Annotated in this window: 52 protein-coding genes and 1 tRNA gene (2 of these 53 only partly in view); 34 read left to right on the top strand and 19 right to left on the bottom strand. The window is 68.1% G+C overall.

The features are described from left to right. From AOZ53_RS16285 to fba, 7 genes are all read left to right on the top strand, one after another. Positions 1-37: the final stretch of an ArgE/DapE family deacylase gene (locus AOZ53_RS16285; RefSeq protein ID WP_054488504.1), read on the top strand. 1286 nt of this gene lie to the left of the window's left edge; only the last 37 of its 1323 coding nucleotides appear in the window; the start codon falls outside the window, past its left edge; the stop codon is at positions 35-37. 39 nt (positions 38-76) lie between these two features. After that, a complete protein-coding gene (locus AOZ53_RS16290; RefSeq protein ID WP_054428493.1) occupies positions 77-1681 on the top strand; it encodes an ABC transporter substrate-binding protein in 1605 nt (534 codons plus the stop codon). Continuing rightward, entirely contained in the window at positions 1678-2655 is a 978-nt protein-coding gene (locus AOZ53_RS16295; RefSeq protein ID WP_156333405.1) for an ABC transporter permease, read from the top strand. The genes AOZ53_RS16290 and AOZ53_RS16295 overlap by 4 nt, the downstream gene beginning before the upstream one ends. Beyond that, the gene (locus tag AOZ53_RS16300) at positions 2652-3491 is read left to right on the top strand and encodes an ABC transporter permease (protein ID WP_054428492.1); all 840 of its coding nucleotides are present in this window, start codon (positions 2652-2654) and stop codon (positions 3489-3491) included. Before AOZ53_RS16295 ends, AOZ53_RS16300 begins: the two co-directional genes overlap by 4 nt. After that, the gene (locus AOZ53_RS16305) at positions 3491-5122 is read left to right on the top strand and encodes an ABC transporter ATP-binding protein (RefSeq protein ID WP_054488506.1); all 1632 of its coding nucleotides are present in this window, start codon (positions 3491-3493) and stop codon (positions 5120-5122) included. The genes AOZ53_RS16300 and AOZ53_RS16305 overlap by 1 nt, the downstream gene beginning before the upstream one ends. After that, positions 5115-6554, top strand: a complete 1440-nt coding sequence (locus AOZ53_RS16310) for an amidase (protein ID WP_054488508.1) — start codon at positions 5115-5117, stop codon at positions 6552-6554. The genes AOZ53_RS16305 and AOZ53_RS16310 overlap by 8 nt, the downstream gene beginning before the upstream one ends. Positions 6555-6779: 225 nt before the next feature. Further along, positions 6780-7844: a class II fructose-bisphosphate aldolase gene (gene fba, locus AOZ53_RS16315; protein ID WP_006390811.1), complete on the top strand. Its 1065-nt coding sequence runs from the start codon at positions 6780-6782 to the stop codon at positions 7842-7844. A gap of 88 nt (positions 7845-7932) precedes the next feature. Here fba and AOZ53_RS16320 read toward each other — a convergent pair whose 3' ends face one another. Continuing rightward, on the bottom strand, positions 7933-8388 hold the full coding sequence (locus tag AOZ53_RS16320) for a GFA family protein (protein WP_054428489.1): 456 nt from the start codon (positions 8386-8388) through the stop codon (positions 7933-7935). A 172-nt stretch (positions 8389-8560) separates the two neighbouring features. On the opposite strand from AOZ53_RS16320, the gene AOZ53_RS16325 reads away from it, so the two are divergent. The 6 genes from AOZ53_RS16325 to AOZ53_RS16345 all read left to right on the top strand — a co-directional run bounded on the left by AOZ53_RS16325 (position 8561) and on the right by AOZ53_RS16345 (position 13272). Further along, positions 8561-9442 carry a phosphoribosylaminoimidazolesuccinocarboxamide synthase gene (locus AOZ53_RS16325; RefSeq protein ID WP_054428488.1) on the top strand — a complete coding sequence of 294 codons (882 nt, stop codon included), beginning with the start codon at positions 8561-8563 and terminating at the stop codon, positions 9440-9442. 246 nt (positions 9443-9688) lie between these two features. After that, complete coding sequence (locus AOZ53_RS34720) at positions 9689-9847, top strand: DUF5993 family protein (RefSeq protein ID WP_197286495.1); 159 nt, start codon at positions 9689-9691, stop codon at positions 9845-9847. Positions 9848-9857: 10 nt separating this feature from the next. Beyond that, positions 9858-10430 carry a disulfide bond formation protein B gene (locus tag AOZ53_RS16330; protein WP_054476092.1) on the top strand — a complete coding sequence of 191 codons (573 nt, stop codon included), beginning with the start codon at positions 9858-9860 and terminating at the stop codon, positions 10428-10430. Positions 10431-10503: 73 nt separating this feature from the next. Continuing rightward, a complete protein-coding gene (purE, locus tag AOZ53_RS16335; protein ID WP_054428486.1) occupies positions 10504-11025 on the top strand; it encodes a 5-(carboxyamino)imidazole ribonucleotide mutase in 522 nt (173 codons plus the stop codon). 5 nt (positions 11026-11030) lie between these two features. Continuing rightward, positions 11031-12221: a 5-(carboxyamino)imidazole ribonucleotide synthase gene (locus AOZ53_RS16340; RefSeq protein WP_054428485.1), complete on the top strand. Its 1191-nt coding sequence runs from the start codon at positions 11031-11033 to the stop codon at positions 12219-12221. A 4-nt stretch (positions 12222-12225) separates the two neighbouring features. Next, positions 12226-13272, top strand: coding sequence for an L-threonylcarbamoyladenylate synthase (locus tag AOZ53_RS16345; protein WP_054428484.1), 1047 nt, complete (start codon positions 12226-12228; stop codon positions 13270-13272). 15 nt (positions 13273-13287) lie between these two features. On the opposite strand, the gene AOZ53_RS16350 is transcribed toward AOZ53_RS16345, so the two are convergent. From AOZ53_RS16350 to AOZ53_RS16365, 4 genes are read right to left on the bottom strand one after another with little or no spacing between them, the layout of a single operon-like run. Next, positions 13288-14115, bottom strand: coding sequence for an IclR family transcriptional regulator domain-containing protein (locus AOZ53_RS16350; RefSeq protein WP_054428483.1), 828 nt, complete (start codon positions 14113-14115; stop codon positions 13288-13290). After that, the gene (locus AOZ53_RS16355; protein WP_054488509.1) at positions 14115-14756 is read right to left on the bottom strand and encodes a 3-oxoacid CoA-transferase subunit B; all 642 of its coding nucleotides are present in this window, start codon (positions 14754-14756) and stop codon (positions 14115-14117) included. Before AOZ53_RS16355 ends, AOZ53_RS16350 begins: the two co-directional genes overlap by 1 nt. Before the next feature lie 10 nt (positions 14757-14766). Continuing rightward, positions 14767-15447, bottom strand: a complete 681-nt coding sequence (locus AOZ53_RS16360) for a 3-oxoacid CoA-transferase subunit A (protein ID WP_054476100.1) — start codon at positions 15445-15447, stop codon at positions 14767-14769. Between the two features lie 44 nt (positions 15448-15491). Continuing rightward, a complete protein-coding gene (locus AOZ53_RS16365) occupies positions 15492-16508 on the bottom strand; it encodes a Bug family tripartite tricarboxylate transporter substrate binding protein (protein ID WP_054476102.1) in 1017 nt (338 codons plus the stop codon). A 355-nt stretch (positions 16509-16863) separates the two neighbouring features. Between AOZ53_RS16365 and AOZ53_RS16370 the strand changes: the two genes are divergently transcribed. The 7 genes from AOZ53_RS16370 to AOZ53_RS16400 all read left to right on the top strand — a co-directional run bounded on the left by AOZ53_RS16370 (position 16864) and on the right by AOZ53_RS16400 (position 24223). After that, the gene (locus AOZ53_RS16370) at positions 16864-17886 is read left to right on the top strand and encodes an amino acid ABC transporter substrate-binding protein (protein ID WP_054428479.1); all 1023 of its coding nucleotides are present in this window, start codon (positions 16864-16866) and stop codon (positions 17884-17886) included. 149 nt (positions 17887-18035) lie between these two features. After that, a complete protein-coding gene (locus tag AOZ53_RS16375; RefSeq protein ID WP_054476104.1) occupies positions 18036-18896 on the top strand; it encodes an IclR family transcriptional regulator in 861 nt (286 codons plus the stop codon). A 348-nt stretch (positions 18897-19244) separates the two neighbouring features. After that, the gene (locus AOZ53_RS16380) at positions 19245-20153 is read left to right on the top strand and encodes an arginase family protein (protein WP_054429206.1); all 909 of its coding nucleotides are present in this window, start codon (positions 19245-19247) and stop codon (positions 20151-20153) included. A gap of 41 nt (positions 20154-20194) precedes the next feature. Then, on the top strand, positions 20195-20986 hold the full coding sequence (locus AOZ53_RS16385; protein ID WP_054428477.1) for an ABC transporter substrate-binding protein: 792 nt from the start codon (positions 20195-20197) through the stop codon (positions 20984-20986). Between the two features lie 44 nt (positions 20987-21030). Continuing rightward, on the top strand, positions 21031-21723 hold the full coding sequence (locus AOZ53_RS16390) for an amino acid ABC transporter permease (RefSeq protein WP_006390795.1): 693 nt from the start codon (positions 21031-21033) through the stop codon (positions 21721-21723). A gap of 4 nt (positions 21724-21727) precedes the next feature. Continuing rightward, complete coding sequence (locus tag AOZ53_RS16395; RefSeq protein WP_054476105.1) at positions 21728-22480, top strand: amino acid ABC transporter ATP-binding protein; 753 nt, start codon at positions 21728-21730, stop codon at positions 22478-22480. 186 nt (positions 22481-22666) lie between these two features. Next, on the top strand, positions 22667-24223 hold the full coding sequence (locus AOZ53_RS16400) for an acetolactate synthase large subunit (protein ID WP_054488546.1): 1557 nt from the start codon (positions 22667-22669) through the stop codon (positions 24221-24223). A gap of 39 nt (positions 24224-24262) precedes the next feature. Here the strand turns inward: AOZ53_RS16400 and AOZ53_RS16405 are convergent, their stop codons facing one another. The 8 genes from AOZ53_RS16405 to AOZ53_RS16440 form a co-directional block, all read right to left on the bottom strand. After that, entirely contained in the window at positions 24263-24973 is a 711-nt protein-coding gene (locus AOZ53_RS16405; RefSeq protein WP_054428475.1) for an ABC transporter ATP-binding protein, read from the bottom strand. Next, positions 24961-25734: an ABC transporter ATP-binding protein gene (locus AOZ53_RS16410; RefSeq protein ID WP_054428474.1), complete on the bottom strand. Its 774-nt coding sequence runs from the start codon at positions 25732-25734 to the stop codon at positions 24961-24963. The genes AOZ53_RS16405 and AOZ53_RS16410 overlap by 13 nt, the downstream gene beginning before the upstream one ends. After that, positions 25727-26785, bottom strand: a complete 1059-nt coding sequence (locus tag AOZ53_RS16415; RefSeq protein WP_054488511.1) for a branched-chain amino acid ABC transporter permease — start codon at positions 26783-26785, stop codon at positions 25727-25729. Before AOZ53_RS16415 ends, AOZ53_RS16410 begins: the two co-directional genes overlap by 8 nt. A gap of 2 nt (positions 26786-26787) precedes the next feature. Further along, complete coding sequence (locus AOZ53_RS16420) at positions 26788-27669, bottom strand: branched-chain amino acid ABC transporter permease (RefSeq protein ID WP_054428472.1); 882 nt, start codon at positions 27667-27669, stop codon at positions 26788-26790. A gap of 13 nt (positions 27670-27682) precedes the next feature. Then, positions 27683-28843: an ABC transporter substrate-binding protein gene (locus AOZ53_RS16425; RefSeq protein WP_054488513.1), complete on the bottom strand. Its 1161-nt coding sequence runs from the start codon at positions 28841-28843 to the stop codon at positions 27683-27685. A 19-nt stretch (positions 28844-28862) separates the two neighbouring features. Beyond that, positions 28863-29708: an alpha/beta fold hydrolase gene (locus AOZ53_RS16430; RefSeq protein WP_054428470.1), complete on the bottom strand. Its 846-nt coding sequence runs from the start codon at positions 29706-29708 to the stop codon at positions 28863-28865. Continuing rightward, on the bottom strand, positions 29705-31264 hold the full coding sequence (locus AOZ53_RS16435; protein WP_054488515.1) for a benzoate-CoA ligase family protein: 1560 nt from the start codon (positions 31262-31264) through the stop codon (positions 29705-29707). The genes AOZ53_RS16430 and AOZ53_RS16435 overlap by 4 nt, the downstream gene beginning before the upstream one ends. Before the next feature lie 169 nt (positions 31265-31433). Beyond that, positions 31434-31904, bottom strand: coding sequence for a DUF4863 family protein (locus AOZ53_RS16440; protein WP_054428468.1), 471 nt, complete (start codon positions 31902-31904; stop codon positions 31434-31436). A gap of 177 nt (positions 31905-32081) precedes the next feature. On the opposite strand from AOZ53_RS16440, the gene AOZ53_RS16445 reads away from it, so the two are divergent. The 7 genes from AOZ53_RS16445 (at position 32082) to AOZ53_RS16475 (ending at position 42255) form a co-directional block, all read left to right on the top strand. Further along, on the top strand, positions 32082-32993 hold the full coding sequence (locus AOZ53_RS16445) for a helix-turn-helix transcriptional regulator (RefSeq protein ID WP_054428467.1): 912 nt from the start codon (positions 32082-32084) through the stop codon (positions 32991-32993). A 238-nt stretch (positions 32994-33231) separates the two neighbouring features. After that, entirely contained in the window at positions 33232-34893 is a 1662-nt protein-coding gene (boxC, locus tag AOZ53_RS16450; protein ID WP_054488517.1) for a 2,3-epoxybenzoyl-CoA dihydrolase, read from the top strand. A gap of 109 nt (positions 34894-35002) precedes the next feature. Continuing rightward, complete coding sequence (gene boxB / locus AOZ53_RS16455; protein WP_054488518.1) at positions 35003-36430, top strand: benzoyl-CoA 2,3-epoxidase subunit BoxB; 1428 nt, start codon at positions 35003-35005, stop codon at positions 36428-36430. A gap of 51 nt (positions 36431-36481) precedes the next feature. After that, entirely contained in the window at positions 36482-37726 is a 1245-nt protein-coding gene (gene boxA, locus AOZ53_RS16460; RefSeq protein ID WP_054488547.1) for a benzoyl-CoA 2,3-epoxidase subunit BoxA, read from the top strand. A 30-nt stretch (positions 37727-37756) separates the two neighbouring features. Further along, complete coding sequence (locus AOZ53_RS16465) at positions 37757-38197, top strand: MaoC family dehydratase (protein WP_054488520.1); 441 nt, start codon at positions 37757-37759, stop codon at positions 38195-38197. A 246-nt stretch (positions 38198-38443) separates the two neighbouring features. Next, complete coding sequence (locus AOZ53_RS35010; RefSeq protein WP_054488522.1) at positions 38444-40453, top strand: tail fiber protein; 2010 nt, start codon at positions 38444-38446, stop codon at positions 40451-40453. Between the two features lie 215 nt (positions 40454-40668). After that, entirely contained in the window at positions 40669-42255 is a 1587-nt protein-coding gene (locus AOZ53_RS16475) for a hypothetical protein (protein ID WP_054488524.1), read from the top strand. A gap of 20 nt (positions 42256-42275) precedes the next feature. On the opposite strand, the gene AOZ53_RS16480 is transcribed toward AOZ53_RS16475, so the two are convergent. The 3 genes from AOZ53_RS16480 to AOZ53_RS16490 all read right to left on the bottom strand — a co-directional run bounded on the left by AOZ53_RS16480 (position 42276) and on the right by AOZ53_RS16490 (position 46530). Then, on the bottom strand, positions 42276-43262 hold the full coding sequence (locus AOZ53_RS16480) for a TRAP transporter substrate-binding protein (protein WP_054428461.1): 987 nt from the start codon (positions 43260-43262) through the stop codon (positions 42276-42278). 259 nt (positions 43263-43521) lie between these two features. Beyond that, positions 43522-44715, bottom strand: a complete 1194-nt coding sequence (locus AOZ53_RS16485) for an acyl-CoA dehydrogenase (RefSeq protein ID WP_054428460.1) — start codon at positions 44713-44715, stop codon at positions 43522-43524. A 132-nt stretch (positions 44716-44847) separates the two neighbouring features. Then, complete coding sequence (locus AOZ53_RS16490; protein WP_054488525.1) at positions 44848-46530, bottom strand: thiamine pyrophosphate-binding protein; 1683 nt, start codon at positions 46528-46530, stop codon at positions 44848-44850. Positions 46531-46706: 176 nt separating this feature from the next. On the opposite strand from AOZ53_RS16490, the gene AOZ53_RS16495 reads away from it, so the two are divergent. From AOZ53_RS16495 to AOZ53_RS16510, 4 genes are all read left to right on the top strand, one after another. Beyond that, complete coding sequence (locus AOZ53_RS16495) at positions 46707-47612, top strand: LysR substrate-binding domain-containing protein (RefSeq protein ID WP_054428458.1); 906 nt, start codon at positions 46707-46709, stop codon at positions 47610-47612. 134 nt (positions 47613-47746) lie between these two features. Continuing rightward, entirely contained in the window at positions 47747-48730 is a 984-nt protein-coding gene (gene xerD / locus AOZ53_RS16500) for a site-specific tyrosine recombinase XerD (protein WP_054428457.1), read from the top strand. A 63-nt stretch (positions 48731-48793) separates the two neighbouring features. Then, entirely contained in the window at positions 48794-49282 is a 489-nt protein-coding gene (gene ybaK / locus AOZ53_RS16505) for a Cys-tRNA(Pro) deacylase (RefSeq protein ID WP_054488527.1), read from the top strand. Positions 49283-49471: 189 nt separating this feature from the next. After that, positions 49472-50050, top strand: coding sequence for a DJ-1/PfpI family protein (locus AOZ53_RS16510; RefSeq protein ID WP_054428455.1), 579 nt, complete (start codon positions 49472-49474; stop codon positions 50048-50050). 135 nt (positions 50051-50185) lie between these two features. Here AOZ53_RS16510 and adhP read toward each other — a convergent pair whose 3' ends face one another. Then, entirely contained in the window at positions 50186-51214 is a 1029-nt protein-coding gene (adhP, locus tag AOZ53_RS16515) for an alcohol dehydrogenase AdhP (RefSeq protein WP_054488528.1), read from the bottom strand. A gap of 211 nt (positions 51215-51425) precedes the next feature. Between adhP and AOZ53_RS16520 the strand changes: the two genes are divergently transcribed. After that, positions 51426-51815: a ribbon-helix-helix domain-containing protein gene (locus AOZ53_RS16520; protein ID WP_054428453.1), complete on the top strand. Its 390-nt coding sequence runs from the start codon at positions 51426-51428 to the stop codon at positions 51813-51815. Between the two features lie 125 nt (positions 51816-51940). Here the strand turns inward: AOZ53_RS16520 and pbpG are convergent, their stop codons facing one another. Together pbpG and AOZ53_RS16530 are read right to left on the bottom strand one after the other, a co-directional pair. Beyond that, a complete protein-coding gene (gene pbpG, locus AOZ53_RS33460; protein WP_054428452.1) occupies positions 51941-53221 on the bottom strand; it encodes a D-alanyl-D-alanine endopeptidase in 1281 nt (426 codons plus the stop codon). Positions 53222-53533: 312 nt separating this feature from the next. Continuing rightward, a tRNA-Arg gene (locus AOZ53_RS16530) sits at positions 53534-53608 on the bottom strand. A 212-nt stretch (positions 53609-53820) separates the two neighbouring features. Here AOZ53_RS16530 and AOZ53_RS16535 point away from each other — a divergent pair. Beyond that, entirely contained in the window at positions 53821-54585 is a 765-nt protein-coding gene (locus AOZ53_RS16535; protein ID WP_054428451.1) for an enoyl-CoA hydratase/isomerase family protein, read from the top strand. Beyond that, positions 54582-55996: the 5' portion of an AMP-binding protein gene (locus AOZ53_RS16540; RefSeq protein ID WP_054488530.1), read on the top strand. It continues 208 nt past the right edge of the window; only the first 1415 of its 1623 coding nucleotides appear in the window; the start codon lies at positions 54582-54584; its stop codon lies off the right edge, out of view. The genes AOZ53_RS16535 and AOZ53_RS16540 overlap by 4 nt, the downstream gene beginning before the upstream one ends.

Below are 55996 nucleotides of genomic sequence, written 5' to 3' on the forward strand. Positions count from 1 at the left end.
CAACGACTGGTGCGGCGTCGAGCCGCGGCAAGCCTGAACCCATCTGCGTTCCCGCTTCTTTCTACGGATTCCTGCCATGACTTTTTTCTTCGCCCGACGCGTCCTGGCGCGCTGCGCCCTGGCCGCCGCCAGCCTGCTGCCCTTTGCCGCCTCTCCGTCGCATGCCGCCGAAACCCCGCAATATGGCGGGGTGTTGACGGCCATCCTGAGCCCCGAGCCGCCGACCCTGAACGTGGCGGTGCAGCAGGTTGCCAGCACGCAGTTGGTGGCCGGCAAGATCTTCGAGAGCCTGTTGACGTATTCCTTCGACCTCAAGCCCCAGCCCGGCCTGGCGCGGTCGTGGGAGGTGTCGCCGGATCGCCTGACCTACACCTTCCATCTGCAGCCGCAGGTGCAATGGCACGACGGCAAGCCGTTCTCGTCCGATGACGTGGTGTTCACCTACACCAAAGTGCTGGCCAACACGCCGCGCACGCGCACCTTGATGGCCAATGTGCAGGAGATCTCGGCCCCGGACGCCGACACCGTGGTGTTCAAGCTGAAGCAGCCGTACTCGGCCTTCCTGTACGCGTTCGACATCGGCGGCGGGGCGATCCTGCCCAAGCACCTGTACGACGTCGATACGCCGATCGGGCAGAACCCGAACAACAATGCGCCGATCGGCACCGGACCGTTCAAGTTCAAGCGTTGGGAGCGCGGGTCGTATATCGAGCTGGTCAAGAACGAACACTACTGGAAGGCGGGGCGTCCCTATCTGGACGGCATCACCTATCGCGTGATTCCTGATTCCGCCTCGCGCCGCGTGGCGCTGGAGCAGGGCACCGTGATGCAGGCCTGGCTGCAGGACATCGAGCCGGTGGACCTGGCGCGGGTGGTCAAGCTGCCCAACATCACCCAGACCCACAAGGGTTATGAATATTGGTCGACCATGCAATGGATCGAGTTGAATGGCGGCCGTGCGCCCTTTTCGGACAAGCGCTTCCGCCAGGCGCTGATGTACGGCATCAATCGCCAGTTCATCGCTGACAAGATCATGTTCGGCACGGGCACGGTCGCCACCGGCCCCATCCACCACAACACGCGGTTCTATGACGCCAACGTCAAGTCCTATCCCTACGATCCGAAGCAGGCCATCGCCTTGCTCGACGAGATGGGCCTGAAGCCGGACGCCAAGGGCGTGCGCGCCACGATCGGCCTGATTCCACTGCCTTACGGCGAGATGCAGCGCCGCGTGGCCGAGTACATCAAGCAGAACCTGGCCAAGATCGGCGTGGCCGTGACGCTGGAGAACACCGACGTCGGCGGCTGGACCAGCCGCGTGGGCAACTGGGATTTCGATATGGGCGCGAACGGCGTGTTCCAGTATGGGGATCCGGCCATCGGCGTGTCCCGCACCTACCTGGGCAGCAACATCAAGAAGGGGCTGATGTTCACCAACACGTCGCAGTACAACAATCCGAAGGTCGATGCGCTGTTCAACGCCGCCGCCACCGCCGCCACCGACGAAGAACGCCAGAAACTCTATAGCGAGGTGCAGCGCATCCTGGTGGACGACGTGCCGGTGCTGTGGCTGGCCGACACCAACTACTCGACCCTGCTGAACAAGCGCGTGCATGACGCCGTGACCACCGCGCTCGGCGTGGTGGACACGCAGAGCGACGCCTGGCTGTCCAAAGAATGAAGAAGATCGCCAAGTTCCTGGCGAACCGGGTGGTCAAGAGCGTCCTGGTTCTGCTGATGATCGCGCTCTTCAACTTCTTCCTGGTGCGGGCCGCGCCAGGCGATCCGGCCGTGATCCTGGCGGGCCAGTCGGGAGCGGTGGACGCCGAGTTCATCGCCAAGCTGCGCCAGGAATTCGGCCTGGACAAGCCGATCCCGGTGCAGCTGGGCCACTATCTGAAGAATGTCGCCACGTTCGACTTGGGGTATTCCTATCGCCAGCAGGCGCCGGTGGCGAGCCTGATCCTGCAGCACCTGCCCGCGACCTTGCTGTTGACCCTGTCGGCTTTCGCCTTCGCGCTGCTGGCGGGCGTCAGCCTGGGCACCCAGGCCGCGCTGCGGGTGGGGAAGTGGGGCGATACCGTCATCACGACCCTGTCGATGCTGGCCTACGCGACGCCACTGTTCTGGGTCGGGCTGATGCTGGTGCTGCTGTTTTCGGTGAACCTGGAATGGCTGCCCGCGTTCGGCTATGAAAGCGTCGGCGCCAACCTGACCGGCCTGGCCCGCGTGGCCGACGTGGCCAGGCACTTGTTGTTGCCGGCGTTGACCCTGGGCATGTTCTACATGGCCGTCTACGCCCGGCTGACGCGCGCCTCCATCCTGGAAATCAGCCAGCTGGATTTCGTCAAGACGGCGCGCGCCAAGGGCTTGTCCGAACGCACGGTGATCGTGCGCCATGTGCTGCGCAATGCGCTGCTGCCCGTCATCACTTATGCCGGCATCCAGGCCGGAGGACTGATTGGCGGATCGTTGCTGGTGGAGACCGTGTTCGCCTGGCCCGGCATCGGCCGGCTGGCGTTCGACGCCTTGATCCAGCGTGACTACAGCGTGCTGCTCGGCGTGTTCTTCATGGCCTCCCTGATCGTGGTCGTGGTCAACCTCGTCACCGACATCCTGTACACGGTGGCGGACCCCAGGATCGAACTCAAATGAAAGCCTTCATGCAATCGTTCTGCCGCAACAAGGGCGGTGTCATGGGTCTGATTGTGCTGGCGATGGTCACGCTGGTGGCGATCTCCGCCAGCTGGATCTTCCCGGACAGTCCGTGGGACATCATCAACGGGCCTTTCATGCCGCCGTTGTCCGACGGCGCCTTGCTGGGCACCGACACGCTGGGCCGCGACATCGCCACCGGCATCGCCTATGGCTCGCGCATCACGCTGGTGCTGGCCGCGGTGTCCACGGCGGTCTCCATCCTGGTGGGTATCACGGTCGGCGCGCTGGCCGGTTTCTATGGCGGTCGGGTGGACCAGGCCATCGTCGGTTTCATCGAACTGTTCCAGACCATTCCCAGTTTCTTCCTGGCAGTGGTGCTGGTGGCCATCCTGACACCCAACATGGCCACGGTGATCTTCGCCATCGCGGTGGTCTCGTGGCCGCCGCTGGCGCGCCTGGTGCGGGCGGAGTTCATGAGCCTGAAGAATCGCGAATTCGTGCAGGCGGCGATGCTGTCGGGTCAGTCCAACCTGCGCATCATCCTGACGCAGATCCTGCCCAACAGCCTTTCGCCCGTGATCGTGTCGGGGTCATTGATGATTGCCAGCTCGATCCTGCTGGAATCGGCCCTGAGCTTTCTGGGCCTGGGCGACCCCAATGCGATGACCTGGGGCTACATCATCGGCGCCTCGCGCAGCGTGCTGCGCGACGCCTGGTGGATGAGCGTGTTCCCGGGCGTGGCGATCCTGTTGACCGTGCTGTCGCTCAACCTGATCGGCGAAGCGCTGAACGACGCGCTCAATCCCAAACTGGCCCGCAGGAGGACGACGTGATGAGCGCGCTGCTTGAAATCCGTGATCTCAGCGTGACGGCCGCCCACGGCGGACCGACGGTGGTGCAGGGCGTGTCCTACACCGTGAACCGCAATGAGATCCTGTGCGTGGTGGGTGAGTCGGGATCGGGCAAGTCGGTTACGGCGCACGCCATCATGGGCCTGTTGCCGGCGGACCAGTTGAGCGTCACGCAGGGCCAGATCCTGTACGGCGGGCGCGATCTGGTCGGCCTGTCGGCCACGGACTGGTATGGGCTGCGCGGCCGTTGCTTCGGCATGGTGTTCCAGGAGCCCATGACGGCGCTCAATCCCATCATGCGGGTGGGCCGCCAGGTCGACGAGGTGCTGGAGCGGCATACCAACCTGAACGCCGCCGCCCGCCGACAGCGGGTGCTCGAACTGTTCGGCCAGGTGCTGCTGCCCGATCCGCAGGCCATGTATGACGCCTTTCCGTTCCAGTTGTCCGGCGGCCAGCGCCAGCGTGTCGTGATCGCGATGGCGCTGGCGCTCGAGCCGGACGTGCTTATCGCCGACGAACCGACCACCGCGCTGGACGTCACCACGCAAGCGCAGATCCTGGCGCTCATCAAGGACATCCAGCACCGCATGGGCATCGGTGTCATCTTCATTACCCACGACTTCGGCGTGGTGGCGGACATCGCCCACCGCATCGTTGTGATGCGCAAGGGCGAAGTGGTGGAATCGGGGGCGGCCGACGACATCCTGAACCGGCCGCAGCATCCCTACACCCGCCAATTGATCGCGGCGGTGCCGCACAAACCCGAAGGCAAGGACGAGGCGGCGCCCGCGCTGCCGCTGATGGCCGTGGCCAACCTGTGCAAGACCTTCGCCACCGGCGGACGGCGGGTCGACGCGCTGCGCGACATCTCGCTGGACATCCGCCAGGGCGAGACGCTGGGGCTGGTGGGAGAGTCCGGTTCCGGCAAATCGACGCTGGGACGTACTTTGATCGGCCTGATCGCGCCTGACAGCGGCAGCGTGCGGATGGACGGCCGAGAACTGGTCGGCATGGCGCCCCGCGATTTCCGTCCCTACCGGCGCCAGATCCAGATGGTGTTCCAGGACCCGTATGCGTCGCTCAATCCGCGTCACCGCGTCATTGAGGCCGTGGCGCAAGGACCGATCGCGTTCGGCGAGAGCCGCAAGACCGCGCTGCGCGAGGCGCGTGAACTGCTGGAACTGGTTGGGCTGGGCGGAGACGCCGGCGAGCGCTATCCGCATCAGTTCTCGGGCGGCCAGCGCCAGCGGGTCGGCATCGCCCGGGCGCTGGCGCTCAAGCCGCGGCTTTTGGTGGCCGACGAGGCCGTCTCGGCGCTGGATGTGTCGATCCAGGCGCAGGTGCTCGAATTGCTCAAGACCGTCAGCGGCCAGTTCGACCTGTCGGTGCTGTTCATCACGCATGACCTGCGCGTTGCGGCCCAGATTTGCGACCGCATCGCGGTGATGCGCCAGGGCCAGCTAGTGGAACTGGACCGAGCCGCCACGATTTTCTATCACCCCCAACATGAATACACGCGTCGCCTGATTGAATCGGTGCCGGGCAAGGCCTGGAACAAGCCCGACCTGGCGGCGCTGTCGGAGTCTTCAACCAGGAGCAAGCAGTATGCGTGACACCGAGTATCAGGCGCTGGACGGGCTGGCGCTGGCCGATTTGCTGGCGCGGCGCGAGGTCGGCGCGGAGGACCTCATGGCCTGCGCAATCAGGCTGGCGCGCGAACGCGCGCCGGCGCTCAACGCGCTGTGCTATGAGCGCTATGAAGAGTCCCTGGCGGTGGCGCGCGCCTGGCGCCAGGCCGGCACGTTCCGCGCCATTCCCTTTTTGCTGAAGGATTCCGGGCTGGCGCACACGCGCTTTCCGTCCAGCCTGGGGTCGCGCCTGCTGAATGACACCGCCTATCCCCGCAACGCCACACTGGCCGACCGTTTCGAGGCGGCCGGCCTGATTGCCTTCGCGCGCACCACGGTGCCGGAATTCTGCATGGCGCCCACCACCGAGGCGCGGCGCAACGGCGGTCCTACCCGCAACCCCTGGGACTTGACCCGTTCGTCCGGTGGCTCCAGCGGCGGGGCGGCGGCGGCGGTCGCCGCGGGCATCGTCCCGCTGGCCCACGGCAGCGATGGCGGCGGATCGATCCGCATCCCGGCCGCGGCCTGCGGCGTCTATGGCCTGAAAGTGTCGCGCGGGCGGGTGCCCATGGGGCCATTTCGCGGCGAGGGCTGGGGCGGCCTGGCGACCGATGGCGTGCTGTCTCGTTCGGTGCGCGACACGGCCGCGGCGCTGGACGCCATCGCGGCGCCCGAGCCGGGCGCTCCCTACGCGGCGCCGGCCGCGCCCGCCTCCTATCTGAAACTGCTGGCCGAGCCGTCGCGCAAGCGGCGCATCGTCGTCTGGCGCAGCGCCTGGCATGGCGTGCCGGTGGCGCCCGAATGCATCGCGGCGGTCGAGCGGGCGGCCGAACTGTGCCGGGCGCTGGGGCACGAGGTGGTCGATGGCGCGCCGCCCGATATTGATTACGAGGCCTTCGTGCTGGCGCATGCCAATGTGCTGGCGGGCAATATCGTGGTGTCGGTGGACACTCGCTTGGGCCTCACCGGCCAGCCGTTGCGCGACGATGATCTGGAGCCGGTGTTGCGCCAGGGCTACGACTACGGCAAGGGGCTGTCCGCGGCGCACTACATCGCCAGCGTCAACCGCTTTCATGCCATCGGCCGCATCCTGGACAGCTATATGGAAGGCTACGACGCCATCCTGTCACCGTCCCTGACCCAGCTGCCGCTGAAACTGGGCGAGCTTTCCACCGCCGGGGGCACATTCCTGGATTTTCGCCGCAAGGTGGCCTCTTACGGCACGTTCGCGGCGGCGTTCAACGCGTCCGGGCAGCCGGCGGCCAGCCTGCCGCTGGTCTGGACCGACGCTGGCCTGCCGGTCGGGGTGCAGGTGGTCGGCCGCTATGGCCGCGAGGATGTCGTGCTGGCGTTGTCGGCTGAACTGGAGGCGGCCCAGCCGTGGGCCGGACGGATCGCCGTCCCCCGGACGGCCTAGGGGCGGTTGGCAAGATGGGGGAGGTCGCTCCGTCCGCCCCCCGTTTCGGGGGGAGGCGGGAGCCCCCTCTACGGGCGAGGGCTGGCGCGTTCGGCGCCGGTGGCATCGGCTGAAGGGATAGGATACCGGCGGTTTCAAGACCTTTCTTCGAATCCCCCGTAAAATCCCACCATCCCGCTTGATTTCAACCATCTTTCAATCGACAGTACCTAAGGAGGACCACACATGGCCCTAGTCTCCATGCGCCAGTTGCTCGACCACGCCGCCGAGCACGGCTACGGCATTCCGGCATTCAACGTCAATAACCTGGAACAGGTCCAGGCCATCATGGAAGCCGCGGCGGAGACCGACAGCCCGGTGATCATGCAAGCCTCGGCCGGCGCCCGCAAGTACGCCGGCGAAGGCTTCCTGAAGCACCTGATCCAGGCCGCCGTGGAGTCCTACCCGCACATTCCCGTGGTCATGCACCAGGACCACGGCCAGTCGCCCAAGGTCTGCCAGGGCGCCATCGATCTGGGCTTCTCCAGCGTCATGATGGACGGCTCGCTGAAGGAAGACGGCAAGACCATCGCCGACTACGACTACAACGTCGACGTCACCAAGAAGGTGGTGGACGTGGCCCACAAGCTGGGCGTGACGGTCGAGGGCGAACTGGGCTGCCTGGGCTCGCTCGAAACCATGGAAGGCGACAAGGAAGACGGCCACGGCGCCGACGGCAAGCTGACCATGGACCAGCTGCTGACCGATCCGGAGCAGGCCGCCGACTTCGTGCGCCGCACCCAGCTGGACGCCCTGGCCATCGCCATCGGCACCAGCCACGGCGCCTACAAGTTCACGCGCAAGCCCACCGGCGACATCCTGTCGATCGCCCGCATCAAGGAAATCCACGCCCGCCTGCCCAACACCCACCTGGTGATGCACGGCAGCTCCAGCGTGCCGCAGGAACTGCTGGCCGAGATCCGTGAATTCGGCGGCAACATGAAGGAAACCTACGGCGTGCCGGTCGAGGAAATCCAGGAAGCCATCAAGTACGGCGTGCGCAAGATCAATATCGACACCGATATCCGTCTGGCCATGACCGGCGCCATCCGCCGCTTCTTCGCCGAGAACCCCGAGAAGTTCGACCCGCGCGAATACCTGAAGCCGGCCCGCGCCGCCGCCAAGGCGATCTGTGTGGCTCGCTACACGGAATTCGGCACCGCCGGCAACGCCAGCAAGATCAAGGCCCTGCCGCTGACCGAAATCGCCGCCCAGTACGCCGCCGGCAAGCTGGCCCAGGTGGTTCAGTAAGTGGCCGGCCGCCTCCCCCGGGAGGCGGGCAGCAAAAAAGGCGGGCCCTCGCGGGCCCGCCTTTTTTTTCGTGCGCGTCGCGCCCGGCTCAGGCGGGCGGGGCGTTGCGGGGGAAGTTCGGCACGGTCTTGTCGACGTGGTGCCAGGACGGCGCCGAGTCGGTCCACAGGCTGACGCGGGTGTGGAAGGCCTCGGGGTCGTCGAGCGAGCCGGCCCGCACCACCTCGTAGGCCATGCCTTCCGAGCCGCCGAACAGCGGCGTGCCACAGTCCGCACAGAAGCTGCGCATGACGGTGTGGCCTGAATCGCCCTGGTAGCGATGCTCGCGCGCCTTGCCGCGCAGCAGGGTGACCGAGCCGGCCGGCAGGATCAGCGCGTGGGCCGGCGCGCCGCCGCTGGAATACTGGCAATCGCGGCAATGACAGGTGGCCGCCATGATGGGTTCATCGGTCACCGCGTAGCGCACCGCGCCGCATTGGCAGCCACCGGTCAGGTGGACCTGCGCGTCGGCGTGGGGCGGGCGTTTCTGGGTTGCATCCTGCATACGACTGTGTCTCCTCCAGGTGAAAAGGGGGCGCCGTGACGCGATCCGCGGTCGGCGCATATATTGGAACGCGGCCAGACTAACCCGCCGTCCGCCGCCCGGCAAGACGGGGCTATTTGCAGTAACCTATGCGCTTTGCGCGACCCCCATTTTTGCCATAGGCCATTTTTCCGTGACTTCTGCTTTGCATCAATCCAGCATCAAGTCCTTGCCGCTGCTGGGCCGCGGTAAGGTCCGCGACATGTACGCGGTGGGCGACGACAAGTTGCTGATCGTCGCGTCGGACCGCATTTCGGCGTTCGACGTCATCCTCGACGATCCCATCCCCGGCAAGGGGCAGGTGCTGACCGAACTGACCGAGTTCTGGCTGCAGAAGCTGGCCCACATCCTGCCGAACCACTCCACCGGCATCAAGCCGGAAGACGTGGTGGCGCCCGATGAAGTCGACCAGGTGCGCGGCCGCGCCGTGGTGGTCAAGCGCCTCAAGCCGATCCTGGTGGAAGCGGTGGCCCGCGGCTACCTGATCGGTTCCGGCTGGAAGGACTACCAGGCCACCGGCGCCGTGTGCGGCATCAAGCTGCCCGCCGGCCTGCAGCAGGCCAGCCAGTTGCCCGAGCCGATCTTCACGCCGGCCGCCAAGGCCGAGTTCGGCATGCACGACGAAAACGTCGACTTCGCCCACGTGGTCAAGGAAGTCGGCCAGGAAATGGCCGAGCGCATCCGCGACGTCACGCTCAAGCTGTACGCCGAGGCCGCCAGGTTCGCCGCCACCAAGGGCATCATCATCGCCGACACCAAGTTCGAGTTCGGCCTGGACGACGACGGCACGCTGTACCTGATGGACGAAGTGCTGACGCCGGATTCGTCGCGCTTCTGGCCGGCCGACGGCTACCGCGTCGGCATCAGCCCGCCCTCGTTCGACAAGCAGTTCGTGCGCGACTGGCTCGAGACCCAGACCTGGGACAAGACCCCGCCCGCCCCGCGCCTGCCGCAGGACGTGCTGGAAAAGACCGCCGCGAAGTACCGCGAAGCGCTGGATCGCCTGATCGCCTGATCCGCGCCCGCCTCGAAAAAGCCGCCCGTCCGCCGGGCGGTTTTTTTTGTCCACGAGGCGCCGCCGATCAGGGAAATCCCTGCTTTTCGGTAAGAATTATTGCTTATTGTTACGTTATACTCGCCGGCAACCTGCACCCGGAAGCCGGCGCGCCCGCGCGGCTTCCCCTCTGCCAACTTGCCGGACGACGCGGCCCGCAGCCGCCGCCAGGGCGCCATGCCCGCCGGATGTAGAAAGGAGCTGCGCATGATCATGATGTTGCCTTTCCTGACCGGCCTGATCGCCGTGTGGTTCGGCCTGCTGGGCAAGCGCCGACCCTGCGTCGCCTTCTGGCTGATCACCCTGGGGGTGTTCGCCGCGTGGTGCCAGTTCCACATGACCAGTCCGCTGGCGCTGTCGCTCTAGGTCCGCCGCCATGATCTTTTCCCGCAATCCGGCGCGCGGTTCGCGCCTGCTCAACGGCCTGGCCCTGCTGGCCGTGACGGCCATTCTGGTCATGGCCTTCGCCTGGCAATTCGCCTATGACGAAGTGCCGTGCCCGCTGTGCCTGCTGCAACGGGTGGCCTTCATGCTGGCCGGGGTGGGGCTGCTGCTGAACCTGCGGCTGGGGCCGTCGCCCATGCACTACGCCATGACCATCGCCGCCGCGCTGGGCGGCATGGTGGCGTCGGGCCGGCAGATCCTGCTGCACATCGCTCCCGGCGATCCCGGCTACGGCACGCCGTTCCTCGGCCTGCACTTCTATACCTGGGCCTTCATCGCCTTCTGCGGCCTGATCGTGTTCTGCGTGATCATGCTGTCGGCCGACCGCAAGTGGGGCGACAACATGCTCAAGCGGCCGGTGCCGGCGCTGGGCATGCTGGTCATGGCCCTGTTTTTCATCACGGTCCTGGCCAACCTGGGCAGCACCACGCTGCAATGCGGTTTCGGGCCCTGCCCGGACAATCCCACGGGCTATCTCTGGCTGGGATCCGGCGCCACGCCATAGGCTGCCGCCGGCGCCGGGTAAAATACCGGGTTTCGCGGCCTGGCCGCAGCCTTTCAACGACTCGACACCGGTTATGACAGCCAAGACTTCCGCAGCGGCAGACGCCACCCCCGTGGTGGGCGTGATTATGGGTTCTTCCAGCGATTGGGAGGTCATGAAGCACGCGGTCACCATGCTGGAAGACTTCGGCGTGCCGCACGAGGCGCGCGTGATCTCCGCGCACCGCATGCCGCAGGACATGGCCGAATACGGCGCCGCCGCGTTTGATCGCGGCCTGCGCGGCATCATCGCCGGCGCCGGCGGCGCGGCCCACCTGCCGGGCATGATGGCGGCCCTGACCGAAGTGCCGGTGTTCGGCGTGCCGGTGCCGTCCAAGTACCTGCGCGGCGAGGATTCGCTGCTGTCCATCGTGCAGATGCCCAAGGGCGTGCCGGTCGCCACCTTCGCCATCGGCGAGGCCGGCGCCGCCAACGCCGCGCTGCACCTGATCGCCACGCTGGCGGGCACCGACGCCGGCCTGCACAAGAAGCTGGTGGCATTCCGCGCGCGCCAGACGCAGGCCGCGCGCGACATGAAGGTTCCGCCCGAGGCTTGATCCGTATGACGCAATCGACTGCTTTCACCATTGCCCCCGGCGGCTGGCTCGGCCTGTTGGGCGGCGGCCAGCTGGGCCGCATGTTCTGCCACGCGGCGCAAAGCCTGGGCTACAAGGTCGCGGTGCTGGACCCGGCCGCCGAATGCCCGGCGGGCATGGTGGCGGACCTGCACATCCAGGCCGCCTATGACGACGAAGACGGCCTCGCGCGCCTGGCGCAGACCTGTCAGGCCGTCACCACCGAATTCGAGAACGTGCCGGCCGACAGCCTGCGCGCGCTGGCGGCGCGCTGTCGCGTCAGCCCGGCCGCCGACGCGGTCGCCATCGTGCAGGACCGCATCGCCGAGAAGGCCTTCATCGCCAGCCAGGGCATCCCGGTCGCGCCGCACGCCGCCATCCGCAGCGAAGCCGACCTGCGCGCCGCGCCCGACAGCCTGTTCCCCGGCATCCTCAAGGTCGCGCGCCTGGGTTACGACGGCAAGGGCCAGGCCCGCATCGACACGCGCGAGGCCGCGCTGGCCGCGTTCGCCGAGTTCGGCGGCGTGGCCTGCGTGCTGGAAGCGCTGATGCCGCTGGACTACGAAATTTCGGTCGTGATCGCGCGCGGTTTCGACGGCGCCAGCGTGGTGTTCCCGGTGGCGCGCAACGTCCACCGCGACGGCATCCTGGCCGTGTCGACGGCGGCGCCGGTCAAGCTCGACGCCGCCCATGCCGAACGCCAGGCGCAGGCCACCGCGGCCGCGCAGGCCATCGCGCAGGGCCTGGGCTACCACGGCGTGCTGTGCGTGGAATTCTTCGTGCTCAAGGACGGCAGCCTGATCGTCAACGAGATCGCGCCGCGTCCGCACAACAGCGGCCACTACACCATGGACGCCTGCCTCACCAGCCAGTTCGAGCAGCAGGCGCGCGCCATGGCCGGCCTGCCGCTGGGCGGCACCGACCTGCTGGCGCCGGCCGTGATGCTGAACATCCTGGGCGACATCTGGTATCCGTCGGCCACCGGCGACGCGCAGCGCGAGCCCGACTGGGCCGCCGCGCTGGCGGTGCCCACGGCCAAGCTGCACCTGTACGGCAAGCGCGAGGCGCGCCGCGGCCGCAAGATGGGCCACGTCACCATCGTCGCGCCGACGCTGCAACAGGCCCAGGCCGACGCGGCGCGCGTGGCCGCCGCGCTGGGCATGCAGGCGCCCGAGTAACGCCATGTCTGCTCCGTTCGACTCCGCCAGCGCCGCGGACATCGCCGACGCCGCCCGGCGCCTGCTGGCCGGCGAGCTGGCCGCGTTCCCGACCGAGACCGTCTACGGCCTGGGCGCGGACGCCGAGAACCCGCGGGCGGTGGGCAAGATCTACGCCGCCAAGGGCCGGCCGTCGAACCATCCGGTGATCGTGCACATCGCGCCGCAGGGCGACCTGTCGTACTGGGCGGCCGACGTGCCGCCCGAGGCGCGCCTGCTGATCGACGCCTTCTGGCCCGGTCCGCTGACGCTGATCCTCAAGCGCGCGCCGCACATCGCCGACACCGTCAGCGGCGGCCAGGACAGCATCGGCATCCGCTGCCCCTCGCATCCGGTGGCGCAGGCGCTGCTGGCGGCGTTCGCGGCCGGCAAGCCGAACGGGCAGGGCGGCGTGGCCGCGCCGTCGGCCAACAAGTTCGGCCAGGTCTCGCCGACCCGCGCCGACCACGTCCGCAGCGAATTCCCCGACGAGGTCGCGGCCGGCATGCCGGTGCTGGAGGGCGGCGCCTCCGAGGTCGGCATCGAATCCACCATCCTGGACCTGTCGCGGCTGGACCGCGGCGCCGGCCCGGTGCTGCTGCGCCCCGGCCATATCAGCGCCGCGCAGATCGAGGCGGTGCTGGGCGTGCAAGTGTTCGCGCCCGACGCCGCCGCGCCGCGCGCCTCGGGCACGCTCAAGGCGCACTATGCGCCGCGCACCGCGCTGGAGCTGGCGTCCGATGCGCGCCTGCAAGCCGCGCTGCAAGGCCGCGGCCTGCCCCCGGGCAAGGTCGTGGTGGTGGCGTACACGCCGCCGCCGGCGGCCGTCGATGCGCGCATCCAGTGGCAACAGGTGCCGGCCGATCCGGCGCGTTACGCCCAGGCGCTGTACGCCTTGCTGCGTGATCTGGACGGCCAGGGCTTCGCGCGCATCATCGTGCAGGCGCCGCCGGCCGATGACGCGTGGCACGCGGTCAACGACCGCATCGGCCGCGCCGCCGCCGCGTTCACGCTCGACACCACCGACCTGTAAGGCGGGGGCGGCCGCTCAGGCCGCCAGGAATTCCCCGATCCTGGCCACCGCCTGGCGCATCGGCGCCAGGAATTCCCCCGTCAATCGTTCCAGCGGCACCCGCGCCGCCTTGACGCTGACGTTGACGGCGCCGCAGGCCTTGCCGCTGGCCGAGCGCACCGGCACCGAGATGGCGCGCACATTCAATTCCAGTTCCTGGTCGACCACCGCGTAGTCCTGCTCGCGGATGCGCGCCAGCTCGGCCCGCAGCCGCGCTTCGGTGGTCAGCGTGAATTCGGTGTACGGCTGCAAGTCGATGGCGGCGAAGTAGCGCGCCAGGGCCGGCTCGGACAACTGCGCCAGCAGCACCCGGCCGATCGAGGTGCAATAGGCCGGCAGCCTGCTGCCCAGTCCCATCGAGGTGGCCAGCAGGCGGTTCACTTCCGAGCGCGCCAGGTACAGCATCTCGTGCCCTTCCATGATGGCCAGCGCGCAGGTCTCGTTGACGGTGGCGCTCAGTTCCTCCAGCACCGGCTGCGCCAGCGACACGAATGGCGTGGACGAGAAGTACGCGTAGCCCAGCCCCAGGATGCGCGGCGTCAGGATGTACTGGCGGCCGTGCTGTTCGGCGATGCCCAGCAGGATCAGCGTGTGCAGGCAGCGCTGCACCACCGCGCGCGGCAGGCCGGCGCGGCGCGCCAGCTCGGCCGCGGTCTGCGGATGGCGGCGGGTGCCGAAGGCGCGGATCACGTGCAGGCCGCGCGCCAGCGTCAGCATGTAGTCCGGATCGCCGCGCAACTGGTCGGGATGGTCTTCGGGGGCGAGGGGCGCGGCGTAGCCGGGCGGGGGAAGGTTGGGCAGCATCAGCCTGCGCGCAGCGGGGCGCCGGTGCGCGCCTGCAGCGCGGTCAGTGTCATGCCGTCGATCATATCGCGGACCCGCAGACCGTCGGGCGTGACGTCGATCACGGCCAGGTCGGTGTAGATGCGGTCGACCACGCCGGCGCCGGTCAGCGGATAGGTGCAGCGTTCGACGATCTTGGGCGAGCCGTCCTTGCTGTTGTGTTCCATCAGGATGTAGACGCGGCGCGCGCCCACCGCCAGGTCCATGGCGCCGCCCACGGCGGGCGCCTCGCCCGGCCTGGCGAGCGACCAGTTGGCCAGGTCGCCGTTGGCCGCGACCTGCATGCCGCCCATGACGCAGATGTCCAGGTGGCCGCCGCGCATCATGGCGAAGGAGTCGGCGTGATGGAAATAGGCGCCGCCGTCCAGCAGCGTCACCGGTTGCTTGCCGGCGTTGATCAGGTCCAGGTCGATCCCGTCTTCGGCGGGCGGCGGGCCCATGCCGAGGATGCCGTTTTCGCTGTGCAGCACGATCTCGCGGCCGGCCGGCAGTTGCGCGGCCACCAGCACCGGCATGCCGATGCCCAGGTTGACGTAGCTGCCGTCGGGAATGTCCTGCGCCAGGCGTCGCGCCATGGCCTCGCGGTTCAGGGGAGTGGGCATGGGGATTCCTTCAGCTGGAGAACGCGGCGTGGGCCACCCGGGTGACGCGCTGCACGAAGATGCCGGGCGTGACGACGGCCTCGGGCGACAGCTCGCCCAGCGCCACGCTGGCGCGCACTTGCACGATGGCGGTCTTGGCGGCCATGCACATGATGGGGCCGAAGTTGCGCGCGCTCTTGCGGTAGGTGAGGTTGCCCCAGCGGTCCGCCAGGTCGGCCTTGACCAGCGCGAAGTCGCCGTGCAACGGGGTTTCGAAGACATGGCCGCGGCCGTCGATGATGCGGGTCTCCTTGCCGGTGGCCAGTTCGGTGCCGTAGGCCGTGGGGGTGAAGAAGCCGCCCAGGCCGGCGCCGGCGGCGCGCAGCCGTTCGGCGATGGTGCCCTGCGGCACGCATTCCAGTTCGATGGCGCCGCGCCGGTACAGGTCGTCGAAGACCCACGAATGCGATGCCTTGGGAAACGAGCAGATCACCTTGCGCACGCGGCCGGCCTTGATCAGCGCGGCCAGGCCGGTCTCGTGGTTGCCGGCGTTGTTGCTGACCACGGTGAGTTCGCGCGCGCCCTGCTCGATCAGGGCGTGCAGCAGTTCGGTGGGCATGCCGGCGCCGCCGAAGCCGCTGACCAGCACGGTGGCGCCGTCATGGATGTCGGCCACGGCGGCCGCGGGAGTGTCGAGGAACTTGTCGATCATCGTCTTGGTTTCCAGTGGGGCGCCGGGCGGGCGCCCCGTGTTGCTCAATCCACCGAGATGCGGGCCTGCCTGATGATCTCGGCGTAGCGCGCCGAGTCCTGCCGCATCAGCTCGGCGAACTCGGCGGTCGGGCCGCTGGCCGGCAGGAAGCCGGCATCCAGGAATTTCTGGCGCACGTCCGGCTCCCGCACGATCTCGCTGATCTCGCGCGCCATGCGTTCGATGATCGGCTTGGGCGTGTTGGCCGGCGCCATCAGGCCGGCCCACGAGCCGGTGACGAAGCCCGGCATGCCGGCTTCCTCCATGGTGGGTATCGACGGCTCGGTCGGCCAGCGCTGCCGGCCGGTGAAGCCCAGCGCCTTCAGGCGGTTCTGCTTGACGTACTGCATCGGCACCAGGATCGGGTCGAACACCATCGACACGCGGCCGCCCAGCAGGTCGGTCAGGATCGGCGCGCTGCCCTTGTAGGCCACGTGCGTCATGGTGATCTTGTTGCGCAGCGCGAAATCGGCGCCGGTCAGGTGGGCGCTGGAGCCGTTGCCGCTGGACGCGTAGGTGAGCTTGTCCGGATGCTTGCGGGCGTATTCCACCAGCTCGGCCACGCTGTTGACGGGCAGGTCCTGCGACACGAACAGGAACAGTGGCAGGTCGGCCATCTGCGCCACCGGCGTCAGGTCCTCGGGCTTGTAGGCCAGCTTGTAGAGATGGAAGTTGATGATGTAGGCGGGCAGGATCGACAGGAAGGTGTAGCCGTCGGGATCGGCCTTGGCGGCCACCGACGCGCCCACGCTGCTGTTGGCGCCGGGGCGGTTCTCGACAATGATGGTCTGCTTCAGGCGCGGGCCGAGCTTTTCCATCACGATGCGGGTGACGATGTCGGTGGAGCCGCCGGGCGTGTAGGGCACGATGACCTTGATCGGCTTGCTGGGCCAGTCGTCCGCGTGGACGGGGCCGGCCGCCAGGCCGATGGCGGCCACGGCGGTGCAGAGCAGGGTCTTGAGGGCGTTGCGGCGATGTCTTGCCGCGCGGTGGCTGGGCTGCGGTTTCCTTGCAAGTGCCATGGATTTGTCTCCTCCATGAATCGGCCGAATGCCGACGCGCGCCCCGGGTTTTTTGTAGTGGCGCGGCCGGTTTTCCTGAGGGATGGTGATCGCGTTTCCTGGCGGTCAGGACGCGAAAAAAGTATGGCACGCAGGGTCCGGCCAACCGCCGCGCGGACCCCGCGATAAAGTTCGATCACCGGACTTCGCGTGCATCTCCCAAACGGTTTGCTACTCGGGTTTCCACTAGGCCGGTGTGCGTTGTTCACGCCGTGGACATCGCGTAATCTGGCGGCCGGCCCGCAAAGCATGGGCTCGGTTTCAGCCGCAGCGGGCCTACAGGCCGGCGCGGGCATCTAATTCAGGAGAAGCAATAATGAAGCGGTTGATTTCGTTTGCTGCCGGCGCGCTCGCCCTGGCATGTGCATCCCAGGCAGCGGTGGCCGGCCCCACGCTGGATGCGGTCAAGAAGAAGGGTTACGTGCAGTGCGGCCTGACCGACGGCGTTTCGGGCTTCTCGGCCACCAACAGCAAGGGCGAATGGGAAGGCATGGACGTGGACATCTGCCGCGCCGTCGCCGCCGCCGTGTTCGGCGACCCGACCAAATTCAAGGGCACCGCGCTGTCGACCCAGCAACGCTTCACCGCGCTGCAATCGGGCGAAGTCGACGTGCTGCTGCGCACCGTCACGCTGACGCAGACCCGCGACACCTCGCTGGGCCTGTCGGCCGTGGCCGCCAGCTTCTATGACGGCCAGGGCATCCTGGTGAACAAGAAGCTGGGCGTGAAAAGCGCCAAGGAACTGAACGGCGCCACCGTCTGCGTGCAGCCGGGCACCACCACCGAACTGAACCTGGCCGACTGGTTCCGCGCCAACAACATCGAATTCAAGCCGGTCGTGATCGACAAGGTCACCGAAGTCGTGCGCGCCTTCGAGTCGGGCCGTTGCGATGCCTTCACCGACGACGCCTCGCAGCTGGCCGCCGTGCGCGCCACGCAGGTCGCCAAGCCGGACGACTACGAGATCCTGCCGGAACGCTTCTCCAAGGAGCCGCTCGGCCCCATGGTGCGCCAGGGCGACGAGAACTGGCTGGGCATCGTCCGCTGGACGCTGTTCGCGCTGCTGGAGGCCGAGGAATACGGCATCACGCAGAAGAACGTGGACGAGATGCTCAAGAGCAACAACCCCAACGTGGCGCGCATTCTGGGCGTGACGCCGGGCGCCGGCAAGAACATGGGCCTGGACGAGAAGTGGGCCTACAACGCCATCAAGGCCGTGGGCAACTACAGCGAAGTGTTCGAGCGCAACGTCGGCAAGGACAGCAAGCTGGGCCTGCAACGCGGCACCAACGCGCTGTGGAGCAAGGGCGGCGCGATGTACCCGTGGCCGATCCGCTGAACGCGGTGAGGTGACCCTGGACGGCCCGCCTCGCGCGGGCCGTTTTGTTTGATGGGCGGCCTCGGGGGCGGGCGGCGGGATCGTTATGCGATATGGCTGCACCGTTATGCGGTACGCTATGCGCTTTTCCACCGGACGCATCCCGCGCCATGACGCAGACCCGACCCGAGGATTCCCCCTTGTTCATCGCCGCGCTGGCGCGCGGCGTTTCCGTGCTGCGGGCCTTCAGCGAAGGGCGGCCGGCGATGACGCTGCCGGAGCTGGCCGAGGCCACCGGCCTGAGCAAGAGTTCGGTGCAGCGCTTCACGCATACGCTGTGGACGCTGGGCTACCTGCGCAAGGACCCGGCCAGCAAGAAGTTCTCGCTGGGCCCGTGGTCGCTGGAGCTGGGCATGAAGTACGTGCAGACCAGCGCGCTGGTGCTGGGCGGCAATCCGTTCCTGCACGCGCTCAACCGCAACTGCCAGGAAACCTGCAGCCTGGCCGAGCCCGACGGGCTGGACATGGTCTACGTGGCGCGCTTCGCCACCCACAAGGAAATGTTCGTCAACATGCCGGTCGGCATGCGGCTGCCGCTGTATTGCACGGCGGCGGGGCGCGCGGTGCTGGCGCGGCTGGATCCGCAGGTGGCGCGCGGGCTGCTGGAACGCTGTGAGCGCAAGGCGTATACCGCGGCCACGATCACCGACCTGGACGCGCTGCTGGCCGAACTGGAATTCGCGCGCCGCCATGGCTACGCGCGTTCCAACGGCGAGTTCTATCCGGGCGACATCACCGTCAGCGCGGCGGTGCTGGATGCGGGCGGCACGCCGCAGGGCGCCGTCAATGTCTCGGTGCCGTCGAGCCGCTGGTCGTTCGAGCAGGCGCAGGCCGTGTTCGGGCCGCAGGTGGTGGAGACGGCGCACGCCATCAGCGCGTCGCGCACGCTGGGGCGCTCGCATCCGTTCTACGAACTCGAACCGCCGGGGGGCGCCTTGCGCGCCGCGCCGCTGGACGACGACGAGGCCTGATCGCGGTGGCGTTCCGTCACGGGCGCGGCCTTGGGGCATTGTCCCCGCGGGCGCGAACCGAGGGGGCTGATTCGAAGCGCTGATTCAGGGCGTTGGCGATGCACCAGCCGGGTGCGCCGTTGCGCCAATTTCATACTGTTTTGATCGGATATTAATTTTCCAATCAGGGGGAACACCCTAATTGGCGAGGCATTGGCGCGCGCGTTAATCTATTTTTGACACGATCGTATCGTATAGCGATTTGATCGAATCTAAAATTTCGGTCCGCCACTCGTTTGCGGGCCGTCGCCAAGGAGCCGCGCTGTGCCGTCGTCCGCCGAAGTCCGCTTTCATCCCGTGTCGGGATTCATGGGCCTGCCGCCGGCGCGCGCCGCCGGAACCGGCGCCGCGCGCGCCTGCGTCGTGGGCATCCCGTTCGACTGCGGCACGCATCCGTTCCGGGTCGGTTCGCGCCAGGGGCCGGACGCGATCCGCGAACAGTCGCGGCTGTTGCGGCCGGTGGACATCTTCCGCCGCCATGGCATCGACAATCCGCCCGAGTTCCTGCGCGTGATCGACGTCGGCAACGTGGCATGCCATCCCGGCGATCCGGACGCGTCGTACCCGCTGATTGAGGCCGGCATCGGCGCCATCCTCGACGCCGGCGCGATCCCGATCTCGATGGGCGGCGACGGCGCCGTGACGCTGCCGCAATTGCGCGCCGTGGCGCAACGCCACCCGGACTTCGTGGTGCTGCATTTCGACTCGCACACCGACACCTATCCGATCCCTGGCTACAACACCGCCACCACCTTCACCCGCGCCGCCGAGGAAGGCCTGCTGGACGTGCGGCGCAGCTTCCACGTGGGCACGCGCGGCAGTTCGTTCATGCCGGGCGTCATCGAGTTCGGCCGCGAGGTCGGCTACACCATCATGCCCTTCGACGAGTTCGACGAGGACCAGAAGGGCGCGCTCGACGCCATCAAGCAACAGATCGGCGAGCGGCCGGTGTACCTGTGCTTCGACATGGACATCTTCGACCCGTCCTGCGCGCCCGGCGTCTGCACGCCGGAGTGGGGCGGCCTGTCGCCCAAGGAAGGGCTGGCCCTGCTGCGCCAGCTGGCCGGGCTCAATTTCGTGGCCTTCGACGTCAATACCGTTTCGCCGCCGCAGGACGTGCAGGGCGCCACGGCGTTCCTGGCCGCCACCGTCATGCAGGAATTCTGCGCGTTGGCGGCGGTGGCGGTACGGCAGTACCCGCAAGGACGTCCGGACTGAACCGGCGCATTGCGGCATCCATTTCATACAAGGGGAATTGCATGAAACTCAAATCCATCCTGCTCGGCCTGGCTTCGGCCGCGCTGCTGGCCCAGGCCGGCGCCAGCATGGCGCGCACGCTCGACGAGGTGCGCGCCGACAAGACCTTGAACGTGGTCACCACCGCGTCGGCGCCGCCGCACGGCTTCAAGAACCCGCAGTCGAACCGGCTCGAAGGCATCATGGTGGACGTGGCCGCCGCGGTCGCCAAGCACCTGGGCGCGAGCGACAAGCTGGCCGACGTGCCGTTCTCGGGCCTGATTCCGACGCTGACCTCGGGCCGCGCCGATCTGATGTCGGCGCCGCTGTTCATCACCGAGGAGCGGGCCCGCGCCATCGACTTTTCGGCGCCCGTGTACGAATGGGGCGAGGGCATCGTGGTCAGCGACAAGGCCACCCGCCGCTACGCCAAGTTCGAGGACATGCAGGGCCAGAAGGTCGGCGTGCTGGTGGACTCGGTGCAGTTCAACATGATCAAGGACATGCCCGGCACCAAGGTCTCGACCTACCAGGACTATTCCACGCTGCTGGCCGACGTGCGCGCCGGCCGCGTCGACCTGGGCATCGTCGATCCGCCCAGCATCATCTACCAGATCAAGACCAAGAACATCCCGGGCGTGAAGCTGGACACCGGCTACCAGCCGCAGCGCAAGTGGCAGGTGGGCATGGCGGTGCAGAAGGGCAACACGGCGCTGCTGGAGGCCGTCAACGCCGCGCTGGCCGAGATGAAGCGCAACGGCGAACTCGCCGCCATCGGGCAGAAGTGGGGCGTGTCCGACCTGCTCAGCAAGTAGGGCCGCCGCCGCACGGATAAGCAGCACGAGTTAAGGAGCAAGAATTGGATTTCGCTACGTTGCGCATGTACCTGAGTCCCCTGGCCGAGGGCACGCTCTGGACCCTGGCGCTGTTCTTCTGTTCGGCTTTCCTGGCGGTGGCGCTGGGCCTGGTGGTGTGCCTGTGCCGCCTGTCGCGGCGGCCGGCGCTGAGCCGCGCCGCGCGCGTCTACATCGACATCATCCGCGGCACGCCGCTGCTGCTGCAGCTGTTCTACATCTACTACGGCCTGCCGGAGCTAGGCGTGGTGATCAACGGCTTCGTGGCCGGCGTGCTGGGGCTGACGCTGAATTTCGGCGCCTACCTGGCCGAGCTGTTCCGCAGCGGCATCCAGTCGGTGGATGCCGGCCAGTACGAGGCGGCGCGCGCGCTGGGGTTGCGGCGCACGCAGCGGCTGCAGCGCATCGTGCTGCCGCAGGCGCTGCGCACCATCTTCCCGGCGCTGGGCAACTACGCGCTGGTGCTGGTCAAGGAGACCTCGCTGGTGGCGGTGATCAGTGTCTACGAACTGATGCGCGCCGGCGAAATGCTGGCGGGCGCGACCTTCCAGGCGCTGACGGTCTACACCATGGTGGGCGTCATCTATTTTGCGCTGTGCAGCGTGCTGGCCTATCTGTTCCGGCGCTCGGAAAAGCGCCTGACCGTGCCGGGCTACTGGAGCGGCGCCGGCGACAACCATGACATTTCCAAGGCCTGACGCGATGGACGGATTGAACTACGCGGCGCCGATCATCACGATGCGGGGCGTCTCCAAATGGTATGGCGATTTCAAGGTGCTGGACGGGCTGGACCTGGAGGTCCGCCCCGGTGAAAAGCTGATCCTGTGCGGCCCGTCCGGCTCGGGCAAGTCCACCACCATCCGCCTGCTGAATCGGCTGGAAGAGCACCAGCAGGGCACCATCGTGGTCGACGGCATCGAGCTGAACGACGACGTCGGCAACATCGAGCGCATCCGCGCCGAGGTGGGCATGGTGTTCCAGCACTTCAACCTGTTCCCGCACCTGACGGTGCTGGAAAACTGCACGCTGGCGCCGATGCTGGTCAAGGGCGTGGCGCCGGCGGAGGCGGAAAGCCGGGCCATGCAGTACCTGGAGCGCGTCAAGATCCCGCAGCACGCCGCCAAGTATCCGGGCCAGTTGTCCGGCGGCCAGAAGCAGCGCGTGGCGATCGCCCGCGCGCTGTGCATGCAGCCGAAGATCATGCTGTTCGATGAGCCGACCTCGGCGCTCGATCCGGAGATGGTCAAGGAGGTGCTGGACACCATGGTGGCGCTGGCGCGCGAGGGCATGACCATGGTCTGCGTGACCCACGAGATGGGCTTCGCGCGGGAGGTGGGCGACCGGGTGGTGTTCATGGACCAGGGCGCGATCGTCGAGACCGACACGCCGGACAATTTCTTCCGGGCGCCGCGTTCGGAGCGGGCGCAGGCATTTCTGGGACAGATCCTGGCGTAGGCGCGGCCTTCTCCTGGCGGCACCGCCTTGGGGGCGGCCTGAATTCCGGTTGCCGGAACCTGGGGAATGGTTCCATGCCGACCCGCGCAAATGGCTCTACCCGGTTTGCGCTACGCTACCTATCATGCCTATCGGGCCGGCAAGCAGCCGCCGGCCCGAGCCAACACCTACAACCAGGGAAACACGATGAACGGCGCTGATAGTCTTTGCGATACCCTTCTGGCCAATGATGTGGACGTCTGCTTTGCCAACCCGGGCACGTCCGAGATGCACTTCGTCGCGGCGCTGGATCGCAAACCGAAGATGCGCTGCGTGCTGGGCCTGTTCGAAGGCGTGGTGACGGGCGCCGCCGATGGCTACGCGCGCATGGCCGACAAGCCGGCGGCGACGTTGCTGCACCTGGGGCCGGGCCTGGGCAACGGCCTGGCCAACCTGCACAACGCCAAGCGCGCGCGCACGCCGATGGTCAACATCGTCGGCGACCACGCCACCTACCACGTGCAGTACGACGCCCCGCTCACCAGCGACGTCGAAGGCGTGGCGCGGCCCATGTCGCACTGGGTCAAGCGCGGCATGTCGGCCGAATCGATGTCGGCTGACGCCGCCGAGGCCATCACCGTGGCGCGCCGCCATCCGGGCAACATCGCCACCCTGATCCTGCCGGCCAACTCCGCCTGGACCGAACTGCCGGCGGACACCGCGGTGGTCAAGGTGGTCGACGAAGCCGTGCCGCACACCACCATCGAGGCGGTGCGCGCCGCCGCCAAGGCGATCCGTTCCGGCGAAACCACCACGCTGCTGCTGGGCAGCACCGCGCTGCGCGAACGCGCCCTCAAGGCCGCCGGCCGCATCGCCCGCGCCACCGGCGTGCGGCTGCTGTCCGAAACTTCCAACCGCCGCATCGAGCGCGGCGGCGACCGCACGCCGGTGGACCGGCTGCCGTACCCGATCGACCTGGCCGTGGCCAAGCTCAAGGACGTGCGCCACCTGGTGCTGGTCGGCGCCAAGGCGCCGGTGGGCTTTTTCGCCTATCCCGGCAAGCCCAGCCTGCTGGCGCCCGAGGATTGCGAGAAGATCGTGCTGGCCACCGTCGAGCAGGACCTGGCGCACGCGCTGGAGTGGCTGGCCGACGAACTCGGCATCGCCGCCGACGCGCCGCGCCTGGCGGCGCCCGCGCCGGCCTACGAGGTGCCGGCCAGCGGCAAGCTGACCGGCGCCGCCGTCAACATCCTGGTGGCGCACCACCTGCCCGAGAACGCCATCGTCTGCGACGAGTCGATCACCCAGGGCCGCGAATTCCCGATCTACAGCGCCAGCAGCGCGCCGCACGACTGGCTGATGCTGACCGGCGGCGCCATCGGCATCGGCCTGCCGATGGCGGCCGGCGCGGCGGTGGCCTGCCCGGACCGCAAGGTCATCACCCTGCAGGCGGACGGCAGCGGCATGTACACCTTGCAGGCGCTGTGGACGCAGGCGCGCGAGAACCTGGACTGCCTGACGGTGATCCTGGCCAACCGTTCCTATGCCACGCTGCACGGCGAAATGAAGAACGTGGGCGTGCAGGAGCCGGGCCGCAACGCGCGCCGCATGCTCGACCTGGAAGAACCGTATCTGGACTGGACGCACCTGGCGCGCGGCATGGGCGTGGAGGCGGTCAGCGTCGATACCGTGGAAGGCTTCGCCCGCGCCTTGCAGGACGGCCTGAAGCGCCGCGGCCCGTTCCTGATCGAAGCGCTGATCTGACGCGCCCGCCCCGCGCCGCGAGCAGGCGGCGCGGGGCAATCAGACGCCCAGGTAGCGCGTCAGCTGTTCGGGCGCGGCGGCCAGCGCCGCGCTGTCGCCGTCCTGCACGATCAATCCCTTTTCCATCACCAGGCAGCGGTCGGTGTGCGCCAGCACCGCGCGGTAGTTGCGGTCGACGATCAGCGTCGACATGCCGGTGGCGCGGATCTGCCGGATGATCCTCCAGATCTCGGCCACGATCAGCGGCGCCAGGCCTTCGGTGGCTTCATCCAGGATCAGCAGGTCGGGGTTGGTCATCAATGCCCGGCCGATCGCCAGCATCTGCTGCTCGCCGCCCGACAACTGCTGGCCGCCATGGCCCAGCCGTTCCGTCAGGCGTGGAAAGGTCTCCAGTACCCGCGCATAGGTCCAGTCGCGCCGTCCCTGTTCGCCGGCGCGCGCCGCCACCAGCAGGTTCTCGCGCACGCTCAGGTTGGGGAAGATGCCGCGGCCCTCGGGCACGTAGGCCACGCCCATCTGCGCGATGGCGTGCGGCCGGGCGCGGGTGCAGTCGGCGCCGCGCACCGCTACGCGGCCCTGGGCGCTGCGCACCTGGCCGACCAGGCTGCGGATCAGCGTGGTCTTGCCCATGCCGTTGCGGCCCACCAGTCCCACGGACTCGCCGGCTCCGATGCGCAGGCCGACGCCGCGCAGCACGTGGCTGGCGCCGTAGTACACGTGCAGGCCGTCGGCTTCGATCAGTGCGCGCATGGGTGTGCTCCGTCCAGGTCCTCGCCCAGGTAGGCGGTGCGAACCTCGGCATTGGCGCGGATCCGCGCCGGGTCGCCGCTGGCGATGCTGCTGCCGTTGACCATCACCGTGATGGTGTCGGCGATGCGGAACACCGCGTCCATGTCGTGCTCCACCAGCAGGATGGCGTGGTTGGCCTTGAGCGTCTGCAGCAGCGCCAGGATGCGGTCGGTTTCCTCCGGGCCCATGCCCGCCAGCGGCTCGTCCAGCAGCAGCACCCGCGGTTCGCCGGCCAGGCACATGGCGATCTCGAGCTGGCGCTTGCGGCCATGCGGCAGCAGGCCCGCCGGCCGCCCGGCGTCGGCCGCCAGGCCGGTGCGTTCCAGCGCCTGCGCGGCCAGGTCGGCGCTGACCGCGCAGGCCGAGGCCGGCCGCCACCAGTGCCAGAAGCGCTGGCGCCGCGCCTGAGCGGCCAGCCGGCAGTTCTCGAACACGCTTAGTTCCGGGAACAGGGTCGAGCGCTGGTAGCTGCGGCCCAGGCCGGCGCGGGCGCGCTCGGGCTGGCCCCAGGCGGTGATGTCGCGCCCGCCCAGCGACACCTGGCCGCTGCTGGGCGCCAGTTCGCCGGACAGGATGTTGATGAGGGTCGACTTGCCCGCGCCGTTGGTGCCGATGACGGCATGCACTTCACCGCGTTGCAATGCCAGCGACACGCCGTTGACGGCGGTCAGGCCGCCGAAGCGCCGGGTGACCGCGTCGGCGGTCAGCAGGGGATCAGGCATGGGGCTCTCCTTGGATCGGCAGAGGCAGCGGTTTGGCGGCAGGCGATGCGGCCGGCGCGGCCGGCGTGTTCGGGGCGTGGCGGGCGTGGCGGGCGTGGCGCCGGCGCCATTGCGCCGGCAGGCCGGCCAGCCCGTCGGGCAGCAGCGCCACCAGCGCGATGATGGCCAGGCCCAGCGGCAGGTGCCAGTGGCGCGCGTAGTCGCCGAACAGCGCCTGCGACTGGAACAGTTCCTGCAGCAGCACCAGCGTCGCCGTGCCCAGCACCGCGCCGCCCAGGCTGCCCATGCCGCCCAGGATCACCATCAGCAGCACCAGCCCTGATTGTTCCCAGGCCAGCAGCTCGGGCGTGACGAAGCCGTCCTTGAGCGCGAACAGGAAGCCGGCCAGCCCCGCCAGCGCGGCGCCGATCACATACGCCGCCAGCTTGTACGGATAGGTCGAATAGCCGGCCGCCCGCATGCGCTGTTCGTTGATGCGGATGCCGGCCAGCGCCGCGCCGAAGGGCGAGCGCCGCAGCAGGGCCAGGAAGCCCCAGGTCAGCGCCAGGCAGGCCAGCACGAAGAAGTAGTAGGCGTTGCCCTGGTCCAGGTCGAACGGCAGCCAGCCGCCGATCTCGGCCCGCGGCCGGAAATACAGGTAGATGCCGTCGCTGCCGCCGCCGACCTTGGTGTCGTGGAACACGTAGTACGCCATCTGCGCGAAGGCCAGCGTCACCATGATGAAGTACACGCCGCGCGTGCGCAGCGCCAGCGCGCCGGTCAGCGCGGCGTAGGCGGCCGCGGCCAGCAGCGCCGCCGGCAGCAGCCACCACAGGCTGGCCGCTTCCGATGACGGCGACAGCAGCGCGGCGGCATAGGCGCCGATGCCGAAGAACGCCGCGTGCCCCAGGCTGACCAGCCCCGCGCCGCCCACCAGCAACTGCAGGCTGAGCGCGAACACCGCATAGATCATGATCTTCACGGCCAGGCCGGTGTAGTAGTCGCTGCCGCTCCAGGCGAAGGCGGCCAGCGCCAGCAGGGTCGCGACAGGCAGGAGTCGATTCACATTCATGGTCAGCCCTGTTTGAACAGCCCTTCGGGCTTGCACAGCAGAATCGCGGCCATCAGCACGTACACCAGCACGCCCGCGGCGGCGGGGAACAGCACCTGGCCGAAGGTCTCGACCACGCCCACCAGCATTGCCGCCAGGAACGCGCCGCGGATCGAACCGATGCCGCCGATCACCACCACCACGAAGCAGATGATGAGCACGCCGTTGCCCATGCCCGGATACACCGACGACACCGGCGCGGCGATGCTGCCGGCCAGCGCCGCCAGCGCCACGCCGGCGGCGAACACCAGCCGGTACAGCTTGTTGACGTCGATGCCCAGCGATCCGGTCATCTCGCGGTTGCTGGCGCCGGCGCGCAGCATCATGCCGAGCCGCGTGCGCGCGATGACCCAGTACAGCAGCAGCGCCACCGCGATGCCCACCGCCGAGATGAACAGCCGGTACACCGGATAGGTCATCACGTCGCCCAGCGCGATGCTGCCCTGCAGCCAGGACGGCAGCGGCACGCCGTGGACGTCGTTGCCGACCAGGATGCTGCGCAGCTCCTCGAACACCAGGATCAGGCCGTAGGTCATCAGCACCTGCTGCAGGTGGTTGCGGCGGTACAGGTAGCTGAAGAACGCCGCCTCCAGCAGATAGCCGAGCGCGGCCGCGGCCAGCACGCACACCGCCAGGGTGGCGACGAAGCCGCCGCCGAGCCAGCGGTCCACCACCGGCCCCAGCGCGAACGCCATGTAGGCGCCGATCATGTAGAAGCTGCCGTGCGCCAGGTTGATGATCCCCATGATGCCGAAGATCAGCGTGAGCCCGCTGGCCACCAGGAACAGCAACAGGCCGTACTGGAAGGCGTTCAGGCTCTGGATGAGCAGGATGCCGACGTCCATGGGGCCGCCGTTCCTAGAGCTTGCAGCCGCGGGCGGGGTCGGCCAGCTTGCGCACGGCCACGTCCACCACCTTGTTTTCCAGGCCGTCGACGCGGCGCAGGTAGATGTCCTGCACCGGGTTGCCGGCCTTGGACAGCGTGAACGCGCCGCGCGGGCTGTCGACCGTGGCGCCGCGCATGGCCTCGCGGAACTCCGCCTTCTTGCCGAAGTCGCCCTTGACCGCCGTCAGCCCCGACTGCATCAGCTGCGCGGCGTCGTAGCCCTGCACCGCGTAGACGTCGGGTTGCATGTTGTAGGCCTTGCTGTAGTCGGCGCGGAAGGCGTTGTCGCGCGGCGTGTTCAGGCCGTCCGCATAGTGCAGCGTGGTCAGCAGCCCCTGCGCCGACGCGCCCTGCGCCTGCAGCGTGCCGTCGGTGAGAAAGCCCGAGCCGTACAGCGGGATGGTCTTGTCCAGTCCCGCGGCGTGATAGTCCTGCACGAATTTCACCGCGCCGCCGCCGGCGAAGAAGGTGAACACCATGTCGGGCTTGAGCGCGGCGATCTCGGTCAGCAGCGACTGGAATTCGACGTTGGGGAAGGGCAGGCTCAGCTCCTTGACCACCTTGCCGCCGGCCTGCTCGAAGCCTTCCTTGAAGCCGCCGATGGCCTCGTCGCCGGCCGCGTACTTCCAGGTGATGGTGACCGCCGTCTTGTGGCCGCGCGCCTTGGCCACCGGGCCCATGGCGTAGGCCGGCTGCCAGTTGGTGAACGAGGTGCGGAAGATGCCGGGGCCGCACAGCGGGCCGGTGATGGCGTTGGCGCCGGCGTTCGTCACGATCAGGGTGGTGTCGGCATCCTTGGCGGCCTTGGCCAGCGCCATCGCCACGCCCGAATGCACGGTGCCGATCAGCACGTCGACCTGGTCGCGCTTGATCAGGCGGTTGGCATTCTCGGCGGCCTTGGACGGGTTGGACTCATCGTCCACCTTGAAGTATTCGATCTCGCGTCCGCCGAGCTTGCCGCCCTGTTCGGCCACGTACAGCTTGAAGCCGTTCTCGATGGCGGTGCCGAGCGCGGCGAAGGTGCCGCTGTAGGGCAGCATGAAACCGACTTTGAGCTTGTCGGCGGCCAGGGCGCCGCTTGCGGCCAGCATCAGCGCCGCGCCTAGCGCGGCCCGGGTCAGGGCGTGGGTCATGGTGGTGTCTCCGTGCTTGTCATGGGCTGCCGGTGGGGCGGCCGGGTTGGTCCAGCGCGCCGACGAAGCCGGCGATGGCCTGGATAACGGTGGCGGGCTGGTCCTTGTGCGGCGAGTGGCGGCAGTCGGGAATCTCCAGCAGCCGTGTCTGCGGCGCGGCGCGGCGGATGCCGCGTATCTGTTCGAGCGTGCCGTACTCGTCGTCCACGCCCTGCATCGCCAGGACCGGGCAGCGGATGCGGGGCAGGTGCGCCTCGATGTTCCAGCGGCGGAAGGCCGGGTCCAGCCAGACGTCGTTCCAGCCGCGGAAGGCCGAATCGACGTCATCGTGATGGCGCGCCAGCCGCGCGCGCAGGTCCGTGTCCCGGTAAGCCTGGCGCGCCTGTTCGATATGCGCCACGGTGCGGTCCTCGACGAAGATGTGCGGCGCGGCCGCCACCACGCCCGCCACCGCGCCGGGATGCAGGGCGGCGTAGAGCAGCGCAATGGAGCCGCCATCGCTGTGGCCGAACAGGACGGGCCGATCGCGGCTGGCGTCGATGCCGAGCGCGGCGAGCAGCGCGGGCAGCGCGTCGGCCGCCTCGCGGTGCATGAAGTCGACCGGGCGCCTTTCACCGGCGGCCAGCGGCGTGGAGCGGCCATAGCCGTAGCGCGAATAGACCAGCCCGCGACAGCCGGCGGCGGCGCAGGCCTGCCGCGGCCAGTCCTTCCACATCGACACGGACCCCAGCCCTTCGTGCAGGAACACCAGCAGCGGCGCGTCCGGGCGCGCCGCCGCGATCCACTGGTATTCCAGGCGCAGGTCGCGGCCCGCCGCGCGCACGTGGACCAGCGCAGCGGGCTCGGGAGCGGGCACGGCGCTCATGGCGTGACCTGTTCCAGCTGGCGCAGGCGGAAGCGCTGGATCTTGCCGGTGGCGGTCTTGGGCAGCTCGTCGGTGAAGTCGATCTGGCGCGGATACTTGAAGGGCGCCAGGTGCTGCTTCACATAGCGTTGCAGATCGGCGCCGGTGCTCGCGTCCGGCGCGTAGCCGGGCCGCAGCACCACGTAGGCCTTGGTCTTGACCAGCCCGTCATGGTCCGGCACGCCGATCACGGCGGCTTCCAGCACCGCCTCGTGCTGCACCAGCACGTTCTCGACCTCGACCGGCGACACGTACTGGCCGCTGACCTTGATCATGTCGTCGCTGCGGCCGGCATAGGTGTAGTAGCCGTCGGCATCGCAGATGTACTTGTCGCCGCTCTTGAGCCAGTCGCCCAGGAAGCACTGGCGCGTCTTGTCGCGGTTGTTCCAGTACATCAGCGCGGCGCTGGGACCCTTGATGTAGAGGTCGCCGATGGCGCCGGCGGCCACCGGCGCGCCGTTGTCGTCGCGCAATTGCACCTCGTAGCCGGGCACCGGCTTGCCGGTGGTGCCGTAGCGCAGCTGGCCGGCGCGGTTCGAGATGAAGATGTGCAGCATCTCGGTCGAGCCGATGCCGTCCAGGATGTCACAGCCGAAATGGCGCTGGAAGCGCTCGCCGATGTCGCGCGGCAGGGCTTCGCCGGCCGAGGTGCAGACGCGCATCGCCACCTGCTCGCGCGATGGCAGGTCGGGCGCGGCCAGCATGCTGGCGTACAGCGTCGGCACGCCGTAGAACACGGTCGGACGGTGCCGCACCAGGCGCTGGAACACGGCCTGTGGCGTGGGCCGCTCGGCCATCAGCACGACGGTGGCGCCGACCGACAGCGGAAAGGTCAGGCCGTTGCCCAGCCCGTAGGCGAAGAACAGCTTGGCGGCTGAGAACGCCACGTCGTCTTCGCGGATGCCCAGCACCGGCTTGGCATACAGCTCGGCGGTGTGCCACAGGTTGCCATGGGTGTGGACCACGCCCTTGGGCTTGCCGGTGGAGCCCGACGAGTACAGCCAGAAGGCGATCTCATCGGACAGCGTGCGCGCGGCCGGCGCCAGCGGGGCGGCGGCCAGCAGCGCGTCGAGCGGGTGCGCGCCGGCGGGCAGCGCCGCCGCGGGACGTGACACCACCAGGTGCTCGACCTCGCCGGGCGCCTGCGCCAGCGCGGCCTGCAGCGTCGGCAGCAGGTTCTCGGAGACGAAGGCGGCCCGCACGCGGCTGTGGCTGAGGATGTAGGCGTAGTCGCCCGGCGTCAGCAGGGTGTTCACGGCGACCGGCACCACGCCCGCATGCAGCGCGCCCAGGAACACCACTGGCCAGTCGGCCGTGTCCTGCATCAGCAGCAGGATGCGCTCCTCGCGCCGCAGCCCCAGCTGGCGCAGCGCGCCCGCCATGCGCGCCACGCGCTCGGCCAGGTCGCCGTAGGTGAGCTGGCGGGTGTCGTCGATGTAGGCCAGCTTGGCGGCGCGCGGCGCGTTCAAGGCGGCCAGGTGGCTGGCGAAGTTCAGTTCGGCGGGGCAGGCATTCACGGTTGTCTCCTGGTGTCCTGGCGGGCGGGGCAGCCTGTCCGGCGGTCCGCAAGCATCTGGCGGCTTGTCGTGACCGGGAACAGGGCATGGGGCGCGGGTCAGCCCGCGCCGGCAGCCGGCCGGCCACGCGGGGCGCGGCCGGGGCGCTGTGGGGAAGCGGGGCGCGGATTCATGCGCGGGTGAACTCGATGGCGCCGCCGGGCAGCAGGTACAGCACCAGCGCGCGGCCCTGCGTCACGGTGGGGCGGTGGGCGCTGCCGGGGCCATAGACCAGCCAGCCGGCGCCGTGGCCGTCGAAGCGCGCCGCGTCGGTCAGCGGCATGATCATGTCGATCTCGCCGTTGGGATGGGCGTGGTGCGGGCCGGCCAGGTCGTCCATGTCGACCACGTCGACCGAACAGCCGCCCAGGTCCTCGGCCGGCTTGATGACGCGGCCGTAGCGGATGCCGCCGCCTTCGCGGTTGCACATCCAGCCGTCGGCCACGCCCTGCCTACAGGTGGCGAAGATGTCGGCGTACAGCGCGCTGTCGGGGCCGGCCTCCTGGTTCAGGCGCTGTTGCAGGGCGCCGTCCAGCGGCTGACCGGCCATCAGGCCCGTCACCTGGCGCATCAGGGCGTGGAATCGTTCTGGCGTGCTCACCGGTCTCCTCCTATACACTGTCGGCGCTTCAGCGGCGGATGCAGTCCAGTGCTGTTTTGCCGCACCTGACGCCCTGTTGAAGCTGTTGAAGGAAAAATAGTGCTTCCATTGATGTGGGTCAAGCACTATAGTGCATAAATCGGGTGTTATCAGGGTTTTTGCGGAGTCAGCTACACCATGAACCAAGCGCTAGAAGACGCGGCGCCAACCGAACCCAGGCGGGAAGCTTTCCTGGTGGCATTGGGCGAGCGGGTGCGCCGCCTGCGGGCCATCCGCGGCATGACGCGCAAGGGCCTGTCGCAGGTGACCGGCGTGTCCGAGCGGCACCTGGCCAATCTCGAGCACGGCGTGGGCAATGCCTCGATCTTGGTGCTGTTGCAGATCGCCAAGGCCTTCAACTGCGCGCTGGCCGAGCTGGTGGGCGATGTCACCACCGAATCGCCCGATTGGTTGCTGATCCGCGAGCTACTCAGCGGCCGCACCGAGTCCGACCTGCAGCGCGCCCGGGAAGCGCTGACCCAGCTGTTCGGCGTGGGCGCCGGCGCGCAGCGGCCCAACCGCACCCAGCGCGTGGCGCTGATCGGCCTGCGCGGCGCCGGCAAATCGACGCTGGGCCAGATGCTGGCCGATGACCTCGGCTACCCGTTCGTCGAGTTGAACCGCGAGATCGAGCGCGTGGCCGGCTGCAGCATCCTGGAAATCCATAACCTCTACGGCCCCAACGCCTACCGCCGCTATGAGCGGCGCGCGCTGGAAGAGGCCGTGCAGATCTACCCGGAAATGGTGCTGGCCACCCCCGGCGGCCTGGTGTCCGAGCCGGCCACGCTCAACCTGCTGCTGGCGCACTGCTACACGGTCTGGCTGCGCGCCACGCCCGAGGAGCACATGGGCCGGGTGATGGCGCAGGGCGATTTCCGCCCCATGTCCGGCAACAACGAAGCCATGGCCGACCTGAAGCGCATCCTGGCCGGGCGCGAGGCTTTCTACGCCAAGGCCGACCTGACCTGGGTCACCAGCCACCTGGAGGTGCAGGAGAGCTTCGCCGGCCTGCGTACCCAGGTGCGCAAGGCCTGCGGCCTGCCGCTGTAGCGCCCGCGTCTTTCGCCGACCGCCAGGGCCGCCCGTTGGGGCGGCCTTTTCTTTGGCGGGGCGTCGGCCTGTCCGTCCGGAGAGGGGGATTCATTGACGGACGCTTCGATGGCCTCCCTGGCGATCTGCACTTTTGTGCATCTTTTTCTTGACGCTGATTTTCGCCTGCACTAATATGCATAATAATTCATATCGTGCAGTATTTTTCCTGTCAGGTTAGGGCATTAGGAGACAAGCGATGAGCAGCGCCGCCAGCAAGGTCGACTTTCGGACCGATCCCACCCAGTACCGCCATTGGCGTCTGTCGTTCGATGGCCCGGTCGCCACGCTGGCGATGGACGTGGCCGAGGACGGCGGCCTGCGCCCCGGCTACAAGCTCAAGCTCAATTCCTACGACCTGGGCGTGGACATCGAGCTGCACGACGCGCTGCAGCGCATCCGCTTCGAGCATCCCGAGGTCCGCAGCGTGGTCGTCACCAGCATGAAGGACCGCATCTTCTGTTCGGGCGCCAACATCTTCATGCTGGGCCTGTCCTCGCATGCCTGGAAGGTGAACTTCTGCAAGTTCACCAACGAAACCCGCAATGGCATCGAGGACTCCAGCCGCCACAGCGGCCTGAAATTCATCGCCGCGCTCAACGGCGCCTGCGCCGGCGGCGGCTACGAGCTGGCCCTGGCCTGCGACGAGATCCTGCTGATCGACGACCGCTCGTCTTCGGTCGCGTTGCCCGAAGTGCCGCTGCTGGGCGTGCTGCCCGGCACCGGCGGCCTGACCCGCGTGACGGACAAGCGCCGCGTGCGCCACGATCACGCCGACATCTTCTGCACCCTGGTCGAAGGCGTGCGCGGCCAGCGCGCCAAGGACTGGCGCCTGGTCGACGACGTGGTCAAGCCGGCGCAGTTCGAGGCCGCGGTGCGCGAGCGCGCGCGGGCGCTGGCCGAGGGCAGCCGCCGCCCCGCTGGCGAGGCCGGCGTGGCGCTGACGCCGCTGGCGCGCGAGGAAAGCGCCCATGCCTTGTCGTACCGCTACGTCGATGTGCAACTGGATCGCGCCAAGCGGCAGGCCACCTGGACCGTGCGCGCGCCGCAGGGGCCGGTGGAATCGGAACTGGCCGACATCGTGGCCGCCGGCGCGGCCTGGTGGCCGTTGCAGATGGCGCGCGAACTGGACGACGCCATCCTGTCGCTGCGCACCAATGAACTCGACATCGGCACCTGGATCTTCAAGACCGAGGGCGACGCGCAGGCCGTGCTGGCGGCGGACGCCGCGCTTCAACGCCATGCCGACCACTGGTTCGTGCGCGAAACCGCCGGCCTGCTGCGCCGCACGCTGGCGCGCCTGGACGTGACCTCGCGCAGCCTGTTCGCGCTGGTTGAACCGGGTTCGTGCTTTGCCGGCACGCTGCTGGAACTGGCGCTGGCCGCCGACCGCAGCTACATGCTGGACAGCGACGGCGAAGAACACGACGCGGCCCAGTTGATCGTGGGGGAGGCCAACTTCGGCGCCTACCCGATGGTCAACGGCCAGAGCCGCCTGCAACGCCGCTTCTACGAGGAAACCGCGCCGCTGGAAGCGGTGCGGGCCCGCGCCGGCCAGCCGCTGGCCGCGCGCGACGCGCTGGAACTGGGACTGGTGACCTACGCGCCCGACAGCATCGACTGGGACGACGAGGTGCGCATGATGCTCGAAGAGCGTCGCGCCCTGTCGCCCGACGCGCTGACCGGCCTGGAAGCCAACCTGCGCTTCGGCGGCCGCGAAACCATGGAAACGCGCATCTTCGGCCGCCTGACCGCGTGGCAGAACTGGATCTTCAACCGCCCCAACGCGGCGGGCGAGAAGGGCGCGCTCAAGCTGTACGGCAAGGGCGAGCAGGCCGCGTTCGACTGGAACCGCGTCTAGCGCGCCGCCCGCGGCAAATCCCGAGACACGGCGCCGGCCCGCGCAGCGTGGCCGCCGCCCCAAGACCCGACGCCGCCCCGACGCGGCCTTCCATCCAGGAGCAGAGACAATGTCAGGCATCAACTACAGCGACAAGATCCCCAATAACGTCAACCTGTCCGGCGACCGCACCCTGCAGCGCGCGCTGGAGCACTGGCAGCCGAACTACCTGCAATGGTGGCAGGACATGGGCCCGGACGGTTCGCACGGCTTCGACGTCTACCTGCGCACCGCCGTCAGCGTCGAGCCCGACGGCTGGGCCCACTTCAACCACGTGCGCATGCCCGACTACCGCTGGGGCATCTTCCTGGCGCCGCAGGATGGCCAGCGCAAGATCCACTTCGGCGAGAACATGGGCCGAGACGTCTGGCAGGACGTGCCGGGCGAACACCGCGCCAACCTGCGCCGCATCATCGTCACGCAGGGCGACACCGAGCCCGCCTCGATCGAGCAGCAGCGCCACCTGGGCCTGACGGCGCCGTCGCAGTACGACCTGCGCAACCTGTTCCAAATCAACGTCGAGGAAGGCCGCCACCTGTGGGCCATGGTCTACCTGCTGCACCGCTACTTCGGCCGCGACGGCCGCGAAGAGGCCGATGCGCTGCTGCAGCGCACCTCCGGCGATTCGGACAACCCGCGCATTCTCGGCGCCTTCAACGAGAAGACGCCGGACTGGCTGGCGTTCTACATGTTCACCTACTTCACCGACCGCGACGGCAAGTTCCAGCTGTGCGCGCTGGCCGAATCCAGCTTCGACCCGCTGGCCCGCACCACCAAGTTCATGCTGACCGAAGAGGCGCACCACATGTTCGTGGGCGAATCCGGCATCTCGCGCGTGATCCAGCGCACCTGCGAAGTGATGAACCAACTCAAGACCGACGACCCGGCCGCCGTGCGCGCCGCCGGCGTCATCGACCTGCCGACGATCCAGCGTTACCTGAACTTCCACTACAGCGTCACCATCGACCTGTTTGGCGCCGACCAGTCGTCCAACGCCGCCATCTTCTACGGCTCCGGCCTGAAGGGCCGCTACGAAGAGAGCAAGCGCAACGACGACCACCAGCTCAAGAACGACACCTACCGCGTTCTCTCCGTCGACAACGGCAGGCTGCGCGAAATCGAGGTGCCGATGCTGAACGCGCTCAACGAAGTGCTGCGCGACGACTTCATCCGCGACTCGGTGGCCGGCATCGGCCGCTGGAACAAGGTCATCGAAAAGAGCGGCATCGCCTTTCGCCTGCAGGTGCCGCACAAGGCCTTCAACCGCCAGATCGGCACGCTCGCCGGCATCCGCATGTCGCCCGAGGGCGAGATCCTGTCCGAGGCGCAATGGCAGGCGCACCGCCACCAATGGCTGCCCACGCCCGAGGACCGCGCGTTCGTGGCCTCGCTGATGGGCCGCGTGACCGAGCCGGGCAAGTTCGCCAACTGGATCGCGCCGCCGGTCATGGGCATCAACCGCCAGCCCGTTAACTTCGAGTACGTTCGTTTCAACTAAGGCCACGCGGCGGCGCCTGGCGCCGCCGCGCCGCGCATTCGGATGACCGCGATGAACGCAGCCCTGCCCGTAGAAGTCCTGAAGCAGCATCTGATCGACCCCGAGATCTGCATCCGCTGCAACACCTGCGAAGAAACCTGTCCGATCGACGCGATCACGCACGACAGCAACAACTACGTGGTCGACCCGGATATCTGCAACGGCTGCATGGCCTGCGTGCCGCCGTGCCCGACCGGCTCGATCGACAACTGGCGGCTGGTGGTGCGCGCCGAGGCCTACTCGTTGCAGGACCAGCTGGGATGGGATGAACTGCCGCGCGAGCAGCCCCTGCCGGAAGCCGCGGGTGCCGCGCCGGCAGAGGCCGATGCGACCCTGGCGCCGGCGCCGGCCGCCGCCGTCGCCATGCCATCCGCCGCGCCCGGCGCCAGCGTGCCGCCGTGGTCCGCCGCGCATCCCTACGTCAATCTCTACACCCACAAGACGCCGGTGACCGCCACCGTGGTCGGCAACTACCGCGTCACCGGCGCCGACACCGACAGCGATATCCACCACATCGTGCTGGACTTCGGCGAGCTGCCGTTCCCGGTGCTGGAGGGCCAGTCCATCGGCATCCTGCCGCCCGGCGCCGACGCCCAGGGCCGGCCGCACCACGCGCGCCAGTATTCGCTGGCCAGCCCGCGCGACGGCGAGCGCGCCGGCTACAACAACCTGTCGCTGACGGTGAAACGCGTCACCGAAGACCACCAGGGCCAGTCGGCGCACGGCGTATGCTCCAACTACCTGTGCGACCTGGCCAAGAACGATACCGTGCAGGTGATCGGGCCATTCGGCCACACCTTCCTGATGCCGAACCACCCGCGCGCCAACCTCATCATGATCTGCACCGGCACCGGTTCGGCGCCGATGCGCGCCATGACCGAGCGCTACCGGCGCCGCATCGAGACCGGCGAGAACGGCCGGCTGCTGCTGTTCTTCGGCGCCCGCACCGAACGCGAGCTGCCGTACTTCGGCCCGCTGATGAAGCTGCCGCGCGACTTCATCGACATCAACCTGGCGCTGTCGCGCGAAGCCGGCCAGCCCAAGCGCTACGTGCAGGACCTGATCCGCGAACGCGCCGCCGCCGTGCGCGAGTTGCTGGCCGATCGCAACACCTGCATCTACGTGTGCGGCCTGAAGGGCATGGAAGTCGGCGTGCTGGACGCCTTGCGCGAGGTGACGATGCAAGCGGGACAGGATTGGACTATCCTGCACGATGTGCTGCGCCGCGAGGGGCGGCTGCACTTCGAGACCTATTGAGAGGTCGCACACGCCAGGGGAAGTCCACCAATGAAGTTCGCAGATTTCAAGGACGGCATGCTGATCAAGGCCGGCCCGGTCACCATCACGGAAGCCGAAATCCTCGAGTTCGCCCGCAAATTCGACCCGCAGTGGTTCCACACCGACGTCAAGCGCGCCGCCGAGGGCCGCTGGGGCGGCCTCATCGCCAGCGGCTGGCACACCTGCGCGCTGGCCATGCGGATGGCGGTGGACGCCGCGCTGCACGATTCCGAATCCTTCGGCTCGCCCGGCCTGGGCGAAGTGCGCTGGCGCATGCCGGTGCGCCCCGGCGACCAGCTGCGCCTGGAAGCGCGGGTGCAGGGCGCGCGCACCTCGTCCTCGCGCCCCGACCTGGGCATCATCACCTGGGCCTGGACGGTGCTCAACCAGCACGATGAAGGCGTGCTGGAACTGGATGCCACCAGCCTGTTCGACCTGTCGGGGGAATGAACCCTGCCCGGCGCCGGTTGCGGCAAGCGCCGCCTGGCCCGGCCCCATGTCGCAGTTGGCTTGTCCGCGAGGCCGCGCACCCGTAACATGATTCCGTCGTGGGGCCATTGCGTCCAGCGATTCCGCTAGCCCGCCCGGTGATCCGAGCGGGCTTTTTGCATTGGTCCGCCCACATCCAGGCCCGCCGGCAATCGCCGGTGGGCCTTTTGTCTTGTGGCGCCCACATTGTTTTCATCGAGGCCCCTCATGCAATCCCTGAAACCCATCAACGTCGGCCATGCGCCGAACGACCAGACCGGCGACACCTTGCGTGACGCCATGGCGGTCGTGAATGAGAACTTCGCCAAGACCCGTGTCGGCGTAGAAGCGGTCGAGGTGTCCGCCGCCGCCGCCCAACGCAAGGCCGACGCCGCCGTGCCCGCATCGGAGAAGGGCGCCGCGGGCGGCGTCACGCCGCTGGACGCCGCCGGCAAGGTCCCGGCCGTGCATCTGCCGCCGCCCGCGATCCCGCTGTCGCAGAAATCCGCGCCGGGCGGCGTCGCGCCGCTGGATGCTTCCGGAAAGGTGCCGGCCGGCTACCTGCCGGTCCCCGGGGATTTCGTCGCCAGAACCGAAAAGGGCGCGTCCAACGGCGTGATGAGCCTGGATGCGAGCCGCCGCGCGCCGGCCGCGAATTCGCGCTACCCGGATCTTCAATCCCGCCCCGATGGGACGGACTTCAACGAGCTGACCGTCGCCGATGACTACTACATCCGCGCGACGGCGCCGAACGCGCCGCCAGGATGGACGGGGCAGGGCATGCTGAGGGTGCAGACCTACGCCAACATGACCTTGCAAGAGGTCATTCGCTGGTCGATGGATCCCACGCGCTGGTGGCGCATGCGCGCCGACTCGAACGGCAATTGGTCGGCCTGGAAAAAGGTGGTTGCCGAAGGCGAGGCCATGCGCCGGGTGCGTCTTGTTAGTGGGACCGCGGTTGATGCCAGCACGTTGACGGCTGACAACACACTCTACGCCTGGTCGAATGGCAACGTCATGGGCGCCAACTTCCCCAATATCGTGGGGGCCGGCTATCTGCATGTCACCATCATGGCCAGCGACCTGTTGTCGCAAGAGTTGACCATTACCGTGCAGGGCCGCAAGCCCTATGTCTTCCACCGCCTGGGCAACCCCATGGCTGGCGGCATATGGCAGCAGTGGCGCGTCGTGGGACCCTTCAGCACGGCCACGATCATGCCCAACTTCGACGCAGGCGATATCTACGTCGATGGGGCGGGTTGGTACGAATGGAAGTCCGGTGCCTACCAGCTTCGGGTCATGGCGCCTGCCGTCCCGGTGGCGTCGGTTTCCTGGTGGCCATTGCGCACGTCCATTCCGGCGGGCCAGATCCCGGCTGATGGGCAGACCGTCAGCCGTGCCACCTTTCCCGACCTGGCGGCCATGGTGACAGGCGGCAAGGTGCCGGTGGTGACGGAAGCGGATTGGCTGGCGGATCCGCTCAAGCGGGGCAGTTATACGTTGGGGGATGGGGTAGCGACCATTCGGGTTCCGGATTTGAATGGTCAATCAGCCGGGGCCGTAGGGGCCGCTTTCCTGCGGGGTGACGGCGCGCTCTCGATGAGCACGAATGGCTTGGTCCAGCGGGATACGCTGCAGAACATCACGGGCATGATTGGCAATGTGCCGTCGTTTGCCGCTGGTGGTGATCCGGGCAGCGGCGCGCTCCGGAAAGCTGATCTCGTGATACAGGCGGGAGTCGGCACATCGGCAGGTCAGCTTTTCAATATGAGCTTCGACGCATCGAGGATGGCGCGAACCTCGACGGAAACGCGACCCACCAATATTTCGGGCGTATGGACCATCCAGGCATTCGGTGCCGTCACCAATCCCGGCAGCGTGGATGTCCCCCAACTAGCGAGTGACTACGCTGCGCTGAATGCGGCCGTTCAGGCTATCCAGGGGCGAATCGCAAAGGCATTCGGGGTGGATCAGGCCTGGAGCGTGTTTTCGCCATCGCAGCGCGTTCTCGGCACCACTTATACGAATAACACAGGCCGGCCTATCGTCCTTGCCGTGAGCACAAACACGGCTACGGCGAACGCCTACGTCATTCTGCAGCTTCGGGGATGGGACGTTCAAGTGGCGCGTGCGACCTCGTCGCCGGAATTGATCGGTGCAACCATGACCATTCCCGCAGGGGACACCTATCGTGTGCGGTCAAGCACGGCCGATCTGTTCTGGCAGGAATATCGCTGACGCGCAATGCCAGTGATCTCGTTTTGGGCGGGATCAAGGTCGGCGATGGCATACGCCGCTTTTGAGATATCCCGCGTCGGCAAGACCCAGCAGACCAAGCGTATCTCCAGCTCGCAGGTTGCATTCCTCATTCGCGCTGAATCTCATCTTGGCCCGCTCGCATCTACGGCGGGTCTTTTTCGCTCTGACTATTCCATATTCAATCAAGGATTCCCATGCAACTTCTCAAACCCATCAACGTCGGCCATGCGCCGAACGACCAGACCGGCGATACCTTGCGTGACGCCATGGTGGTGGTGAACGAGAACTTCGCCAAGACCCGCGCCGGCGTGGACTCGGTCGAAGTGTCCGCCGCCGCCGCCCAGCGCAAGGCGGACGCCGCCGTGCCCGCCGCCGAGAAAGGCGCGGCGGGTGGCGTGACGCCGCTGGACGCGGCAGGCAAGGTGCCTGCCGCGCATCTGCCTCCGCCGGCCGTGCCGCTGTCGCAGAAATCGGCGCCCGGCGGCGTCGCGCCGCTGGATGACGCGGGCCGCGTGCCTGTCGATCATCTGCCAATCCCGGTGCCTGCCGTGCCGCTGGCCGAAAAGGGCCAGCCGGACGGCGTCGCCACGCTGGCCGCGGACGGCAAGATCACGCCGGTGCAATTGCCCGACCTGATCCCCGCCGCTGAAAAGGCCCGGCCCAATGGCGTCGCGACCCTGGCGGCCGACGGCCGCATCGTTCCCGGCCAATTGCCGGCGCTGATTCCCGCCGCCGACAAGGGCCGCCCGGGCGGCGTGCCCACGCTCGATGCCGACGGGCGCGTCCCCGCCGCGCAACTGCCCGCGGCGCAGGATGCCGTGCCGTTGGCGGAAAAGGGCCAGGCGGGCGGTGTCGCCACCTTGGACGATGCAGGCAAGGTGCCTCATGAGCAATTGCCGTCGATTCCGGGTGGCCCCCCGGTCGGTTCGGTCGCCTGGTGGTCGTTGCGGGAATCCATCCCCGCTGGCCAGATTCCCGCTGATGGCCAAAGTCTCAGCCGGGCCATCTTTCCCGACTTGGCGCGGATGGTGACAAGTGGCAAGGTGCCGGTGGTATCCGACGCGGACTGGCTGGCCGATCCGCTCAAGCGCGGTAGCTATACGTTGGGAGACGGGACCTCCACGATCAGGGTGCCGGATATGAACGGCAAGGCGGCCGGCTCCCTCGGTGCCTTGTATGTTCGAGGCGATGGCGCGCGCACCTCCAGCATCAACGGTGCCATCGCCAATGATACGAACCGATCACACAATCATGGTCTGGGTGTGTACGGGCCCACGGCGGGCAACTCCGCATCCTTCGCCTCCGGAGGCGGCGTAGCCGTAGCCACGTATTTCACGGCATTGAATGGCGCGGACGAGTCCAAGCCGATTTCGGTGCATGGAGTATGGACCATCCAAGGTTTCTCCGCAGTCAGCAATGTTGGCAGCGTCGATGTTGCGCAGCTGGCCAGCGACCATGCGACGCTCAACGCGGCGTTCCAGGCCTTGCGCGGACAGATATTCGGTTTCGGTCAGGCCCTGGTGGATGTGGGAACGTCCCGTGCGTTCGGGGTGACGTACACCAACACCACCGGGCGGCCCATATCGATTTATATCGTCGGATCCGCCACCGCCAGCGCAGGTGGAAACATGTATCTGATGGTTGGCGGGATCATGGGCACGCGCGTCATCGCAACGCAGAACGGCATTACGTTGGCACTTACTGCGGTGATTCCACCCGGCATCAACTATCGCGTGGTGGCCGACAGCATGACGCAGAATTTCTGGACCGAGTATCGATGAGGCGTTGCGCCCACGCCGTATCACGGCCGCCGCATCGCCTTCAGGATATTCACCCCGTCAGTCCCCGCCGCGGCCTCCCATTGCTTCACCGAGTCCGCCGCCGCGCTCTTGAGCGCCTGGCGCACCGGCATCGGCACGGCGGTGTCGATCGTCACGCCGTTCTTGCGCATGTTGGCGTAGTTCTGCTGCAACCGGCCTTCGATGCGCTTCCACTGTTCCGCCTCGGTCTGCGCGGCGGCCTGGTCGATGGCCTTGCGCGACTTCGCGTCCAGCGATTGATAGGCCTGCAGGTTCATCGTCGCCACCGAGATCGGCATGGCGTAGTTGATCTCGGCGAAGCGCGGCAGGTGTTCCCACAGCTTGCGGCCGGCGCCGCCGTCGCCCGAGGACAGCACCGCGTTGACCTCGCCCGAGGCGATGCGCGGCATGGCATCGGCGAACGAGATGTTCTGGGCGCGCGCGCCGGCCTTCTGCATCACGTCCTGCGAGGTCGCGTCATAGGTGCGGATGCTGAGCGCCTTCAACGCGGCGACGCTGTCCACCTTGTCCTTGGACCAGATGCCCGAGGCCGGCCAGGGCGTGGTGTAGAGCAGCTTCTGGCCGTGCGCGGCCAACAGCTTCTCGTAGGCCGGGCGGGCTGATTTGTTCAGGGCGCGGGCCTTGGCCAGCGAGTCGGCCAGGAACGGCAGCGAAGACACCCCGAACAGCGGGTACTTCGAGGCTAGCGCGCCGGCGAAGGCGTCGCCGGCATCGACCTTGCGCGCCTGGACCGCGTCGATCATGTCGCCAGACTTGATGCCGCGCGCGGCATCGAAGCTGGCGTCGATCACCACCTGGCCCGCGCTCTTGCTGCGCACCAGGTCGGCGAAGGTGGACACGCCTTGCCCGGGCATCGAGGTGGCCGGGTATTCGGTGGTCATGGTGAGGGTGGTGGCGGCTAGCGCGCCGTGGCTCGCAAAGGCGATGGCGATGCCCGCCCACAGGCGGAGAGAGGGACTGCCCTGCATGCGCGACTCCTGGTCGTGACGAAAAATCCGGGGTCGGGCGGGCGGATGCTGCGGGCCGGCACCAGGCCAATTGCAGGCAGCGTAAGCCATGGACCGGGAGCGGGCTAGCTCCTGATAACCCTAATGCGCATCCGGGATCGACGCCACGCAGGCAAAAAAAACGCCCCTCGAAAGGGGCGCACAGTCTTCGCCACGCCGGCGAACCGCGCGTCGGGAGCAGAGCCGGGCTCCGTCCGCGCGGCGAACTGCCAAAATCAAATCAATAGAAGGCCTGGATGCCGGTCTGCGCGCGGCCGAGGATCAGGGCGTGCACGTCGTGCGTGCCTTCGTAGGTGTTGACCACTTCCAGGTTCACCAGGTGACGGGCCACGCCGAATTCGTCGGAGATGCCGTTGCCGCCCAGCATGTCGCGGGCCAAGCGGGCGATGTCCAGCGCCTTGCCGCACGAGTTGCGCTTCATGATCGAGGTGATCTCGACGGCGGCGGTGCCTTCGTCCTTCATGCGGCCCAGGCGCAGGCAGCCTTGCAGCGCCAGCGTGATCTCGGTCTGCATGTCGGCCAGCTTCTTCTGGATCAGCTGATTGGCGGCCAGCGGGCGGCCGAACTGCTTGCGGTCCAGGGTGTACTGGCGGGCGGTGTGCCAGCAGGCTTCGGCGGCGCCGATCGCGCCCCAGGCGATGCCGTAGCGGGCCGAGTTCAGGCAGGTGAACGGACCCTTCAGGCCGGACACGCCGGGCATCATCTGGTCGGCGGACACTTCCACTTCGTCCATGACGATTTCACCGGTGATCGAGGCGCGCAGGCCGACCTTGCCGTGGATGGCGGGGGCGGAGAGGCCCTTGGTGCCCTTGTCGAGGATGAAGCCGCGGATCTTGCCGTCGAACTCGCCGCCGACGCACTTGGCCCACACCACGAACACGTCGGCGATGGGGGAGTTGGTGATCCACATCTTGTTGCCGCTCAGCTTGTAGCCGTCGGCGGTCTTGACCGCGCGCGTTTCCATGCCGCCGGGGTCGGAGCCGTGGTTGGGTTCGGTCAGGCCGAAGCAGCCGATCCACTCGCCGCGGGCCAGCTTGGGCAGGTACTTCTGCTTCTGCGCTTCGCTGCCGAACTCGTTGATGGGCACCATCACCAGCGACGACTGCACGCTCATCATCGAGCGGTAGCCGGAGTCGATGCGCTCGACTTCACGGGCGATCAGGCCGTAGCTGACGTAGTTCAGGCCGGCGCCGCCGTATTCGGCGGGGATGGTGGCGCCCAGCAGGCCCAGCTCACCCATTTCCGAGAAGATCTCCGGATCGGTCTTTTCGTTGCGGAAGGCGTTCAGCACGCGCGGGGCCAGCTTGTCCTGCGAGTAGGCGTGGGCGGCGTCGCGCACCATGCGTTCTTCTTCGGTGAGCTGCTGGTCCAGCAACAGGGGATCTTGCCAATGGAACGAGGGATTCGAGGACATGCTGGGTCTCCGCTATGGATTTCCGTTTTCGGAATCTGGAAAGTTTAAACCTAAAATAATTGGCGCGGCAACCCGGGGTTTACGCGACGCGCGCGGGCGCGTCGCCGTGGGGTTGCCGCCGCCTCTCGGGTATCAGTGCTGGGCCTTGAGCGCCGCGTCGCGGATCTTGTCCAGCGTGGTCGACGGCGTGATGGTCTGCGGGTCGATGAAGCAGTGCAGGATGGCCGGCTTGCCGCTGGCCAGCGCGCGCTCGAAGGCCGGGCCGAACTGCTCGGTGGTCTCGATGCGTTCGCCGTGGCCGCCGAAGGCGCGGGCGTAGTCGGCGAAGTCAGGGTTCTTCAGCTCGGTGGCGGAAATGCGGCCGGGGTAGTGCTTTTCCTGGTGCATGCGGATGGTGCCGTACATGCCGTTGTCGACCAGCACCACGATGATGGGCAGGTCGTACTGCACGGCGGTGGCGAACTCCTGGCCGTGCATCAGGAAGCAGCCGTCGCCGGCGAAGCAGACCACGGTCTTGTCGGGCCAGACGCGCTTGGCGCCGACGGCCGCCGGCAGGCCATAGCCCATCGAGCCCGAGGTCGGCGCCAGCTGCGTGCCGAAGCGGGTGAAGCGATGGAAGCGATGCAGCCAGGTGGCGTAGTTGCCGGCGCCGTTGGTCATGATGGCGTCGGCCGGCAGGGTCTTTTCCAGATAGGCCATGACCTGGCCCAGCTGCAGCGCGCCCGGGGTGGTGACGGTGCTCGGGTCGCTCCACTTCAGATACGACTCGCGCATGGCCTGCGTGCCGTCGGCCCAGGCCGGCTGGGCGGGGGCCTTGACGCCGGCCAGCGCTGCGGCGAAGGCCGCGGGCGAGGTGTTGATGGCCAGCGTGGGGCGGTAGACGCGGGCCAGTTCGCCCGCGTCCGGATGCACGTGCACCAGCTTCTGCCTGGGCACCGGGATGTCCAGCAGCGTGTAGGCCTGGCTGGGGTTTTCCGACATGCGGCCGCCGACCAGCAGCACCAGGTCGGCGTCGGCCACGCGCTTGAGCAGGGCGGGGTTGATGCCCAGGCCGACGTCGCCGATGAAACACGGATGGTCGGCCGGGAACAGCATCTGGCGGCGGAACGACACCGCCGTGGGCAGCGCGTGGCGCTGCGCGAAATCGGCGAACTGCTGCACCGCGCGCGCGTCCCAGCGGGTGCCGCCGAGGATGGCGACGGGGTTCCTGGCCTGGGCCAGCAACTGCTCCAGGTCGGCCAGCTGGCCAGCGGTGGGGGCGGCGTCGATGACTTCGTAGCGCGGCGCGTCGGCTACCTGCGCGGCCTCGACCAGCATGTCCTCGGGCAGCGCGATCACCACCGGGCCGGGACGGCCCGAGGTGGCGATGTGGAAGGCGCGCGAGATCAGTTCGGGGATGCGCTCGACCTGGTCGATTTCCGTGACCCATTTGGCCTGCGTGCCGAACACGGCGCGGTAGTCCATTTCCTGGAAGGCCTCGCGTTCGCGCATGCCGCGCTCGATCTGGCCGACGAACAGGATCATCGGGGTCGAGTCCTGCTTGGCGATGTGCACGCCGGCCAGCGCGTTGGACGCGCCCGGGCCGCGGGTCACCATGCAGATGCCGGGTTCGCCGGTCAGCTTGCCATGGGCGTCGGCCATCATGGCCGCGCCGCCTTCCTGGCGGCAGACGGTGACCTTGATGTCGGCGTCGTGCAGGCCGTCCAGCACCGCCAGGTAGCTCTCGCCGGGAACGCAGAAAACGTGTTTGACGCCCTGGGCGACGAGCTGGTCGACGAGGATGTGGCCGCCGAGGCGGGATGCTTGCTGGGACATGGTGGGTGTCAGGATGAGCCGAGATTAAGACATCCGAGCATAATGTTCCTTGATCGCACAACGCAATTGATAAAATTGCACAATCTAGTGACCCGCCGGCACGACCCGGATGTTGCGCCGCGGCAGGCGCGGCGGGTGTTTGCGGCCTTCTTCACCTTCCCGGCGGTTCCCGCTCCATGAGAAACGGCATTCCCAACCTCAGCGCCCTGCAGGCTTTCGAGGCCTCGGCCCGCCTGGGCAGTTTTTCGCGGGCGGCCGAAGAGCTGTCCCTGACCCACAGCGCGGTCTACCGCCAGGTGGCCAGCCTGGAGGCGCGGCTGGGGGTGCAGCTGTTCACGCGGGTGCGGCGCCGCATCGTGCTGACCGACCACGGCGCGGAATATGCGGGACGCATCCGCCATCATCTCGACCAGATCGAGAAGGACACCTTTGGCCTGGTCAGCCGCACCGGCATGGGCCGCAGCATCCACATCGCCGTGGTGCCGACGCTGGCCACCACCTGGCTGATCCCGCGGCTGGCGGATTTCCAGCGCGAGCAGCCAGACATCACCGTCAGCCTGTCGGTGCGCACGCTGCCGTTCCAGTTCAAGGACCAGCCGTTCGACGGCGCGCTGTATCACGGCGACACCCTGTGGCCGGGCACCCAGGGCGTGCTGCTGTTTCCGGAACGCGAGCTGGTGCCGGTCTGCGCGCCCGAATTGGCGGGGCGCGTGACCGAGGCCGGCGCCGGCGCGCTGGCGGGCATGACCCACCTGCACCTGAGTTCGCGCCCCGACGCCTGGCGCCAGTGGTACGGCGCCAACAATTACCTCTATGGCCCCCAGGCCGCGGGCGGTCCGCGCTACGAGCTGTTCACCATGGTGATGGCGGCGGTGCAGGCCGGGCTGGGCGTCGGCTTGATGCCGCGCTTCCTGGCGCAGCCGGCGCTGGACCAGGGCGCGCTGGCGATGCCCGTGGCGCAGTCGCTGACGGTCAGCCAGGGTTACTACTTCGGCTATCCGCAGCGTAGCGAGCGTTCCGAGGCGCTGAAACTGTTCGAGACCTGGCTCAAGTCGGCCGCCGCGGCGGTAGCGGGGCGCTGAGGGCCTGGCGCAAGCGCCGCCGTAGAATGTGGCCCATCCTCCTGACGTGGCCGGGGCACGCCGCAACGTTGCGCGCGCCTGCGCCGGCGCCGGCCGCCGCCGGCCACGTCTCTTGATGCCTTGATTTCCGTTCCATGTCCGATTCCCGCCAACCGCTCGCTTCCCAGGCCGATATCGACGCCTTCATAGACGCCGTCTGGCTCGAGGACGGCCTGTCGGCCAACACCCTGGCCGCCTACCGGCGCGACCTGACCGGCTTCGCGCGCTGGCTCGAGGATCCCGAGGCCTACGCCCGCGAGATGGCCGACCGCCACGGCGAGGCGGCCTCGGCCCCGGCGCTGCCCGCCGGTCCCGCCAAGGCGCTGGCCGAGGCCGGCAAGGCCGATATCGAGGCCTGGTTCGCCTTCCGCCACGAAGAGACCCGCGCCACCACCGCCAACCGCCGCCTGGCCGCGCTGCGGCGCTTCTACGCCTGGGCCCTGCGCGAACACCGCGCGGCGCAGGATCCCTGTCTGACGCTGGTGGCCGCCAAGCAGCCGCCGCGCCTGCCCAAAACGCTGTCCGAGCAGCAGGTGGATGCCCTGCTGCGCGCGCCCGACCTGGGCCAGCCGCGCGGCCTGCGCGACCGGGCCATGCTGGAGACGCTGTACGCCACCGGCCTGCGCGTGTCGGAACTGGTCGGGGTGCGGGCGCTGGACGTCAGCTTGAACGAGGGCGTGGTGCGCGTGGTGCTGGGCAAGGGCGGCAAGGACCGCCTGGTGCCGCTCGGCGCCGAGGCGGCGCACTGGATCGACCAATACCTGAAGACCGCGCGGCCCGAGCTGGCCGCCGGCCGCGTCAGCGACGCGCTCTTCATCACCGGCCGGGCCGAGGCCATGTCGCGCCAGGCGTTCTGGCAACTGGTCAAGAAGTACGCGGTGCTGGCGGGCGTGCACGCGCCGCTGTCGCCGCACGTGCTGCGCCACGCCTTCGCCACGCATCTGCTGAACCACGGCGCCGACCTGCGCGTGGTGCAGATGCTGCTGGGCCACGCCGACATCTCCACCACGCAGATCTACACCCACGTGGCGCGCGAACGCCTGAAGGCGCTGCACGCCACGCATCATCCGCGCGGCTGAGGGCGTTTGCGCCACGGCGCCCGCGTGCCTACACTTTTGCCTTCGCCTTTTCAGCGCCCCGCCATGAGCAAAGCCCGCCACGTTTCCGAAACGCCCGCCACCCAGTTCCTCAAGCAGCACAAGGTGGCGTACACCGAACACACCTACGACTACATCGACCACGGCGGCGCCGGCGAGGCCGCGCGCCAGCTGGGGCTGGATCCGCACGCGGTGGTCAAGACGCTGGTGATGGAAGACGAATCGGCCAAGCCGCTGATCGTGGTGATGCATGGCGACCGCGAGGTCTCCACCAAGAACCTGGCGCGCCAGGCCGGCCTGAAGAAGGTCGAGCCCTGCAAGCCGGACGTGGCGCAGCGCCATTCGGGCTATCAGGTCGGCGGCACCTCGCCATTCGGCACGCGCAAGAAGATGCCGGTGTGGGTCGAGGCGGAGGTGCTGCAGTACCCTGTCGTCTACATCAACGGCGGCCGCCGCGGCTACCTGGTGGGCATCGACCCGAACGTGCTGGTGAGCCTGCTGGACGCCAAGCCGGTGACGGTGGCGCTGGAATAAGGGGCGCAGCGGACTCGCGGCCCGCGCGGGCCGTGAGCCGTCACTTGGGGGATGCTTGCGCCCCGCGTGGTATCCCGTTACCACCCCCGCTCACGCGGGCGGGGGCACAATGGATCGTAGAACATCAAGAACCGGCCGCCCGCCCCTCGGGTGCATCAGCCGGCGATCCCCCATCCCCAGGAGACAATCATGAGCAAGAGACTGTTGATGCTGGTCGGCGACTACGCCGAAGACTACGAAACCATGGTGCCGTTCCAGACGCTGCTGGCGGTGGGACACACGGTGCACGCGGTCTGCCCCGGCAAGAAGTCCGGCGAGAGCATCGCCACCGCCATCCACGACTTCGAGGGCGCGCAGACCTACAGCGAAAAGCGCGGCCACAACTTCGCGCTGAACTACGATTTCGACCGCGTCGAGGCCGGCTCCTACGACGGCCTGGTGATCCCCGGCGGCCGCGCGCCGGAATACCTGCGCCTGAACGAAAAAGTGCTGGAGATCGTGCGCGCCTTCGACAAGGCCGCAAAGCCGATCGCCGCCGTGTGCCACGGCGCCCAGTTGCTGGCGGCCGCCGGCATCCTGGAAGGCCGCACCTGCTCGGCCTATCCCGCGTGCGCGCCGGAAGTGCGGCTGGCCGGCGGCACCTACGCCGAGATCGGCATCGACCAGGCCTATACCGACGGCAATCTGGTGACGGCGCCGGCCTGGCCCGCGCATCCGGCGTGGCTGGCGCAGTTCCTGGCCGTGCTCGGCACCAAGATCACGCCCTGAGTGCCGCGCGCCGGCCGTTGACATGGCTCGGCCCGTGCGAGCGCCCAGAGCTTGAGGCCGCGTAATGCGGATGCCGCAATGAAAAAGGCGCCTGCCGCGGCAGGCGCCTTTTGCCGTCCGTCACGGCGCGGGCGGCTATGCCGCCATGTCCAGCACGATGCGGCCTTCGATCTGGCCGCGGCGCATGCGGTCGAACACGCTGTTGATGTTCTCCAGCTTCTCGGTGGCCACGGTGGCATGCACCTTGCCCTCCTCGGCGAACTGCAGAGATTCCTGCAGGTCCAGGCGCGAACCCACGATCGAGCCGCGCACCGTCACGCCGTTGAGCACCATGTCGAAGATCGACAGCGGGAAGTCGCCCGGCGGCAGGCCGTTGAGCGCCACCGTGCCGCCGCGCCGCACCATGCCCAGCGCCTGCTCGAAGGCCTTGGGCGAGACCGCCGTGATCAGCGCGCCGTGGGCGCCGCCGATCTCCTTCTTCAGGTACGCCGCCGGATCGGTGGTCTTGGCGTTGACGACCACCTCCGCGCCGAGACGCTTGGCGAAGGCCAGTTTGTCATCGTCGATGTCCACCGCCGCCACGTTCAGGCCCATGGCGCGCGCATACTGCACCGCCATGTGGCCGAGGCCGCCGATGCCGGAGATCACGACCCAGTTGCCAGGCCGCGTGTCGGTCATCTTCAGGCCCTTGTAGACCGTGACGCCGGCGCACAGCACCGGGGCGATGTCGACGAAGCCGACATTCTTGGGCAGCAGGCCGACATAATCGGCCGCCGCCAGCGCGTACTCGGCGAAGCCGCCGTTGACGGAGTAACCCGCGTTCTGTTGCTGCTCGCACAGCGTTTCCCAGCCGCCCAGGCAGTGTTCGCAATGGCCGCAGGCGGAGTACAGCCAGGGGATGCCGACGCGGTCGCCTTCCTTGACGTGCGTGACGCCTTCGCCGACCGCCACCACGTGGCCCACGCCTTCGTGACCGGGAATGAAGGGCGGGTTCGGCTTGACCGGCCAGTCGCCTTCGACCGCGTGCAGGTCCGTGTGACAGACGCCGCAGGCCTCGATCTTGACCAGCAGTTCGCCGGCCCGGGGGCGCGGCACTTCGACCTCTTCGATTTCCAGGGGGCTGCCGAATGCGCGAGCCACGGCGGCTTTCATGGTTTTGTTCATTGCTACCTCCGAAGTCAGATCAGTCTTAGCATGCTCGGATGTGGACGCGTCCGAGACCTTGATTTATATCAATGGCTTCCGGACGAGCCGCGCGCAGGAAACGTATCGTTGCAGAATGGGCGGGAATGCCCCGAGGCAGAGGTGTCTTGCCGGGCCGGCGGCTATCGTCGTACAGTGGCCCGCAAGCCTCGTGTCCGCCCCAGGAGCTCCCATGTGTGAAATCTTCATCCGCGCGAGCGAACAGTCCTACGCGCCCGAAACCCGCTCCCTGCGTCTGCACGGGGTGGCCACCAGCCTGCGCCTGGAGCAATTGTTCTGGCAGGTGCTGGAGGAAATCGCGGCGCGCGACGGCATGCGGGTCACGCAACTGATCGAGCGCCTGTACGACGAGCTGGTGGAATACCGCGGCGAGGCGGCGAACTTCACTTCCTTCCTGCGCGTGTGCTGCCTGCGCTATCAGCTGCTGCAGGCCGAGGGCCGCATCCCGGCCGATGCCGCGGTGCCGATCCGCTCGCTCAATCCGCAGGCGGTGCTGGAAGGGCTGCCGCCGTCGATGTACGACCCGCAGCCGTTGCGGTCCAAGCGGCCGGTGGCGGCGTAGCGCCGCGCCGGCGGCATCGGGGCGCGACACTCGCGGCTTGCTTCCGCCCGCATTCCGCCCCGCCGCCAGACGTAAAAAAAGCCCGATCGTCGATCGGGCTTTTTCGTGGCCGGAGGGCGCCTGGATCAGCCGCCCGGCTGGGTCGAGGCCATGGCCACTTCGCTTTGCACGATGCGGCGGATGCGCACGGCATCGCCGATGCGCGACAGCTTGCCCTGCGAGTCCAGCAGCACGATCGCCAGGTCGCGGCCGTTGATGCGCGCCAGCATCACCAGGCATTCGCCGGCTTCGTTGATGTAGCCGGTCTTGGACACCTTGATGTCCCAGTCGGGCTTGCGCACCAGCAGGTTGGTGTTGCGGAAGGTCTGCGTGCGGTTGTTGATCTCGACGTCGTACTCCGTGTCGGTGGAGTAGCGGTGGATCAGCGGACGCTGCGACGCGGCGCGCAGCAGGCGGGCCAGGTCATGCGGCGACGACACGTTGTTGCTGGACAGGCCGGTGGGCTCGATGAAGTGCGTGCTGCTCATGCCCAGCGACTGCGCCTTGGCGTTCATGGCGGCGACGAAGGCCGGCAGGCCGCCCGGATAGTGGCGGCCCAGCGCGTTGGCGGCGCGGTTCTCGGACGACATCAGCGCCAGGTGCAGCATGTCGCCGCGCGAAAGCTTGGTGCCCACGCGCAGGCGCGAGGTGGTGTGCTTGAGGCCGTCGATATCTTCATCGGTGATCTCCAGCATCTCGTCCATCGGCTGGTTGGCGTCCACCACCACGACCGCGGTCATCAGCTTGGAGATCGAGGCGATGGGGCGCACCACGTTTTCGTTCTTGGCGAAGATCACGGTGGAGGTGGCCAGGTCCTGCACGTAGGCGGTGCTGGACCGTAGCGCGGCGGCTTCGGCGCGCACCGACACCGCGGGCGGCGGCATGGCGGCTGCCGCTGCGGCGGCGGCCGTGCGCTGCGCGCGCGACGGCTTGTTGGGCTTGCCGTTCTTGCCGGCCGCGCCCTTCTTGGACGAACTCTGCTGGGCGACGGCCTGCTTGCCGCCCTTGGGCGTTGCGTTCTTGCCGGCGGCCTGCTTGGGCGCGCCCTTGGCGGCGGCCTGTTTGCCGGCGGCGCCCTTGGGCGGGGCCTTGGCGGCGGCCGACTTCGGCGCGGCTTGCTTGCCAGATGCGGCCTTGGGGGCGGTTTTACCCGCGGCTTGCTTGGGGGTGGAGGCCTTGCCGGCGCCCGCTTTGGCGGGGGCGGGGGCCTTTTTGGCTTGTTGCGCCTTGCAAGCCGCCGATTTGGCGTTGGTCTTGCAAGGATCGGTATTTTTCGCGGCGAGCGCGGCTGAGGGCAGGAGCGCGCACATCGCCAGCGCCGCCGGCGCTATCGCGTTCGCAATTGCACGTTTCCAGGTAAATGCCATGGTTTGAGCAGGCTTGTCAGTCTGTGAAGAATTATTTCCCCGGCCGGGCTTGCTGCGGTTCGGGAAAAGTCCAGATGAATTAGGGGCTTACGCGTCGAATTTAAACAGTAATTTCAAGTCGCGCGCAAGGCGATTCGCTATCATCGCCGAAAAAAATATCAGGGACGTATTGACGGGTAGCTTATTCGTCGCGTGCGGCGTCCCGAGACGCTACCGGCGCGCGGCGCGTGAGCGTAGCCCGGATTAACCCTCATCCGGCTGAATACACGGGACTTTCGTGGAAAGCGACCTGCGGAACCGAGGTCGGGAGCGTGGCCTCGCCGGGTGGAATCGAACCACCAATTGACCCTTAGGAGGGGCCGGTTATATCCATTTAACTACGGCGAGGCGGGCGGGATGGCTTCGCGCCGGAATCGCGCCGGGCCCGTGGGGAGCCTAGTGCCTTGATATTCCAGGGAAAGACCAGGGGCGCAAGTGTAACACCATTGGATAGCCGCCGAAAATTAGTGGATTTAATCAACTATATGCCCTATATTTCCTGGCATGGCCAGGTCGCCGCGCGCGGCCTGGCCCCATACCTAGAACATCCAGGAGCAGGCATGACCCCGACTTTTCACACGATCCTGCTGGACGTGCAGGACCGTGTCGCCACGGTGACGCTGAACCGGCCCGACAGCCGCAACGCGCTCAATTCCCTCATGTGCGCCGAGTTGGTGCAGGCCATGCAGCATCTCGCGGAGCGGCCGGACGCGCACGTGGTGCTGATCGCCGCGGCGGGCGCGGCGTTCTGCGCCGGCGCCGACCTGAAGGAACGCAAGACCATGTCGAACGCCGAAATGACGGCGCGCCGGGTGCAGGGCTTTGCCGCCTACGCCGCCATCGAGCGCATGCCGCAGCCGGTGATCGCGGTGGTGCAGGGCGCGGCGTTCGGCTCCGGCTGCGAGATCGCCGCGGCCTGCGACTTCGTGCTGGCCTCGTCCGAGGCGACGTTCTGCTATCCCGAAGTGGGTTGGGGCACCGTCGGCGCCACGCAGCGGCTGCCGCGCGTGGCCGGCGCGCGCAAGGCCAAGGAACTGCTGTTCACCGGCCGCCGCTTCGACGCGGCCGAGGCGCGTGAGATCGGCCTGGTCAACCAGGTGTACGCGCCCGAGGCGCTGGCGGCCGAGGCCGCGCAGATGGCCGCGGCCATCGCGCGCGCCGCGCCGCTGACCGTCAGGCTGACCAAGCGCAGTATCGACCAGGGGTTGGCGACGACGCGCGAAGGCGCGATGGCGATCGAGCTGCTGGCGATCGAGGAAAACCTGCGCGGCACCGACTGGAAGCAGGCCATCGCCGGCTTCGGCGCGGCGGGAGACAAGGCATGATCGACCCCACGACCCTGTCGCGGGCGCTGGCGCGCCAGGTGGCCGAACGTGGCGCCGCTGAAGCGTTCGTCGCGCCGGGCGAGCGCCACACCTGGGCCGCGCTGCAGGACGGCGCGCGGCGCATCGCCCGCGGCCTGCATGCGGCCGGCGTGCGCCGCGGCGACCATGTTGGCGTGCTGCTGGGCAACGGCGGCACCTGGGTGCAGGTGTTTTACGCCTGCGCGCTGCTCGGCGCCGTGACGGTGCCGGTCAACACGCGCTTCAAGACCGATGAACTGGCGTTCTGCCTGAAGCAGGCCGACGTCAAAGTGCTGCTGACCGCGGATACCTTCCTGGGCATCGATTTCCTGGACCTGCTGACGAAGGTGGAACCGGCGCTGGACCAGGCCCTGCCGGGCGCGGCGCTGCCGCTGCTGCGGCAGGTGGTGGTGCTGGGCGAGCGCTGCCCGCGCGGCGCGCGCGCCTGGACGGACTTCCTGCGGGCGGGCGAGGCCGTCGACGATGCGGCGTTGCAGGCCCGCATGGATGCGGTGGTTCCGGACGACGTGCTGTTGATCCAGTACACCTCGGGCACCACCTCGTTTCCCAAGGGCGTGATGCTGACGCACGCCAACATGCTGACCAATGCCTGGGCCGCGGCGCAGCGCATCGGCGTGCGGCCCGACGATCGCTACTTCAGCATCCGGCCGTATTTCCACGTGGCCGGCACCACGTTGTCGATCCTGGTGAGCCTGATGAGCGGCTGCTGCCTGCTGACGCTGCCGAAGTTCGACGTGGCCGATGCCTTGCGCATGCTCGATGAGGAGCGCTGCACGCTGACGTCGGGCAACGACACCATCTTCCTCATGCTGATGGGGCATCCGGATTTCGACCGCGCGCGCATCCATTTGCGCGGCGGCTGGGCGGCGGCCGGCCCGCAGGTGATGCAGAAGATCCGCGACGTGATGGGCGTGCCGGGCATCTGCAACGCCTACGGCCAGTCCGAGGCCTCGCCCAACATCACGCTGTCGGCGCACGATGATCCCTTTGAACTGCGCGCCATGGGCTGGGCGCTGCCGCATCCCGGCATGCAGGTGCGGGTGGTGGATCCGGGCACGGGCGAGCCGTTGCCGGCCGGCATGCAGGGCGAGATCCAGGCGCGCGGCTGGAGCGTGATGAAGGGTTACTACAACATGCCCGAGGCCACCGCCCGCGCGCTCGGCGCCGATGGCTGGCTCAGCACCGGCGACCTCGGCGAGATGGACGCGGAAGGCCGGCTGCGGATGGTGGGCCGTCTCAAGGACATGTTCCGCGTGGGCGGCGAGAACGTCGCGCCGGCGGAAGTCGAAGAGACCCTGCACGGCCACCCCGCCGTGCGCATGGCGCAGGTGGTGGGCGTGCCCGATGCGCGCCTGGGCGAAGTGCCGGCGGC

It is taken from the genome of Achromobacter sp. 2789STDY5608621, assembly GCF_001299375.1.
GTDB classification, from domain to species: domain Bacteria; phylum Pseudomonadota; class Gammaproteobacteria; order Burkholderiales; family Burkholderiaceae_B; genus Achromobacter; species Achromobacter insuavis.

Coding starts and splice junctions, on each gene's coding strand:
- AOZ53_RS16340 (WP_054428485.1), top strand. CDS start 11,031: ATGACGCAATCGACTGCTTTCACCATTGCCCCCGGCGGCTGGCTCGGC.
- AOZ53_RS16415 (WP_054488511.1), bottom strand. CDS start 26,785: ATGAATGTGAATCGACTCCTGCCTGTCGCGACCCTGCTGGCGCTGGCC.
- AOZ53_RS16405 (WP_054428475.1), bottom strand. CDS start 24,973: ATGCGCGCACTGATCGAAGCCGACGGCCTGCACGTGTACTACGGCGCC.
- AOZ53_RS16375 (WP_054476104.1), top strand. CDS start 18,036: ATGACGCAGACCCGACCCGAGGATTCCCCCTTGTTCATCGCCGCGCTG.
- AOZ53_RS16360 (WP_054476100.1), bottom strand. CDS start 15,447: ATGATCGACAAGTTCCTCGACACTCCCGCGGCCGCCGTGGCCGACATC.
- ybaK (WP_054488527.1), top strand. CDS start 48,794: ATGAGCAAAGCCCGCCACGTTTCCGAAACGCCCGCCACCCAGTTCCTC.
- AOZ53_RS16310 (WP_054488508.1), top strand. CDS start 5,115: ATGCGTGACACCGAGTATCAGGCGCTGGACGGGCTGGCGCTGGCCGAT.
- AOZ53_RS16430 (WP_054428470.1), bottom strand. CDS start 29,708: ATGAGCGCCGTGCCCGCTCCCGAGCCCGCTGCGCTGGTCCACGTGCGC.
- boxA (WP_054488547.1), top strand. CDS start 36,482: ATGAACGCAGCCCTGCCCGTAGAAGTCCTGAAGCAGCATCTGATCGAC.
- AOZ53_RS16480 (WP_054428461.1), bottom strand. CDS start 43,262: ATGCAGGGCAGTCCCTCTCTCCGCCTGTGGGCGGGCATCGCCATCGCC.
- AOZ53_RS16305 (WP_054488506.1), top strand. CDS start 3,491: ATGAGCGCGCTGCTTGAAATCCGTGATCTCAGCGTGACGGCCGCCCAC.
- AOZ53_RS16300 (WP_054428492.1), top strand. CDS start 2,652: ATGAAAGCCTTCATGCAATCGTTCTGCCGCAACAAGGGCGGTGTCATG.
- boxC (WP_054488517.1), top strand. CDS start 33,232: ATGAGCAGCGCCGCCAGCAAGGTCGACTTTCGGACCGATCCCACCCAG.
- AOZ53_RS16490 (WP_054488525.1), bottom strand. CDS start 46,530: ATGTCCCAGCAAGCATCCCGCCTCGGCGGCCACATCCTCGTCGACCAG.
- AOZ53_RS16380 (WP_054429206.1), top strand. CDS start 19,245: ATGGGCCTGCCGCCGGCGCGCGCCGCCGGAACCGGCGCCGCGCGCGCC.
- AOZ53_RS16520 (WP_054428453.1), top strand. CDS start 51,426: ATGTGTGAAATCTTCATCCGCGCGAGCGAACAGTCCTACGCGCCCGAA.
- AOZ53_RS16330 (WP_054476092.1), top strand. CDS start 9,858: ATGATCTTTTCCCGCAATCCGGCGCGCGGTTCGCGCCTGCTCAACGGC.
- adhP (WP_054488528.1), bottom strand. CDS start 51,214: ATGAACAAAACCATGAAAGCCGCCGTGGCTCGCGCATTCGGCAGCCCC.
- AOZ53_RS16290 (WP_054428493.1), top strand. CDS start 77: ATGACTTTTTTCTTCGCCCGACGCGTCCTGGCGCGCTGCGCCCTGGCC.
- AOZ53_RS16485 (WP_054428460.1), bottom strand. CDS start 44,715: ATGTCCTCGAATCCCTCGTTCCATTGGCAAGATCCCCTGTTGCTGGAC.
- AOZ53_RS16345 (WP_054428484.1), top strand. CDS start 12,226: ATGTCTGCTCCGTTCGACTCCGCCAGCGCCGCGGACATCGCCGACGCC.
- purE (WP_054428486.1), top strand. CDS start 10,504: ATGACAGCCAAGACTTCCGCAGCGGCAGACGCCACCCCCGTGGTGGGC.
- AOZ53_RS16385 (WP_054428477.1), top strand. CDS start 20,195: ATGAAACTCAAATCCATCCTGCTCGGCCTGGCTTCGGCCGCGCTGCTG.
- AOZ53_RS16510 (WP_054428455.1), top strand. CDS start 49,472: ATGAGCAAGAGACTGTTGATGCTGGTCGGCGACTACGCCGAAGACTAC.
- AOZ53_RS16400 (WP_054488546.1), top strand. CDS start 22,667: ATGAACGGCGCTGATAGTCTTTGCGATACCCTTCTGGCCAATGATGTG.
- AOZ53_RS34720 (WP_197286495.1), top strand. CDS start 9,689: ATGATCATGATGTTGCCTTTCCTGACCGGCCTGATCGCCGTGTGGTTC.
- AOZ53_RS35010 (WP_054488522.1), top strand. CDS start 38,444: ATGCAATCCCTGAAACCCATCAACGTCGGCCATGCGCCGAACGACCAG.
- AOZ53_RS16370 (WP_054428479.1), top strand. CDS start 16,864: ATGAAGCGGTTGATTTCGTTTGCTGCCGGCGCGCTCGCCCTGGCATGT.
- AOZ53_RS16355 (WP_054488509.1), bottom strand. CDS start 14,756: ATGCCCACTCCCCTGAACCGCGAGGCCATGGCGCGACGCCTGGCGCAG.
- boxB (WP_054488518.1), top strand. CDS start 35,003: ATGTCAGGCATCAACTACAGCGACAAGATCCCCAATAACGTCAACCTG.
- AOZ53_RS16295 (WP_156333405.1), top strand. CDS start 1,678: ATGAAGAAGATCGCCAAGTTCCTGGCGAACCGGGTGGTCAAGAGCGTC.
- AOZ53_RS16420 (WP_054428472.1), bottom strand. CDS start 27,669: ATGGACGTCGGCATCCTGCTCATCCAGAGCCTGAACGCCTTCCAGTAC.
- AOZ53_RS16395 (WP_054476105.1), top strand. CDS start 21,728: ATGGACGGATTGAACTACGCGGCGCCGATCATCACGATGCGGGGCGTC.
- AOZ53_RS16495 (WP_054428458.1), top strand. CDS start 46,707: ATGAGAAACGGCATTCCCAACCTCAGCGCCCTGCAGGCTTTCGAGGCC.
- AOZ53_RS16350 (WP_054428483.1), bottom strand. CDS start 14,115: ATGCTGCCCAACCTTCCCCCGCCCGGCTACGCCGCGCCCCTCGCCCCC.
- AOZ53_RS16445 (WP_054428467.1), top strand. CDS start 32,082: ATGAACCAAGCGCTAGAAGACGCGGCGCCAACCGAACCCAGGCGGGAA.
- AOZ53_RS16425 (WP_054488513.1), bottom strand. CDS start 28,843: ATGACCCACGCCCTGACCCGGGCCGCGCTAGGCGCGGCGCTGATGCTG.
- AOZ53_RS16410 (WP_054428474.1), bottom strand. CDS start 25,734: ATGCCTGATCCCCTGCTGACCGCCGACGCGGTCACCCGGCGCTTCGGC.
- pbpG (WP_054428452.1), bottom strand. CDS start 53,221: ATGGCATTTACCTGGAAACGTGCAATTGCGAACGCGATAGCGCCGGCG.
- AOZ53_RS16465 (WP_054488520.1), top strand. CDS start 37,757: ATGAAGTTCGCAGATTTCAAGGACGGCATGCTGATCAAGGCCGGCCCG.
- AOZ53_RS16365 (WP_054476102.1), bottom strand. CDS start 16,508: ATGGCACTTGCAAGGAAACCGCAGCCCAGCCACCGCGCGGCAAGACAT.
- AOZ53_RS16320 (WP_054428489.1), bottom strand. CDS start 8,388: ATGCAGGATGCAACCCAGAAACGCCCGCCCCACGCCGACGCGCAGGTC.
- AOZ53_RS16475 (WP_054488524.1), top strand. CDS start 40,669: ATGCAACTTCTCAAACCCATCAACGTCGGCCATGCGCCGAACGACCAG.
- xerD (WP_054428457.1), top strand. CDS start 47,747: ATGTCCGATTCCCGCCAACCGCTCGCTTCCCAGGCCGATATCGACGCC.
- AOZ53_RS16535 (WP_054428451.1), top strand. CDS start 53,821: ATGACCCCGACTTTTCACACGATCCTGCTGGACGTGCAGGACCGTGTC.
- fba (WP_006390811.1), top strand. CDS start 6,780: ATGGCCCTAGTCTCCATGCGCCAGTTGCTCGACCACGCCGCCGAGCAC.